Genomic DNA, 55,256 nt, shown 5'->3' with positions numbered 1-55,256 from the left:
CTCGTCCAGATTTTTGGTAGCGTCCAGGGCGTTGTCTAGGTTGTCCAGGTTCTTGGCAATATCAAGGGCGTCGTCCACATTATCCAGGTTCTTGGCCGCCTCCATTACCTCGTCCAGATGCCCCAAGCCCTTGGCCGCGTCGGCCACTTCGTCAAGATGGCCAATGGCTTTGCCCCCTTTGGCCGCATCGGCCAGGTCATCCACCCGGCTCACATTCTTGAGCAGTTCCGAACTGAGATCAAAGGCTTCATCCAGGAAGCTGGCCCCGATCAGCCCCCCAATCAGGCCGGCCATTATCAACAGCTTTTCCGCGTCCGACAGTTTTTCGCCCGTGATCAGATCTCGTTCAAAAGCCAAACAGGCAATATCATACGCCGTGCCGATAACCGGCAGCATGCCAATTCCGGCGCTGAGTGCCCAGCCCCAGTTTTTGCGGAAGTCCTGCCGGTTCTGAATACTGGACACTGTGTCCCATAAATTCAGCCAGGTGCGGGCGTTCGAGTCGCCCCGGGGGTATTTTTATTTCAGTAACGGTTCGCCGGATAGCGTTAAAAAGCATGCTGCGAAGTTACGATTACAGCCACCGGCAGGGCATTGTCGAAATCAGTTGCATCCAGAACTGGCCGGGCAGGGAAAAACTGAAATTCTAGAGAGTTTCTCCTCCGCAAAACATCTTTCTTGACCGGTCCCGCTAAAATTGCCTGCTCCAAGAACCGGACGTTCATGATTCACGTAACGCCTTGCGCGTTTTCCTCACCGTTGTTAAAATGTCAGAAGACTGGCCGCAAGCTTTTGACAACTTAATTTATACCCCACCCTGATTTTTTAACTTGCAATTTGTGGGCACAACCTTTGGGGCCGGGCAATATTCGGTTGCCGGACGACCTTTGGGTGTGTTCACTATTTTCACTAAAGGAGGGTTTTTATGTCTTGGCAAACAACCATTCATCTGCAACCTAACTTTTTCACCAAGGCCGAAAAGACTCTGGCCGAATACGAAGGGCTAAACGCTTCTACATTCTTGTTCAGCACGGGTGTAGCCGGTCTGCGTTTGGCCAACCAAGTGGGCCAACTGGTGATGCTGCCCTTTCAGGGCCAACAAATCTGGGACGTTGAATTTCACGGGCGCACCCTGACCATGAAATCTATGTTTACCGCGCCCTATCCCACCACCGCCTACCTGCACACCTACGGCGCGTTTCTGGTCCACTGCGGCGCTACGGCTATGGGCGTCCCTACTGCAGCCGACTCGCATCCCCTGCATGGCGAGTTGCCCAACGCCCCCTATCAAACCGCCCAACTGGTGCTGGGCCGGGATGAACGCGGCCCGTACATGGGCGTCACCGGCGCTTATCAATACACCGTGGCTTTTAACCACAATTACCTGGCCCAACCCCTGGTAAAACTTTATGCCCGCTCCAGCCGCGTGGCCGTTTCAATGACCATCAAAAACCTCAAACGTTCGGCAATGGAATTGATGTACCTGGCGCACGTCAACTTCCGCCCGGTTGACAACGGCAAACTGGTCTACAGCGCCCCCTGCAACCCCAACCACGTGCGTGTGCGCAGCAGCATTCCCTCCCACATCCACCCGCCGGAAGGCTATCGTGAATTCCTGGCGGATTTGGAAATGAATCCTGAAAAACACAACATGCTGGCTCCTGACCTGGCCTTTGACCCGGAAGTGGTCTTTTTTATTGACTATCTGGCCGACGAATCCGGCTGGGCGCACAGCATGCAACTCCATCCCAACGGCGCCGCCGACTTTATCAGCCATCGCCCCGCCCAACTGGATCACGGCGTCCGCTGGATCAGCCGCACCGCCGACCAGGACTGCCTGGGTTTGCTACTGCCCGCCACCGCCGAACCGGAAGGTTACACCGCCGAAAAAGCCAAAGGCAATCTCAAAGTGCTGCCCCCCGGCGGCGAATTCCATTTTGATTTAGAGGTTGGCGCTTTGAGCCAGACTGAGGCCAAAGAGATGCAGGCCAAAATTGATAAGATTTTGGAGTAACTGATGCAAGTGGTGATTTATGTCGCAGCTACTCGCCATTGACCTCGGCACCTCCTCGGTTAAAGTCTTGTTGGCCGCTGAAACCGGCAAAATTCTTGGCCAGGGCAACGCCGAATACCCCATCCACCGCCCTCAACCCGATTGGGCGGAGCAAAACCCGGACGATTGGTGGCGGGCGACCATCACGGCCATCCACCAGGTTTTGAGCAGCGTGGGCCGCAAATCGGTTTCGCTGGCGGCCATTGGCCTCTCCGGGCAAATGCACGGCACGGTATTGCTGGATAAAGAGGACAAATTGCTTGGCCCGGCCATCATCTGGCCCGACCAGCGCAGCCAGCGCCAGGTGCAAGAAGTCACCAACCTGGTGGGGGCCGAACACCTGATTGAGTTGACCGGCAGTCCGGTAGCTACCGGCTTCCAGGCCGCCACCCTGCGCTGGCTCCAACAAAACGATCCCGACCGCTGGCAAAAAATAGAAACAATCCTGCTGCCTAAAGATTACCTGCGCTGGCGTCTGATCGGCGAATACAACACAGACCCCAGCGACGGCTCCGGCACGCTTCTATTCAACATCCACGAGCGCGACTGGTCTGCCGAGATATTGGCCGTGTTGGGCCTGGACCGGGCCAACCTGCCCCCCGTGCAATCCGCCGGTAGAATAGCCGGGACGCTCACCCGGCGAGCCGCCGAAACCCTGGGCCTGGCGCCGGACATTCCCGTTGTCACCGGAGCCGCCGATACGGCCTGCGCCGCGTTGGGGGCCGGTATTGTTGACACCCAAACCCTGCTTCTGACCATCAGCACCGGCGGGCAAATTGTTTTGCCGGCTCTAAACGTACACGTAGACCGGCGGGGTCGCGTCCACACGTTTTGCGGCGCTTTACCGCCGGGGCCGGAGCAGGCCGGTTGGTATCAAATGGCTGCCCTGCTTTCGGCCGGGATGACCCTGCGCTGGTTGCGGGATGAAATTTTGGGTCTGTGGGGCGAAAAAGCCTACCAACAGATGACGGCCTGGGCAGAAAAGGTCCCTCCGGGGGCCAAGGGCCTCCTGTTTCTGCCGTATCTGGCCGGCGAGCGCACCCCCCACATGGATCCCCAGGCGCGGGGCCTCTTTTTAGGTCTCACCGCCAGCCACGGCCAGGCCGAGTTGGTCCGGGCGGTGATGGAAGGCGTCGCCCTGGCCTGTTACGACGCCTACCAGGTTTTGGCCGAGTTAGGGGCCAGGCCCAACCGCATCATCATGGCGGGCGGCGGGGCCGGCAGCCGGCTATGGCAGCACATTGTGGCGGATGTTTTTAACTTGCCCGTGCAGCGGCTGGAAGTCAGCGAGCAATCCGCCCTGGGCGCGTTACTGCTGGCCGGGGGAGGCGTGGGGCTTTTTGAACCCGGCCCCACCGCTCAAACCTGGGCCGCTTATGGTCCGGCAGTTGCGCCAAACAAACGACGCCACGCCTTCTACCAAGAACTGCTGCCCCTGTTCCGCAGCACCTATCAAAAACACCGCGAGGACTTTCTGCAGTTGCAAAGTTTGGCTACAAAATATGAAATCAGTGCGTAAGGATAAAAACGATAGTTGTTCAGATAATGTTTTTGGGTAGAGACAGGATAATGTCCTATCTCTACCCGGCAAAAATTCAAATTCTTTTTCTGAATATCTATGTTAAGGAGACAGATAATGGCAAACGTGCAAAATATCAAAATGAACCCCCCAGCAAACAGGTTAGGGGGCGACATGCCCAAAATTGGCATCCGCCCCACCATTGACGGGCGACTGGGCGGCGTGAGAGAATCGTTGGAAGAGCAGACCATGAATATGGCCAGGGCTGTGGCCAAATTGCTCACTACAAATCTGCGCCACGCCAACGGCCTGCCGGTTGAGTGCGTGCTTGCCGATGGCACCATTGGCCGGGTGGCCGAAACCGCGGCCTGCGCCGAGAAGTTCAAACAGGAAGGCGTGGGCGTTTCTATCACCGTGACCCCCTGCTGGTGTTACGGCGCGGAAACAATGGATATGGACCCCTACCTGCCCAAAGCCGTGTGGGGCTTCAACGGCGCCGAGCGCCCCGGCGCGGTCTACCTGGCCGCAGTTTTGGCCGGGCACAGCCAAAAGGGCGTGCCCGCCTTCAGCATTTACGGGCGCGACGTGCAGGATTCAACCGACACCTCCATCCCGGCGGACGTGGCCGGTAAATTATTGCAATTTACCCGGGCCGGTTTGGCGGTGGCCACCATGCGGGGCAAATCGTACCTATCCATCGGCGGCACGTCTATGGGCATTGCCGGGTCCATTGTGGATCAGGCTTTGTTTGAAGCCTACCTGGGCATGCGGGTGGAAGATATTGATATGAGCGAATTTGCCCGGCGCATTGAGCGCAACATTTATGACCCCGTTGAATTTGAACAGGCCCTGGCCTGGTGCAATGAAAACTTGCAAAAAGGCAAAGATTACAACCCGCCATCTATGCAGCATAGCCAGGCCGAAAAAGACGCCGCCTGGCAATATTCTATCAAAATGGCCCTGATTGGGCGCGACCTGATGACGGGGAATCCACGCCTGGCCGAATTGGGCTTTGGCGAGGAGGCGCTGGGCCACAACGCCCTGGCCGCCGGGTTTCAGGGCCAGCGCCAGTGGACCGACCACCGGCCCAACGGCGACTTTATGGAGGCCATGCTCAATACCTCGTTTGACTGGAACGGCATCCGCGCCCCTTACATTATGGCTACCGAAAACGACGCCCTCAACGGCATCTCCATGCTTTTTGGCCACTTGCTCACCAGCGCGGCCCAGATTTTTGCCGACGTGCGCACCTACTGGAGTCCGGCCGCGGTTAAGCGCGTGACCGGCTACCGGTTGACGGGCCGGGCCGAAGGCGGCATCCTGCACCTGATCAACTCCGGTCCGGCTACCCTGGATGGCGCCGGCCAGCAGTCAAAGGACGGGCAACCGGCCATGAAACCCTTCTGGGAAATCACCCCGGCCGAGGTGGCGAAATGCCTGGAAGCGACGACCTGGCACACCTCGATGGTGGAGTATTTTCGGGGCGGGGGCTGGTCTACCCGCTTCCTCACTCGCGGCGGCATGCCGGTGACCATGTGCCGTCTCAACCTGGTGAAAGGGCTTGGCCCGGCCCTGCAAATTGCCGAAGGATACACCGTTGACCTGCCGCCGGAAGTGCACGACGTCTTGGACCAACGCACCAATCCCACCTGGCCGACTACCTGGTTTGCGCCCAACGTTACCGGCAGCGGCCCCTTCCGCGACGTGTACACGGTAATGGCCAATTGGGGCGCCAACCACGGGGCCATCAGCTACGGCCACCTGGGGGCCGATCTGATCTCCCTGGCCTCGATGTTGCGCATCCCGGTATACATGCACAACGTCCCCGAAGAACGCATCTTCCGCCCCAGCGCCTGGGCCGCCTTTGGGGCCAACGAGCCAATGGGCGCCGATTTCCGGGCCTGCGCTAATTTTGGACCGTTATACGGCAAGTATTGATCACAAAAAATTTTGGCGGTAGGGACAGGACATTGTCCTGTCCCTATCCTATGGTCCCAAATTGGGACAGACCCACGGTAGACGGGGGGCACTTTATTCTCGTTTTCCGTCTGCCGTCTAACAATTACCACAGAGGGAAAAATAATGACCAAAACCAGCAACCTTTTAGCCTTTGACCTGGGCGCAGAAAGCGGGCGGACGGTGGTGGGCCGCTTTGACGGGGACAAGCTGTTTTTAGAAGAGACGCATCGTTTTGCCAACGGCCCCACCCGTATCCACCACAGTTTGCACTGGAACACCCTGAATCTATTTGGGGAAATGAAAAAAGGATTGGCCAAAACCGTCAACGAACAAACGCTTGAGATCACCTCTTTGGGCGTGGATGCCTGGGGGGTTGATTTTGGCCTGCTCGACCGGACGGGGATGCTCATCGGCAACCCCTACCATTACCGGGACAGCCGCACCGACGGCATGATTGAAAAGGCCTGCCAAGTTGTGCCCCACGAGGAGATTTTTGCCCAAACCGGGCTGCAATTTATGCAGCTAAACTCGCTCTTTCAACTCCTGGCTATGGCCCAACAAAACGCCCCGGCCCTGAAAATTGCCGACGCCTTGCTCTTTATGCCGGATTTGTTCCATTACTGGTTCACGGGCCAAAAAGCCAACGAGTTCACCATTGCCAGCACCAGCCAGTGTTACGACATGCAGCGCCGGAAGTGGTCAACCACCTTGCTGGATATGCTGGGCCTTCCTACCCACATTTTCCAGGAGATCATCCAGCCCGGCACCAAACTTGGCCCCATGCTACCCCCGCTGGCCGAAGAACTGGGCCTTAAAAATGATATTGAGGTGATTGTGCCCGGCAGCCACGATACGGCCAGCGCAGTGGCGGCGGTGCCGGTGGCTAAAAGTGACGAGGCCGGTTTTGCCTATCTCAGTTCCGGCACGTGGTCGCTGATGGGAGTGGAAATCAGCCAGCCCATCATCAATGAGCAGAGCCTGGCCTATAATTTTACCAACGAAGGGGGCGTTGAAAATACCATCCGCCTGCTGAAGAATATTATGGGCCTGTGGCTGGTGCAAGAGTCGCGCCGCACCTGGGCCACCCAGGGCGAGGAGTTTTCTTACGATGAACTGACCCGGCTGGCCGGCGAAGCCGCGCCCTTTACCGCCTTTGTTGACCCGGATGACGGCTCGTTCCTGGCCCCGGGCGATATGCCGGCCCGCATTCAGGAATTTTGCCGGCGCACCGGCCAAACCCCACCCACCACTAAAGGCGCGCTGGTGCGCTGCGCCCTGGAAAGCCTGGCCCTCAAATACCGGTGGGTGGCGGAAAAAGTGGCAGAGATGACGGGCCGGGATTTGAGCGTCATTCACATTGTGGGCGGTGGATCGCAAAATAAGCTACTCAACCAATTCACGGCCAATGCCACAGGCCGCCGCGTGGTGACCGGCCCCGTCGAGGCCACGGCCATTGGCAACATTCTGCTGCAAATGCTGGCCCTAGGCCAGATTAGCTCCCTGAGCGAAGGCCGCGAAGTGGTGCGCCGTTCCTTCCCCGTGGAAACTTACGAGCCGCAACATGGCGAGGCCTGGGCTGAAGCCTACCGGCGATTTATGATGTTACTTGAATAGTTGCCGAGGGGCAAGACCATCATTTTGTAAAAACAGCCCGGCCGATCAACAACACATTGGCCGGGCGTTCGGCCAAACGACGCATAAAATAGGGATACCAGGCCCGGCCATAAGGCACGTAAACCCGCACCTGGTACCCCAAATCGGCCAGGCGCTGCTGCTCGCGGCGACGCACGCCCAAGAGCATTTGAACCTCAAATCGTTTCCGGGGAACTTGCTGCGCGTCGGCGGTGCGGATGAGCCAATCTAGCAGCACCGGGTCGTGGGAGCCAAGGGCCAGGTAAGCGCCTTTTTGGCGGGCCTGGCCGGTGAAAAATTGGGTCATCAATACTTTGGCCGTTTGCCTGATCTCTTGTTTGCCCTGGTAAGCAATCTCCGGCGCCTCATTGTAGGCCCCTTTAACCAAACGCACCGCGCCGCCTCGTTCAATGATGCGCTCAAGGTCGGTGGGGGTGCGGAACAGGTAAGCCTGGAGGGCCAGGCGAATGCCACCGCCAAAGGTATCCAGCAGCCGGTGGTAGATACTGAGCGTATCATCAACATCCGCGCTGCCTTCCATATCAATTTCCACAGTCAGGTCCAACTGTTGGGCCGTTTGCACAATTCCGGCAATGGTTTTGTAGCAAAAGTCGCGGCCAAAGGCCAGGCCCACGTGAGAGGGCTTGAGCGAAATGGTGGCGTCTAACCGCTCTGTATGAATCCGTTGCAAAAGTTCCCGGCATACGTTGGCCGCCTGGATAGTCTCAGCTTCAGTGGTTACATCCTCACCCACTTCATTGAGAATGGCCTTGAGGCCGTGTTGGTTCAATTTTTTAACTACGGCCACAGCCTCGGCCAGGGTTTCCCCGGCCACAAAACGGCGGGCCAAACGCCGGGCCGGGCCAAAGTGAGTTACCAACCGGCGGGCTGTTTTACTGGCTGAAAGTCTTAGAAAAAAATGGCGTAACATAATCCCTCAATTATTCCAATCGCAGCAAAAATCGCAAGCATAGGGGCAGCCCAAGTTGGTTAAAAGGGGGATAGGATAAAACTGGTGGGGAAGGGTTTGCCTTTCAGAAAACAGGCCGCCGGTATTTCCGGCAAACGTTAAAAAAAATGGTCAAGATATTTCCCTGGCTTGGTTTTGTCGAATCGGCTGCCCAGTAGTGCCAGAATACCGATTTTCATCTAGGTTGATCTCCCAGGGAGACGAGAGGAAATCTAAAAATGATGCCCCGGCATTATCCCCGGCGGGGTAAATCCCCCTTGACTCTCACTACAACCACGGTCACATCATCGTTTTGTTCCGCCGAACCCCGATGCGCCTCCACTCGATCCAAAATATAGTGCTTCATTTCTTCAGCGCTCTGAGACGGGCCAGAGGCCACAATAGATTCCAGGGCTTCAAAGCCAAAAATTTTTTCAGCCTCATTGCGAGCTTCAACCACTCCATCGGTAGTAAAGACAACCATATCCCCCGGCGTCAGGATGGTTTGAACCTGGTGATAGTGGTTGAGGTTGTTTTCTACGCCCATGGGCAGGCCAAAAACGTCCAGCCACTCCACCTGGCCACTGGTGCGGCGCACGATGGGCGCAATGCAACCGGCATTGGCCACACACAATGCGCCGCTTCTTTTTAGAAATGCCGCCAAACAGGCGGCGTTCAAACCGCTACGCTGGCTATGCTTCTGCAAGCGAGAGGTAGCCACCACCAACAGTTCGGTTGGTTCTGCGGCGGTGGGGATCAAACTATCAATCATGCCGGTGGTTACGGCCATCAGCAAAGCCGCCGGTATTCCTTTACCGGTAACATCACCGATAATGATGGCCAATTCACCATTGGCCAATTGATGATAGTCATAAAAATCACCACCCACATCACGGGCGGGGATTGATTGGCCGGTAATCTCGAACCCGGTATAATTGGGGGAATGAGTGGGTAGCATACTCATCTGGAGTTCGATGGCAATACTGGTGCGGCTTTCCAATTCTTGTCGGCGGGTGGCTTCGACCACTTGGGCGGACAAGACCCGGTCAATCAAATGCGAGGTAACATACCCCAAAAAAGTCAAAAAGATGAGCAAAACGGTGACACTGATATGGTTTGCGCTCAATTCGGTGTGAAAGGGAGGCGCAAACCAACCCCGGAGTTCAGCCCAGCCAATGCTCATATATCCCAGGAGTAAGGTGCCTAACACCAAAACAAAAACCCGGCCCCGCAACAGAAGGCCGGTTTGCACAATAGCCATCACGTAAAAAGCATTTGTGGCTATATCGGCGACACCCCAGCCCAAGCTGAGCAGAAAGCTAACCGCCACATTCACCAGACTAAATAAAAAAATAGCCAGAGGGATGTTTCTTTTGCGGGAGAGCCAAAAGAGGAAAATAAAAACTGCCAACAGGAGCACGGCTAATAGGGCTGATCCACTATCCAACCCCAATGACCAATAGATGAGGTCCTGTACAAAAAAAAGGGCGGTCAGGACAATCAACCCCGATAGGATGGTATTCAGCACATACCCTCGCCAGGCCAATTCCCGATCAACTTCTGTGGGAGCAGTGGCCGTTAAATGCACCCACCACCACGTTTTGAACTGCCTCAATAAATTCATGTGAGAATGACCCAAATCAGTTGCGAATAATGTCCAAAACCTGGTCCCGCTTTTCTTCCATTAATGTCTGTGATTTGGCCTCCAGGTTCAGGCGCAATAGCGGCTCGGTGTTGGAGGGGCGAACGTTGAAATGCCAGTTGTTGTAAGTAATAGAGACGCCATCCAACCAATGGATGTCGGCGTCTTTGAAGGTATCGGCCAACTCCTGCATTTTGGCTTTGGGATCGCCGGAGATGCGGGTGTTGATTTCGCCGGAGATGAAGTATTTGGCCTCCAAAGGTTCGAGGAGTTCAGCCAGGCTGGCTTTCTTTTTGGAGAGAATATCCAGGATGATGAGTGAGGGAATGATGCCAGAATCGGCAAAGAAGAAATCCTTGAAGTAGTAATGGCCAGTCACTTCACCGGCAAAAGCAGCATCTTCTTTGGCCATGCGGGCTTTGATAAAGGCATGACCCACCCGTTCCATTAAGGGCGTGCCGCCGGCAGCGGTGATCAAATCGGGCACGGCCCAGGAAGCGCGCACGTCGTACAATATCTTGGAGCCGGGATATTTTTTTAAATAATATTGGCCCATTAAGGCGGTCAAAAAGTCGCCGGGCACAAATTCACCCCGGTTGTCAATGGTAAAAAAACGGTCGCCGTCGCCGTCAAAGGCAAAGCCGATGTCTGCGCCGTCGGCCACCACGCGCTGTTCCAGCTCCGCCCGGTTTTCGGGCTGGAGCGGGTCTAAACCATGATTGGGCAGGCTGCCGTCAGGCTCCAGATACATGCCAGTCAGGTTGATGCCGGGCAGTCGTTTGTAGATGCGGGTGAGAATGGGGCCAACCATGCCGTTGCCGGTATCGGCGATCACTTTGAGCGAAGCCAGGGTTTCACGATCAATCAAGCTCAAAACCATGTTTACAAAATCCTCACTCAAATCTTGTTCCGTCATCGCGCCGGTGCGGGTTGGTTGAGCGTAAGCGTCGTTTTCCACAATCTGCCGCAGGTCTTGAATACCGCCGTCGCCGCTGAGTAGTTGGGGCATTTTTTTGACCATTTTTAAGCCGCTGTATTGGGCTGGATTGTGCGAAGCCGTAACCATTATTCCGGCGTGGCCCAGGGTGGCGCAGGCATAGTAATATTGGTCGGTGCTGACCATGCCTATGTTGATCACATCCGCACCCTGGTCCATCAAACCCCGGCTCACCGCATCAAACATCTGCGGGCCGGAGAGACGCATATCGCGCCCCACAATTACCCGGTCAATGCCCAAAAAGGTAACAAAAGCGCGGCCAATGGCGTATCCGGTCTTTTCATTCAACTCATCTGGATAAATACCGCGAATATCGTAGGCTCTAAAAATGCCCGGATCAACTTTCATCAGTTTATCTCCTTAACAGATTTTTTTCAATAGAGCAGAGGTCACCTTGTAGAACAGCTTAACCTGCCCCTTGTAGTTGAACAAGCAAGTTATTTGAGCCTTTTCCTTAGCCTGCTCCCTGTGATTTTTGCCATGTTTCAATCACTGCGGCAATTTTAGCGGCTTCTTGCTCAATTTCTGCCTGAACAATGCCCTTGACCGTAATCCGCACCAAACCCCTTTCCGTGCCAGAATATCTAACGTTGATAAATTGCGGGCCGGAACGGGTCAAAACTTCCTCAGACTTTTTGATCTGCTCGACCAGGCCCGTGATTTCGGCCAATGATTCGGTGGGGGGAACGTTTCTGACGTGTTCTATCTTCTGCGGATACTGCTGCATCATACCGGCCAGGGCGGAGAGGGGTTGGCCCGAATTGACCAGCAGCGCGGCCACTCTGAGGGCCACATAGATGCCGTCGCCCGTGGTTTGGCCGTCTTCAAAGATAATGATGTGCCCGGCCTGCTCGCCGCCCAACACGTAATTGTTCTGGACCATACAATCGGCCACGTATTTGTCGCCTACGGGCGTCACAGCTAGGCCAATGCCCATCTGCTCAAAAGCCAGGTCCAGCCCCAGGTTGCGCATAATGGTGGTTACCACGGTATTATTGGTTAAACAATGGCGTGCCTGCATATCTTGGGCCAGCATGGCCAGAATGTGGTCGCCGTCCAGGTAATTGCCCTGCTCATCCACCAGCAGCAGCCGGTCGCCATCGCCGTCAAAGCCGATGCCAAAATTGGCCTTGCTTTTGACCACCAACTCCGGCACCGAAGCCGGTTTGTGAGAGTCGTAACTGCCGGTATAATCCGGGTTGATATTCAAGCCGTCGGGTTGGTTGTTCAAAACAATCACTTCGGCTCCCAGCCGTTTCAGCACATCCGGGCCAAGTTGATAGGTGGCGCCATGGGTGCAGTCAACCACAATTTTACAGCCGGCCAGATTTTTTTTGCCTTTCCAGGAAGTGACCAGGTGTTCGGCATACTGGGTGAAATACTGCTGGCCGGGTTTGATTTTACCCAACCGGTCGTAGGCCACTAACGGGTAAGGCTTATGTTGACCTAAAAGCGCTTCGATTTCTTGCTCTGTTGTTTCAGTCAGCTTGAAGCCCTGCTCATTAAAGAATTTGATACCATTATCGGCCGCGGAGTTATGCGACCCCGAAAGCATAATGCCCAACCTGGCCTCGGTTTCTTTGGTCAGGTAGGCCACGCCGGAGGTGGGGATCACGCCTAAACTGCTCACGTTGACCCCCTGCGCCAGCAGGCCGGTGGTCAGGGCCGCCTCAATCAGTTCGCCCGACCGGCGGGTGTCCCGGCCAATCAAAACGGTGGCCGTTTGGTTGTTTTGCCCCAACCAGTAGCCAATGGTTTGGCCCAAATGGATCAGAAACTCTACGGTAAAATCGCTCACTTTTCGGCGGATGCCATCGGTGCCAAAAATCTTTTCATGAGACATAGACGTTGTCCTCCAAAGTTGTTACACGGGTTATGTTACATTTTGCCATTCCTGACCAACGACAAAGGACGAACGACAAAAATTGGTCGTTGGTCGTTCGTCATTCGTCGGTGATGACAGAGCCATTAAGTTTAACCGGTAAGTATAACTTTTATCATAACTCAAGGATGCAGAAAAAACAAAATAGCGCATGGTGTAGATTCTTTTCTTATGGTAGAATGGGCCAAAGAATGTTAATAACAAAAGGAGTGCTGGCAATGAATAACGAAATGTCTTTACCAAACGGGCCAAAGCCTGCCCACTTTTATAAAAATACGGCCTGGCGACTGGTGGCCAGCCTGATTTGGATAGGCGTCTTGTTCGGGCTGACGGCGATACTGGCCATCATTGTGGTTAGCGCCGGGAATTTTAATTTAAAAGGGCTGATGCCTAACCTGCTCATGATTGGTTTGATGGCGCCGGCCATGGTAATGATTGTGGGCGCGGGCGGCTTAGACCTTTCGGTGGGGTCGGTGGTGGCCCTGATTGGCGTGATTGTAGCCCTGATGATGCAAGATGGGTCGCCCGTAATGGCCATCATCCTGGGCTTGGGGATAGCCCTGCTGATTGGTTTAATTAATGGGGTCCTGGTTGGCCTGGCCCGGATACCGGGCGTGCTGATCACCCTGGCCATGTTGGCTTTAGCGCGCGGCCTTGCTTTTATGCTAACTGAAGGATATCCGGTTCAGTTGGGCAGAACAGACAGCTCAATTTTTAATTTTTTACCCGTGCTGGGCTGGATTCTGTTTGCCGTTGTTGGGATTGGGGGGATTTTGCTGGTTCAACTGACCCCCTTTGGCCGGAGACCCGCACCCGGCCAGCCTGAACAAGCGGAATCCTGGCTGAAGCGGGCCATTTTTGTTGGCGGGCCGTACCTGCTCTCCAGTTTTATGGCCGGATTTGCCGGCATCCTGCTGCTGCAACGTCTCCGCATAGGCACGCCCACCGTAGGCCTGAATCTGGAAATCAACGTGATCCTGGCCGTGATTATTGGCGGCACCTGCCTGGGGGGACGATTTGGCACTGTTATCGGCGGGTTGGTTGGAGCGGCCTTTGTGGCCCTCTGGCAATATTTTTTAACGGTTAATGGCGTCAATCCATATTTGCAACAATTTGCCAGCGGCGTGTTGCTATTGGCTGGTGGAATTTTAATTTTTGGTTATTATGCCCTGGTCGGGTTGGTGTACCGTAATCGGGTCAAAATCAAAGCAAACGACAAATAAACGTCACCTGGTAATCACAAACCACTTAATGGGTTTAAAAAAGGCCAATGACCATAGAATATAACTTAAAAAACCTTCGCTCTCTCCTGACTGAAGGTTTTGGGGTAGAAGAACTTCGATTTTTTTGTTATGATCATCCCAACTTCAGACCCGTGTATGAGCAATTGGCCGAAAGCGCCGGTAAAACTCAGGTTGTTCACAAGCTGATTGAATATGCCGAACAGAAGAATTTATTTGAACCTCTCCTCGACTGGGCTAAAGAAGAAAACCCGAGCAGGTATGAAAAGTATCAACCTTATCATATCACCTCTACCGGCGGCGATTATAAAAAACCAGTATCTCCAGAAGAATTATCAGAACCGGAAAATGAAACAATCTCTTCAAAAAGCGCCGCAATTAAAAATGTCACCGATTTATCGCCCACATATTTACCTCGCTTGTCTTTTTCTGTCATTATTATATTGATACTGATTGTTGCAGGAATTTATTATCTAATCACGGGTCAAAATACAACTCTCACCAAAACTTTGATCTCTGGTGCAGATGTTCAGCCATCAACCACAATTGAGCAGATCTTTGATGAAGAAACTGGGGCCTTTCAGGTTGAAGCAACATCCTTGTTGCGAATAAGTACGCTTCGGTACAGATATTACGATGGCACAGTCCGAGATTATAAGGTGGAGCCACTTTCCCAGCCTAAATTTCACGCTTTACCGGTTGAATGGGGAGAGGAAGGCTGGAAAATTCGACTGGAACAACTTTTGGAAAAGGAACAGTTACAGCAAAAACCGCTTCCGCTCGTTCCCCAAGAGATTGACCTTAAAATAAGCTATACCCATGCCAGCGACAATCCCATTTTGGTTTATGTGTTAACAGACGAAATCTACCCCCAACAACTGCAACGCCAATTTTTCCCCAAATGGAGAGAAAGTTTTTGGTATGAAGGTATTATTATTGGGCAGAGGGGCGTGAACAACTTCATAAACCTTGATAACTTTTCCGTAACCTCAGAGTTAAGTCCAAATATTATAGAGCCAGGTCTTGGGCCGCTCGCGGCTATTGTAGCCGTTGAGTTTGAAAACAAAAAACCAAAATTGCGATCAGACCTGGTGTTTGTGATAAGAAAAGGGATACTACATCCAAACGATATTTGGTACGACCGGGACCGTCGGCCTTATCTATCTGGGCCGGCCACTTTTGCCGGAGAAAGAATGATCGCTTTTCAATCACCTGATTTTAGCCAAATAAATGACATCATCATTAGCCCTCTGGACGGGTTGCGAGAACAAATGACCCGCCTTGACTTACCTGTTTTCCAGGGTCACGAACAGGTGATTTGTGGATGGGGAGATGATGTCCAAAACCGTAATACGCTCTATTTTCTCTCCAGCGAAGAAGGCAATACAAAGGCACCCTACAAGGTCACTGTTATCAACGGAAAAATCAGCGAACCCATCCGACTAACCTCTACTCCGGCAAGCTGCACCCGATGAGCGCAAATATGGTATCTAAAGAACTCTCCATTCTCATTCCTATGTATAACGAACAAACAACAATTGGCGCAACCCTGGCAGAACTCATCAAAGAGGGATTCAACGAGCGATACAACATCATTATTTGCGATGATGATTCAGGCGACACGTCAATGGAAATAGTCCAAAAAATTGCCCAAAACCATAACAATATTTCTGTTATTCAGAACAAACCCAACGGCAAAAAAATTGGGGCCATCAAAACCGGATTAGAAAAGGTAAAAACAACTTATGTCCTTTTATTAGATGCCGATGCGATGGTCAAAGAAGTCTCTGCCTCGCTTGACGTTCTCATTGAGCGAATGAAGGCCCAGAAACTTGCGGCAATGGGATTCATAGTGCGATTGCCGGCAGGAACCTTTCTGGAATCTTTACAAGCCCTTGAATATTTATTGGTAACCGACAGACTACGACGCTTATTAGGGGTGGTAGTGTGTCTCTCCGGCAGTGGTGTTTTATGGGAGGTTACAAAGCTTAAAAAAGTGCTAAAGGATCATAGTGGCGCTTTGCCGGGGGATGATTTAGAAAGCACAATTCGGGCCGCCCAACTTGGCTACAACCTGGCATACGAGGATGAAAAAGTATTCATAACAACCAAACCCAAACAAACCCTAAAAGAGTTGATCAAACAGCGAGCCGATATTTGGGACGTTGGCCTTATTCGTACTTATCTTGAGCTACAGAGCGCCTTGATCCAAAAAGGTCGCTATGGCGCCTTTTTTATGAGTGTCTTCATCACAGATATACTTGCTCATCCAATCAAATTACTCAGCCTGGCAGGACTAATTATTGTTATTGGATTAGCCTTGGCCGAAAGTTGGGGCATTTCACTTTTAAGCGAAACGGCTACTAATACTTTCATCAACCTGCTTCGGATCACAAGCCTGATTTATCTGGCGCTTTGGCTTCTTAATATCATTGCCCTCATCTTCTCTACCCCAAATCTTCAAGGTCTGCGTTTTGGTTTATATTTTACGTTATATTTGGCCCTGCCACTTTTTCCTTTTTTAAGGGGCACAGAAGATATTGGCCGGGCCTTAGGGCTTACCTATTTATGGTGGTATATATTTTGTGCTATTCTTATTCTCTATGGCAAGGAGCGTAAAAGGGTAAAAATACTTTGGTTGATATTTGGGGTTATCATGCCCATCTATTTTGCATTTCTCGTTATATTTCCCCGAACAATAGGTTTCTTGAAATATGGCCTGGCCAGACTATATAGCCAGGCTTTTCCTTTAGATTAAGGCCATTTTCCTCTATTTCCAATCCACTGGCGAAGTCAATTGGCCCAACACGGCCCGCCGCACCCAATCCAAACCCTGGGTCACCAACCAGCGACGAATATAATCCTCTTCCCGATTGCGGAAGCGGCGGGTGCGTCCTCTTTCCCGCACTTCCTGGGCCAACGAATTGCCGGATACGGCAATGAAGGTGAGGTTGTCGTTCACGCCATCGTCCAAGGGACCAAGTAGCGTCAAGCCGACTCCTTCCGCCGGGGCAATCGCCCTGGCCAGGGCGGCAGCCTGGGTAAAGCCGTCTGCTTTTTCCAACTCGGCTTGGCCCGGCAGGTCCACTGCCTGGAAAGCCTCACGTGGGTTTGAGGGGCGCAGGTCGGTGACAATTAAATCGCCATAGCCACATTCCAACACGTCGCGCACCAATTGGCCCCCGGTCAGGGTGTCAAGCACGGCCAACTTCAGCCCTTTCCCCATCAACAGCCGCCCCACCACTTCCGGCACAGTTTCCTGACCGACGCCGTAAATGGCCACGCCCAGGCGCCGGCGCAGTTCGGCCTCAATAGGCGCAATCAGGGCGTCGGCTTCAACCCCGCTGTTGGCTTTGGCCGTAATGCGGATGTCGGTTTGGCCGGGATGGGCGGCCAGGCCCACGGTAGGATTGGCCGCGGTCATCAAATCGCCAATGGCCCGGTCCACATCGCTCTCGCCCACGGCGCAGGTGCGTAGGATGCGGGCCTTGATAATTTTGGCCCCACCCATCCGCTCAACCAGCAGCGGCAGCACGGTATTTTCCATCATGTACTCCAACTCGCGGGGCACGCCGGGCAGAGAGATGATAAAGCCGCGCCCGGCCACATCCTCACTTAAAAAGCAGGGGGCCGTGCCCACCGGGTTTCGCAAGGGGATAGCTCCTTCGGGAAGGTAAGCCTGCCGTTTGTTGTTGTCGGCCATTTGCCGGCCAAAGCTGCGAAACCGGGCGGCAATTTGTCGCTCCAATTTTTTGCTGTAGATCAGTTTTCGCCCGGTGGCGTTGGCCACGGCCTGGCGGGTCATATCATCCACCGTGGGACCTAACCCACCCGAAGTAATGACCACGTCCGAACGGTCCAGGGCCAGCTTGAGGACTGCGGTGATGCGGGCCTCGTTGTCGCCCACGGTGGTTTTGTAGTAAAGGTCCAGACCAATCTGGCGTAGCATTTTGGCCAATCTATTAGCATTGGTATCAACAATTTCGCCAAGCAGCAGTTCGCTGCCAATCATCACCAGTTCTGCATGCACGTTACACCTCGATAATGAACATATGGTGTTGATAGATTTCTTTAAAATCCGGCATTGCCCTGGCCCTTTTCCGCCGGCAGGGTAAAGAAAAAACAACTGCCCTGGCCCGGCACGCCCTCACTCTCCACGCCCACCTGCCCATTGAGTTTTTCCACAATCCGTTTAACAATGGACAACCCAAAACCATACCCACCCACCCGCAGTTGGCCAAGGCGGGCTAACGAATGGAACAACTTTTTTTGCTCTTCAGCCGAGAGACCGGCCCCATTATCTTGCACCCAAAAACGGACCATATTGCCCGGTTGGGCCGATGCGCCCAATTCAACCCGCGGCGGCCGGCCGCCATATTTAAGGGCATTGCTGATGTAATTGGCCCAGACCTCCTCAATCCATGGGCCATACCCCAAAACTACCGGCCAGGTGCGGGGCGAGATGATTTCCCCTCGACATTCTTCGATCATGCGGGCCAAACGTCGCCGGGTGGCAGTGATAAGGCGGGCCATATCCAGCGGTTCAACTTCCACCTCTGCCTTACGCACTTCAGCCAACAGCAGCAAATCGTCAATAATGTCGTTCATTTTAAAGGCAGTTTCTTCAACGGTCTGGGTCAGTTCCAATTGCTCCTCATTGAACACATTAGGTTTAGTTTCGCGGAGCAAGTTATTGCAGACAATAATAGTGGATAGGGGAGTTTTTAAATCGTGGGCCACGGTATGGGCAAAAGCGTCCAATTCTTCGTTACGGGCTTGCAGGTCAGCATTATATTGCCGTAGCCGTTCTTCACTTTGTTTCAAGTGCCTAAACAGGATACTATAGGGTTTCACCAAACCGGTCTCGATGATGGCCTTGTAGATGAGATAAAAAGCCATAATCTTTAAGATGTGGCCTATCAGGTTGGGTAAATCATAAACGCCCACATAAAAAGTAAAGGCCAGTTCGGCGCCAATGGTGCAAACAATAGCTGCCACTAACAAACGCCAAATACCGGGGTTAAACTCCCGGCGATACCCCAACAACAGAATAATTGCCCCCAAGAGGATCAACGAAATGAGGTACTCGCTGAATATTTTGAAGGGCGTTAACCCCACCCCTTCAAGGTAACAATCGGGAAAAATGGGCCAGTAGAAAATGCTGCCCACCAATAAACCAAACACAATAGTATAACTGATCAACGCAGAATGAGGTTTAAGGTTACGGTGCAAAAATAGAGGGGCAATAAATAAGGAAATACTCTGCAAATACCGGGCCGCAATCCACAACTGCGTGGGTAAATTGGCGCTGTATCCCGGAAATATGTTCATCCCTTTATAGGCCAGCGTATGGAGCAAATCCAGGCCGGCCACAAACAAAAACGCAATGCCCAGCAGCAACAGGTAATTGTTGTCTAAAAATTGGCGGGAGTTCCAGGCCAGCATAAAAATGCCGCAGGCCACAATAATGCTAAATATTTCGGCCAGGCTGTGGAAGAGCAGATAACTATACAAACTGGTCAAATAAAGCCCCAGTAAAACCAACACCCCGGTCAGGGCAGCAATGATTCTGCTATAAATGGCAGACACACCGGCCATAGTTTCCCTTCCCTCTTCAATCTGGTCTACATCCAGTATAACACATTGCCCCCAAAGTAGCTACAATTTATAGAGAGCCTGGCTTAATTCTCTCGGAAATTCGTCCTATTACGCAACACTCTCTTGATGAGCTTTGGTCAATAAAGAAGGCAGAATGGTTTGACGCAAAGCGATTTTTTGGTAGAATTTCGCTCTACCCCTGTAATTCTCTCCAGCCGGGGCAACAATCAAGATGACTACAAAAAGAATAGAGGAGGACATAATGTCAAAAAAGATGCTCATTATTTCTGCAATGCTGTTGCTAACGGGGACCACTGTCGTCTGTAGCCTGGGCGGCTCCGGGACAGCCGAGGCCGATCTGGCCGCTTCTCTACCTACCAACACCGTAGAGGCAACCGAAGCAGTGGCCGAGGTCATTGAAGAGGAGCTGGCGGTTTCTGAACCAACCGCTACCCCAGCCCCCAGCCCTACCCCGGAGCCAACCGAAGAAACACTTGGTCCGTTAACCGCGCCGGAAGCCTACGAGTTGGCCCTGGCCGAAGCCCAGGCCTGGCAGGCTGACGCAATTTTAGCTTCCATGGGCACCAGCCACTTGGGGCCGCTGAACGCCGCCGGCACATCTGAAAGTTGGGCCATCAGTTTTTGGTCGCCGTCGGCGGGGGAGATGCTCCCTTTGCTTTTTATCAACGGCGCGCTCAACACCCCTCCGACCGTGCCGATGCCGGTTGCGCCGGATACCGTGCCCGCCTTTGACTCGGTTACTCTGGAGATGAAGGCGTTGTATGATACCGCCGCCGCAGCCGCCGGCAGCCAATACACCGGGCCAGATTACTATCTTATGGCCAGTCTCACGCCCTACCCACTGGACAAAAGCATCCCTACCTGGTATATGAATTTCCACGATGCGCAAAACAACACGGTTGCTTTTAACGTGATTATTGACGCTCGCAGCGGCGAGGTTATCCAGGCCGTTAACTTGGCCGAGGCGGGACAGTAGCCACGCCCAGGTAGGCCAACATCCGGCGCACCCCCAGGGGAATCAAATCACCGGCCACGCCAGAGCCTTTGACATCCATCCCCACCAGAAAACAGTTTTTTATTGGCGTGGCCGGGTCAAGCCGATGGTCGCCAACCTGATCAAAGGTTTGGCCGGACTCCGCGCCGGGCCAGGCTCCGGTGAAAAACATGGGCACGCTCCAGGCCAGCACGTCGTCAAAATTGGGAAAAAGATCGCGCATGTCGGCCAGGGCCAGCTCTAACTCGGCGGAGCGGTCGGCGCTGTGGAGGGGAAAGAAGGCATCAAATAAATACCGACCGGTTTTGGCCAGGTGAGGATCAAGAACAGTAGGCGAAAAAATCCCCACTACCCGGCGGCAGTGAGGCGTTATGGTAATGGGCGCATCATTAAAAAGCGGCCGGCGGGTGGCGCAAAAGAGCGCGGCGCATTCAACCCCTTTGAGGGCCGCCAAACCGGCCACGTAATCCGGCGGCAGATTTTCAGGGCCAACCAACTGCCCAAACCGGCCCGGCCCGCCGTTGTGAATGACAACCCGGCTGCTAATCTGGCGACCATCGGCCAATTGCACTCCCTCTACTTTTCTTCCAGCCTGGGAAGCGGAGAGTAAAATCCGGGCCACGGGCGAGCGCACAAACAGCTCTCCCCCGGCCTGGCGCAAGGTTTGGCTCAAGGCCTGGACAATGGCCCGCACGCCGCCGCGAGGCATAGCAAACTGGCGACCCGCCTTACGCCCGGCCAGCGTAATTTCAAGGTATTCGCTGGCGGGCATCAGCTTGGCGGGCAGGCCAGAAGCGGTGACGGTAACGGCGTCAACCACGGCCAATAGATGGGGATCGGTACTGAACCGGGCCAGGTAAGCGGCGGCAGAAATGCGCTCAAGGCCGGGAGAATCCGGCAAATTAGCAGATTGGGATCGAATGCCCTGGCTCACGGCTTTGAGCCAGGCCCGCCGGGTTTGGGGCGCGAGCAGCTCAAACAAACCGGCGTAATGGCGACCGTCTGGAAAACGGATGGCGTACTGCTCGGTGAGACCTGCCGCTTCCAGCGAGATATACTCCAGCTCAATGCCCAAATCGGCCAAAAACCGGCCAATGTGGCTTTGCGGGCCAAGGCTGGTCCAGGCGCCGGTAGTGACCGGCGCGCCTTTGTAATCCAGGGCGGTATAACGCCCGCCGGAAAAGCCCAGCTTTTCAAACACGGCCACCGAGCGCCCGGCTCGGGCCAGGGCCGCGCCCGCCATCAACCCGCCCAGGCCGCTGCCAATCACTACCACCTCGTACGCTGATTTGAGGGGAACCGGGGAAGGCTTTAGTGGGGTTTTGGCATCGGGGACAAAACAGTCGGCAGGACAGGCGGAGACACACAAATTGCAGTCGGTGCAGCGAGAAGGGATCAACTCGGCCCAACCGTTGGTTTTTAGGGCGTCATACGGGCATACCAGCACGCAGTAGCCGCAGCCGGCGCACTGTTCTTTGATAAGCTGCATTTCACCCCCAGCGGGCCAAAGCCAAACCGCTCCCCAAACGAAGAATGGTTACCACAAACAACATTTCCCGCAAACCAATGAAATCGGCCAGAAAAGGGGCCGCCATTGTGCCCAACAAAGTAGCCACGTTCAAGGCCAGGTTATAAACGGCCAGATGAGCGGGACGGTTATCTTCAGGGATAATTTCTAACAAACGATTATACAAAGCCCCACTCAGAATAGCCCAAACAGCGCCGCCGGTCAAACCGGCCACAATGAGCAGGGTTAGCCCCTGGCTAAGCGCGGTGAACAGAGGATACGCGCTCAATAAAATGGCCCCAATGACCGTAAGATAATAGTTGCCCAAACGCTTGGTGAGCGGCGCTAATAACGGCGAAGCGATGAGCATGGTCAAAAAGAAAACGGCGTTCACCCAGCTAATCTGGCCGTCGGTGAGATGCGCTTCTCTAACCCAAAACAGCGGAAAGAGCGGGGTGGGCAATAACTGCGCCAGGTGGAACAGGAAAAAGGCAAACATGGTCCACCAAAATTCGCTGGAAATATATCTAAAGGAACCCATACTGGGCCGCCAGTGCAACAACAGCCGCGAGCCTATGGATAAACGCTGCGGAACGCCGCCGCTAAAGGCCACAATGCGGCCGGGTTGGGCGCGGTCCCTTAAGGAGCGTCCCTGGAATTGAGGCGGGGTATCTGGAATTTGAATACACATCACGTGATAGGCGCTGAGCGCCGCGCCCAATGCGCCCAGGCCAAACACCACAAAATAGCCCCAGGTGAAGGTAAGGCGGTCTAAAATGGCCCCGCTCAATAAAAAAGACAACATAATGGCCCCGGCCAGGAGCGCGTTACGCCCGCCCACCACTCGCCCCCGGAATTCAGGCGCTACTGTAGCGGCCAACATGGCATTGAACCCGATCACCAGGGCCGTGCCGGGAATGGCCATTAATAACGTTAATAACAAAACCGCCCAGATTTGCCAGGCCGCAGGTAAAATAAAAGGCAAGGGCATCAACAAAATAAAGCCCACCCTTTGGCCAATCACGGTTTGTTTGAGAACCCGGTTCAAGGGGCGTCCCTCTATCCAACGACTGGCCGGGAAGGTAAACAAAACGCTCACCAAGGCCGGCAAAGCATTGAGCAAACCAATTTGCCAGCCCGTTGCGCCCAGGCGGGTGGCAAAAACAGGCAAAAACGACATGGTGCTGCCAAAAGCAACGCCAAACCAGGCAATATCCCAATAGAGATGCCAAAAATTGGCCGATTGCACCGCAGGCAACTTGGCCCGCTGGCGCACTCTTAATTTTTCAGAAGCAAACGCCAATACTTTTATCATAATTTCCTCTGGCTGGTAAACAACCACAAAAATAGGGTGCGCTTCATATCTTGAAGCACACCCGCTCAAAATAAATCTATTGATGCAATTTTATAGAAAAATTATAGACTGCTTGAAAGTAAAATGCAAAACTGAAAAGTATCAAACAAGCAAACTTCTCAACTGCTGCAAATTACGAATGTCATCTTCAGGGTCGTTGTCCTTGGGCGTTTCCAATAAAAAGGGAACTTTTTGGAAACGGGGGTCGTTTAAAAAATAACCAAAAGGCTCCAGGCCAATGCAGCCCTCGCCAATGTGGGCGTGGCGGTCAACGTGGCTGCCCAGGTCCTTTTCGGCATCGTTGCAGTGGATCACCTTAAGCCGATCCAGGCCAATTATCCGGTCAAAGTCGGCCAGCATGGCCCGGTAACTGGCGGGCGTGCGGAATTCGTAACCGGCAACCAGCGCGTGGCAGGTATCAAAACAAACCGCCAATCGCTCGCCCTGGCGGCAACCGGCCAGCATGCGGGCAATCTCGGCAAAGGTGGAACCTAAGGCGGAACCCTGGCCGGCCGTGATTTCCAGGGCAATCTTGACCTGATGGTCGGGCAGGCGCGCATGCACTTCGTCCAATGCCTTTACCACCTGGGCGATACCTGTTTTAACGCCGGCGTTCATGTGCGCGCCGGGATGCAAAACCAGGTAGGGAATTTTGAGTAACTCGCAGCGTTCCAACTCAATCACCAGCGCCTCAATAGATTTGCGCCACAGCGCATCATCGGTGGTGCCGATGTTGAGTAAATAACTGGCGTGGCAAATCACCGGCGCAATGCCGGTTTCCGCCTGGCGCTGATGATACCGTTCAACCGCCTGGGGGTCCAATGGTTTGGCCAACCATTGCCGGTTTGATTTAGTAAATATCTGGAAAGCCGTACATGCAAGCGCTTCAGCTCGGTCAAAAGCTTTATCAACGCCGCCGGCCGTGGATAGATGCGGGCCGAGTAACATAAGCAATTTCTCCTATCACCAAATAAAATGTGCATAAAAGTATACCACAGGCCCTGTAAGAGGGAAAGCAAATTGTCAACTTTAAAAGTTTATGTTATTCTTTATGAAGATCAAAGCAAGGCCGTATCTTTTTAGCCGTCTTTAAGACTTAACTTTAAAGAGGCTCTTTTCCATCGTTTGTTACGCTGAATACTCCACGCTTAAGAATTTAGACCATGCACCAAAATTTATGGCCCGATGAAATCAAAATACTGGCGATTGACGACCATCAAGACATCCTGAACTTGATTCGACTCTCGCTGGAACCGGCTGGTTTTAGATTGATTAGAACCAGCGACGCCAAAGAAGGTTTAACCCTGGCCATGCGCGAGCAGCCAGACCTGCTGCTTTTGGATTTGATGATGCCAGACCTGGATGGTTATGAGTTATTGCGCCGCCTGCGCCGCCATCCCAAATTGGAAAAATTGCCGGTGATTGTTGTTTCGGCTAAAGTAAACACTTCAGACCAGATGCGCATGATGCAGGTGTCTAACCCGGAATATAACTCCATAGACGCTTACCTGGGCAAACCTTTCTCCCCGGCTGTTTTGTTAAAAACGGTCAAGGAAGTGTTGCTGAAACATAGAGACTATATCCTGGAAAAGAACACACCACCGGAAAAACCGTGGGAAAAGCATTTGGCGTACTGATAGGCAAGGTAGCAGGGGAACAAGGTAGCAAATTCTTTTTGTTCCCCAACCGGATTTTGGCCCACACTTGAAGTCCACAAAGGAGATTTCTCCTGTAAGCGTAGCGGCGTCGAAATGACATAATAATCTCACAGTTTTTCCCTTATGGGTCTTTGGGAATTTCCGTGACAGACCGTATATCTGGTAGGGCATCGCCACGTCAAGGTATTAAAGAACCTTCCCCTTATTTTTGAGAGTCCGATTCAAGTCGGGCTTTTTGTTTTTTTAAGGCGGCGATTATTTTTAAATCGGTCCGGGCAAAGGGAAAGGCGTCTATTTCCGCTAAAGTAACCCAACGCCAATCGGCCACTTCCAGGGCCTGGGGTTGTTGGCCCCGGCGCAGGCGACAATAGAAGGCATGCAGCGTTATTTTAAAATGGGTATAACTGTGTTTAACGGTGACCACCGGCCGGCCAACCGCTATCTCTATCCCCAGTTCTTCTCTGATTTCGCGCTGCAAACACTCGGCCAGGGTTTCATTGGCTTCTTGCTTGCCGCCGGGAAACTCCCATAAACCGCCCAACATCCCCTCCAACGGACGTTGGGCAATCAATATTTTCTTGCCCTGTTCAATTACAGCAGCCGTAACCTGGTAATGAGGCAGCGCCTTTGACGCCGGTTTGGCGGGCAGTTGCCTTTCCAGCCCGCGCTGATGCGCCTGACACAATACCTTCACCGGGCAACGGGCGCACTGCGGCGCTTGCGGCAAACACACCATCGCCCCTAACTCGATAAGCGCCTGCGTCCAATCGCCGGGCCGGGCCGGGTCAACCAGGGCGGCGGCAATCTCTTTGAGTTGCCGGGCCGCCGAGCCGCGCCGCACGTCACCCTCAAGGGCAAACAGGCGAGCCAAAACCCGCTTTACATTGCCGTCAATGGCCGGCACAGCCCGGCCAAAAGCGATGGAGGCCACTGCGCCGGCGGTGTAGTCGCCAAAACCGGGCAAGGCGCGCAGGGCGGCATAATTTTCCGGCAAGCAGCCGGCGTGCTTTTCCATAATCTCGCGGGCGGCGCGATGCAGATTTCGGGCGCGGGCGTAATAACCCAAACCTTCCCAGGCTTTGAGCACATCTTCCAGGCGCGCTTCAGCCAAATCGGCCAGCGTGGGAAATTTGGCCAGAAAACGGCGATAATAGGGGATCACCGTGGCCACCTGGGTTTGTTGCAGCATCACCTCGGATACCCAGATACGATAAGGGGAGGATTCGCCGCGCCAGGGTAGATTGCGCCGGTTGCGGCAATACCAAACCAGCAGGCGAGAGCGGATTTTCTCAACCTGGAGCGAGAGGTCGCCAACTTCAGGCATCAAAAGCAGCGTACCTGATCCTGAATTTTTTGACCCGCTCCGGCACCACCTCCACCCCCAGGCCCGGGCCGGTGGGCACGGTGATGGTTGAGTCTTCAGGGTTCAATTGAAATCTCGGTTCGGCAATGTCTTCGGCGTAGTAACGTTCGGTGGCGGAAATATCGCCGGGCAGGGTAAAGTTGGGCAAGGTGGCCAGGTGGAGATTGGCGGCCCGGCCCACGCCGGTTTCCAGCATGCCCCCACACCACAGCGGCAGACCCGCTTCGGCGCAGAGCCGGTGGATAAGCAGGGCCTGGCTCAACCCGCCCACGCGCGCTACTTTCATGTTGATAATCCGGCAAGCGTTTATGGCTATGGCCCAGCGGGCGTGGTAAGAGGAATGAATGCTTTCATCCAAACAAATGGGGGTTTGGATCTGGGCCTGCAGCCGGGCGTGGTCAAAAATGTCATCATGATACAGGGGCTGTTCGATCATCAACAGGTTAAAGGAATCCAACTCCTGAAAGAGTTTTAGCTCGGCCAGGGTAAAGGCGGAGTTGGCGTCGGCCATCAGTTTAAGGGTGGGATAACGTTCTCTAATGGCGGCAATAGGTTTGATCTCCCACCCCGGTTCGATTTTAATCTTGACCCGGCGGTAACCTTGCTCCACAAACCGGCTCACCCGGTCCAGCAAATCCGGCAGAGTGGGTTGAATCCCAATGCTCACGCCCACCTCAACCCGCTCGCGCCGACCACCCAACATTTGGCCCAGGGGTATGCCCCGGACCTGGGCCAATAGATCCCAAACGGCGTTTTCCAGGCCGGCTTTGGCCATGGGATGGCCCCGCACTTTTTCAAAACGAGCCGCCACGTCTGCGGCAGAAGTTACCCGTTGGCCCAGGGTGGCCGGAATCAAAAAGTCGCTCAGAATGTGCCAGGCGGTTTGCACGGTTTCATAAGAATAACCGGGATCATTGGCGGCCACACATTCGCCCCACCCTACCAGGCCATCGCCGTGAACCGCTACCAAAATACAGGGGCGGTCGAGTTCGGTGCCAAAACTGGTGCGGAAAGGGTGGACCAGTTGTTGAGAGATGTGGTGCAGTTCAATGCGTTCAATTTTCACCATCAGGTTACCCTCCAGGCTTTTTGCAGCAGGTAATAATTGCGTTCTGCGCGACGCAGTAAATCTATGGCGGTATAGCGGGCGGCAAAGGCCGTTTCAAAGATGGCCCGGGTATGCAACCGCCACTTGAGGGCCAACTCGGCGGAAGCTGTTTTGAGTTGGTTGATGTTAGCGGGAATCTCAACCAGGCAGGCCGGCTCTTGAGGAGGGGTAAAGGTATCGGCAGGAATTAGCAGCCCATTTTCAAACAGTGTAGCCGGATTGAGAATTGGATATTCTGACCCCAAAAATGGCGTTTCAGTTCCCCGCCCCTCGATGCGTTCTACCACATGCCGGGCCGTCAGCCACCAATCCACGCGGAAGCGGTCGCTGGGCAGACCTTGATTGAGTTCATCCCGCATCTGGCCGTAAAGATTAGGTAGGTAGGTGCGGCAAACCGCCCCCAGCTTACGCAGGTTAAAATAGGCATTGCGCCCTTGCAAAGGGTCAAAGGTCCAGGTGATCAAGTTTATGTTACGGGCCAGGGCCGCCTGGCGCTGGGCCAATTTTAGTTGATAACCCAGGCCGCTATCCTGATAAGCCGGAAGAATGCCCAATACGTGTGAAGCAAATTTCAGGCGACCGTCTGCGGTGAGGCCCAGAAACCCAAAGGCCAGGCCCACCGGCGTGCCGTCCTCCAGCCGGGCCAGTAAAACAAGGCTGCCCTCTTTGGCCAGGGTCAACAGTACGTTGTTGGGGGTGACTTCAATATCGGCCGCGCCCCAAATTTCAGCCTGGAGCTGCTCGCAAATTTGACATTCTTCAATGGTGGTGACAGGGTGGATAGAAATAGTCATAAAGCAAGGTGAACATTAATTTTTTGATTTGTTCATTTGGCGAAGGGGAATTATACTAGCCTTTGTCGTAAATGAAAAGATTATCAGGGTCTGTCCGATATTTTAGGGTAAAGGGAGAAGAAAAAGTATGCAGCCACAAATATCGCATCAACATTACGATCCCGGAGTGCCCATTTCCCTTGATTATCCCCCCTATCCTGTTGACCATTTTTTGCAAAAATCCGCCGAGCATTTTCCCCCCCGCCAAACAGCGTTGATTTTTGGGGGGATGGCCCCCGTTTTGGGCGAAAGACATCACACCATCACCTTTAGCCAATTGAATAAGCTGGTTAATTGTTTTGCGGCCGGGCTGCAAAAATTGGGCTTACAACAAGGCGACCGGGTGGTGATTTATATGCCCAACTGCCCGCAGTTTATCATTGCCTACTACGGCGTTTTGCGGGCCGGGGGAGTGGTTGTGCCCAGTAATCCGTTGTACGTGGCCCGTGAAATTAAGCACCAGTTGACCGACTCCGGCGCCAGATACGCCGTAGTATTGAGCATGCTTTACCCCAACCTAAAATCAATCCGCGCCGACACCGCGCTTGAGCAGGTGATTGTCACCAACATCAAGGAGTACTTGCCCGGCCTGTTAAAAAGGTTGTTTACAATAACCAGAGAAAAACGGGAGGGGCATCGCGTTGATCTTTCGTCCGATCCCCAAACAACCTGGTTTCAAGACGTGCTGGCCTCAGCCCCGGCGCAACCGCACCCCATTAAAACCACGCCTGAAGATGTAGCCGTGTTGATGTATACCGGCGGAACCACAGGCGTGCCCAAAGGCGCTCAACTCACCCACGCCAACCTGGTGGCAAATGCCAGCCAATCGGCCGCCTGGTTGTTAGGCAGCGAACCGAGTAAAGGCGAAGAGGTGATGCTCACGGCCCTGCCCCTGAGCCACGCCTACGCCATGACGGTTTGCATGAATGTGTCTGTGTTCAACGGTTTTGCCCAGGTTCTTATTCCCAACCCGCGCAATTTAAACCATTTGCTTAACGCCATCAATATCCACAAACCAACCATTGTGCCGGGCGTACCGGCCCTTTATACAGTTATCAATAACCATCCTGAAGTGAAGGCCGGCAAGTATAACCTGCGTTCAATCAAAGCCTGTATCAGCGGCGCGGCGGGCCTGCCTGTAGAAGTGCAGCAGGAATTTCAACACATTACCGGCGGCAAACTGGTGGAAGGTTATGGCTTGAGTGAGGCATCGCCGGTGGCCCTGGCCAATCCGCTAAATGGGGGGGGACGCATAGGCAGCATCGGCATCCCCATTCCCGATACCGTGGTAAAAATTGTCAATGCCGAAAATGAAACAGAAATATTGGGGCCTAACCAACCCGGCCTGCTGTTCGTTTGCGGCCCGCAAGTGATGAAGGGTTATTGGGGCATGCCCACCGAAACAGCCAATACGCTGCGCCAACACAACGACGGCCAGGTGTGGCTGCGCACCGGCGATATTGCCGAAATGAGCGAGGATGGCTATTTTCGGTTGGTTGACCGGCAAAAAGACATGATCCTGGCCGCGGGCGGGTTCAACGTTTATCCGCGCGATATAGAAGAGCGTTTTTACGAACACCCCAAAGTGCTGGAAGTAGCCGCCATCGGCGTGCCGGTTGGCGGCACCAACCAACGGGCCAAGGTATTTGTGGTATTAAAACCGGGTGAAACCGCTACCGCCGAGGAATTGATTGAATGGTGCCGCCAGGATTTGGCCAAATACAAAGTGCCCAAATATGTTGAGTTCCGGGATGAATTACCCAAAACCCTGGTGGGAAAAATTCTGCGGCGGAGCTTAATGGAAGAGGAAGCGGCCAAAACAGCCCCCTGATTTGGCCGGGCGTTGTGGTTAAAAAAAATAGATAACAGATACTGACGAGGGATTAAAAATGACAGAAAAAAACCAAACCCAATCACCGGCCAACGAAGCGTGGCAAAACGTAGGCCGGCAATTTCGCTCATTGGGCGAAAGCCTGGCGGCAGCTTTTAAAACTACCTGGGAAAGCGAGGAGACGCGCCAGCATTTAGAAGAAATGCAGACCGGCCTGGAAAAAATGGCCAACGAAATCGGCCAGGCGGTAAAAGAAGCGGCCGAGTCGGAAGAAGGCCAAAAAATTAAAGTGGAAGCGGAAAAAGCCGCGCAATCGGCGCAAGCAGTGGGCCGGGAGACAATGGACGAGATGCGCCCCCATCTGCTTAACGCTTTTCGCAAAATCAGGACGGAATTAGACCAGATCATTACCGGGATGGAGCAAAAAAAAGCATCTCCTGAAACCCCAGAGGTCGAGAGTAACGAGTAACCGTGGCAAAGGCTTTATTGAGTTGATGAGTTGAGGATGGGTTTTAAAGTTTCTTTTGCTATACGAAAGGCGGGGACAGGTTCTGCTTCATCCATTGCCGCTACTACCACCACCGCATAACGAGCCGGTTCATACCCTATTTGCGCCGTAGGGGTTGGCGCAGGTTCTATTTGGGCGGGATCAAGGATAAGTTCTCCCGGTGTTGCAGCCGGAACTTCGGCAGCCTGGGTGGGGGCCAGGCCAACAAACCAACTGAGCGAGGCCTGGCCGGTATCCTCCGGGGTAGCCTGGCCGCTAAAACCGATAATGTGTTCATCAACCTGGGTTAAGAGGGCGCGGACGCGCCGGGCGGTAGCAGGACTAATGGCCCGGATTTTAGCGCGCTCCGGCAGGGAGAGAATGGGATTTGGCAAACGGCCCTCCAGTTCCAGGGCGGCAATGACGCGAGCCAGGTGCAAAGGAGTCACCGCCAAATCTCTCGCCACGCCCTGGTCATCAAAATCAGGCAGCAGGGCCGGCTGGGAAGGCAAGCCGGACAAAGGTTGAGTTAAACCAAGCTGGTGAGCGGTAGCCAGATACCCTTCTTCACCCAGGGGAGCCAACATCTCGGCCAGCGGCTCGGTTTGCGGATTCATTGGCGTGGCGGCCCCGGCCTCGGACAAACCGATGAGGCCAATTAAACGGGCCAGATCCCCCACCGGGAAAAGACCCTGAGTAGCCCGGTTGAGTAAGGGAGCGCGTTCGTCATCACGCAGCACGTTCCATTGCTCATCAAGCCGGTTGGGATCGTAGGTGGGATGGCTGGACATGACCAAGATGGCCCCGGTTTGAAGGTCCAACACCACCACGGCTCCTTCTCGCTCGCCCAGCATCTCGTCGGCCACGAGTTGGGCGGGCAGATTGACGGTCAGCGTCACGTCATCTCCCTGCAAAGGGCGATGCAATAACTCGTTTAACCATAAATCCTGTTCAGGCTGCCCCGCTACACCCCGTAACACCGGATCAAAAATAGCTTCTGTGCCGCCTGCGCCATAACGGATACTGTAAAAGCCGGTGACAGAGGACAGATGAGGATAGGGATAACGCCGCTTGGTCAGGCCATCCTCGCCCACCATTGTTTCGGCCAGAGGGATACCGCCGGCCGCAAGCAATCGTCCCCGGTGGACTTTTTGGGCGGCAATGATCGGGCGGGGGTTGTCGTCGCGGGCAATCAGGAAGGGGGCCACCAAAATCTGCCAAAAAATCAGGCCGCCGGCAATGATCAGAAACCCCACCATCAGGCCCCGGCCCAGGCGATAATGGGGCATAGGGGGGGAAAGAGGACGGGCAGGGGACAGATATGAAGGGGATGAGGAATGGTCTGCCACAACCAACAAAATACCAATCATCACAAAGCTGGTCACCAGGCTGCTGCCGCCGTAACTGACAAAGGGCAGCGTGACGCCGGTTAAGGGCAACAGTTTGAGCGTGCCGGCCGTAATGATGAGGATTTGCAGGCCAAACATCACGCCAATGCCGCCGGCCAACAACTGCTCAAAGCCGCTCTTGGCCCGCAAGGCGATACGGAAGGCCCGGCTGACCAACACGGCAAAACAAACCAACACCCCCACAGCGCCCCAGAGGCCGTATTCTTCGCCAATGGCGGCAAAAACAAAATCGGTATGCACCACGGGGATGGCGGTGGGCAAACCCTGCCCCAGTCCCTGGCCCAGGAATCCGCCGCTGGCAAAAGCCAGCAGAGATTGGACAATTTGGAAAGAACGCCCCCCCGGGTCCAACCAGGGATTCAAAAAAGCGTCCACCCGCAGCCGAACCACGTCAAACAAATAGTAGCCCATAACGCCGGCTGCCAGCAACAGCCCCACGCCGGTCCAAATGTAGCGTTTCTCCTCGCCGGTGGCCAGGTAGAGCATGCCCAAAAACGTGCCAAAAAAGAGCAGCGCCGCGCCCAGATCGCGCTGCCAAATCAATAAGACGATGCTAAAACCCCACATCAGCAGCATTGGCCCAAAATAAGAAAGGTGCGGCACCGCCACCCGGCCAATATAGGCTTTAACCTCAATCAACTGGCGGCGGCGGTCGGCCAGGTAGGCGGCCAAAAAAACGATGAGCAGCAGCTTGAGCGGTTCCGAAGGCTGAAAATAAATGTTGCCGATTTGCAGCCAAAGCCGCGCCCCATAACCGCTAGGATTAACGCCAAACCCAAGTGTAGCCGCCAGCAACAACAGCCCGCCCATAAGCCAGGTATATTTGTAACGGCGCAGCCAGTTGAGATTTTTGGGAACAAGGGTAACCACCAGCAACAAGGTAGTGGCAATAATTAGCCAAAATTGCTGGCGGATCACAAAGGCGGGTGGAGCCAGGCGGGTGGTCAGCACCAGGCCAAAACCGCTCAAGAAAAAAACCAGGGGCAACAAAATGGGGTCGGCCTGACCACCGGCCATGGCCCAGCGTTTGCCCAAAAAATATGCGGTTGCACTGCCGCAAACGATCAGAACCAGCAGCGGCAAAAATATGGCCGGGGTTACCTGATTGTTTACCAAGCCAAGTTGGAACAAGGCCAGGCCGGTGAAAAGATAAGCCAGCCCTAAAAGACTGCCAAGCACCGACCACCGGCCATTGTTAGAAAAGCGAAGCACGATCCCGGCGGCTGCTTTAGCTGTAATATTTGCCAATAAACAATTCCAACTTCTGCCAGGTATCGTCCGGCACAGCGGCCCGTTTGCGCTGGCTGATGATGGCGGTTTCCAGGGCGTGATGGCTGGGATAATCCGGCTCGTGGGCCAGTTTGGCCACCACGTTGCGGATGGCCTGTTTGGCCACTTCAACATTGGCCAGCAGATTGGCAATAATGGCGTCAACGGTAACGGCCTCTTCGGTTTCGTGCCACACGTCGTAATCGGTTACGTGGGCCATTGAGGCGTAGGCAATTTCGGCCTCGCGGGCCAGAAACGCTTCGGGCACGGTGGTCATGCCAATAATGTCGCAGCCCCACTGCCGGTAGATATTGCTTTCGCCCTTGGTGCTAAAACGCGGCCCTTCGATGATGATAAATACGCCGCCGTTATGCACCGTGGCCCCGGTTTCGTTGACCGCCTCATACAACAGCTCGCATAACCCCGGTTCAAACGGTTCAGCTACGCTGGGGTGGACCACCACGTCTCGCTTGTAGAAGGTCAAATCGCGGGAGCGGGTATGGTCAAATATCTGGTCGGGAATGACAATGTGGCGCGGGGCAAACTCTGCGCGCAGGCTGCCGCAGGCATTGGAACTGATCAGGTATTTGACGCCCAAACTCTTGAAGGCCCAAATATTGGCCTGGTTATTGACCGCCGAGGGGCTGATGACGTGCCCCCGGCCGTGACGCGGCAAAAATGCCACCCGCCGGTTGTTCAGCGTGCCAATAATGAAATTGTCCGACGGGTCGCCAAAAGGGGTGGTTATAGCCACTTCTTCAATATCCGTCATATCTTCCATCTGGTAGAGGCCGCTACCGCCAATAACGCCAATTTTTACGTTGCTCATGCTGGTTTTCTCTCCTGTTTTTTAATTTGGGTGTGTTTCACTTGAGCCAGAAAGGGGGGAGAAGTTGGGGGGACACCCCCCAACCCCCCCGGCCTGCGGCGCTTTTTTCGACTCATTTGAAATACACCTTTTTAATTTTGTTACCGATTATTCAACTTTATCCCATTTTGCCGGCGGTCACAATGCAGCCAAACTCTCCGCAAAGGCTTCGTCGAGGCCGGCAATAAAATGAGCCGCCAGCCGGGCGATACGCTCAACGTCTTTGGGCTGGACCACCTCAACGGGGGAATGCATATAGCGGCTGGGCACGGCCACCAGCATGGTGGGCACGCCCTCGCGGCTGATCTCCACAGCGTAGGCGTCGGTGCCCAGGCCCGTGGTCATTACTTCGGTTTGATATTTCAATTCCAACTCCCGGCAAACTTCCAGCAGGCGTTGCCGCACCACCGGATGGTTGCTTGGCCCCAGGCCCAGCACCGGCCCTTCGTTCAACTTTATCTCATTTTCTTCCACATCGGCAAAGGTAACGTCAATCACCAGGGCCACGTCGGGCCGGATGGCGTAAGCCTGGGTGGTCGCGCCCACGTAACGCCCCCACTCTTCGTCGGCCGTAGCCACGGCGTACACGTCCCATTGGTGCTGCAATTTATTCAGTTCTCGCAGGCAAAGCAACATGGCCGCCACCGAGGAACGGTTGTCCATGGCTTTGCCGCTGATAAGGCTGTTCAACAGTTCAACCGGGGGATTGACAAAAGAAACCAGATCGCCCACCTGCGCCAACTTTTTTACTTGATCCGGCGGCAGGCCCACGTCAATGTGCATATCGGCGTGGTCAACGGTATCAGCAGGCCGGTTAGCGGGCAGCAAATGCGGCGGAACCGCGCCGATGACGCCCGGCAAATCGCGCCGGCCATGCACCAGCACGGCCTGGCCCATCAACACCCGGTCGTCCAGACTGCCCACCTGGGTAAAGCGCAAAAAGCCCCGGTCCACTTGCGTAACCATGGCCCCAATTTCGTCCAGGTGAGCGGCCAACATGATTTTGCGCCGTGGTTGTCCGTTGGGCGGATTTTGCCGACCCGTTTTAAGGCCCACAACGCTCCCTATCCGGTCCTGCTCAACCCGATCAACCAGGGGGGCCATTTCGGCGGCAATCACCGGGTGGATGGCATTTGGCCCGGCATAGCCGGTGACGCCAACGGCTCGGGACAGGCGTTTGATGAGGGCAACGGTTGGATGGTTAGATTCTTTGGTCATGGAGAGTTACTTTCCGGCGCATAAATACAGTAGCCAACGCAGCCCAAATATACCACAAACAGAGAGTTTTACCAAGTAAAAAATACTCAATCGGAATACTTTAAGCTATAATTACGGCACAATGAACTTGCCTCCAAATTTGCCCCCGCGATGGGGCTGGTGGCTGTTGGCAATAGCCAGCATGGCCTGGCTGCTGTGGATGACCCTGCACCCCGATAACAGCCTGAATCAAGTCAACCTCATCCCCCTGGCCGAACATGGCCGCGCGCTCGCGTGCCTGCTCGCCGGCAGTTGCGCCCGGCGACACGCCTTTTGGTTTTTGCTGATTGACGTGATTGGCAATATCATGGTGTTTGTGCCGTTGGGCGTTGGGCTGGCCGGGATACTTTACCGCTCCAACCCGTGGCCAACCATTCGCCGGGTGGCCCTGCTTGGTTTTCTCTTTAGCCTGGCCATTGAATTGAGCCAGTTGGCCATCCCCAGCCGGGCCACCGATGTAGACGACCTGATTTTTAATACGCTGGGCGCCACCCTGGGGACGTTGGGCCTGGTAGCGCTCAAGGGCCAACAAGCAGTGAAAAACGAGCAGTAGCGACCAATGACCAACGACGAACGACCAATGACCAACTTCTTTACTAAAAACAGAATGAGGCCGATACTTTTGTTGAGTGACAAGCTGAATGTCATTTCGAGGCCGTAGGCCGAGAAATCTCCTTCTAAAGGTACGGTTTCGAGGAGATTTCTCCCGTAAGCGTAGCGGCGTCGAAATGACCTATCCACCCTTGTTACTGAAGGTAACGGTTTCAAACTAATCTCAGTATTGGTCCTTCGTCGTTCGACACCAGCTAAGCGTTATGCACAATTATTAGGGAGACCGATAAACTATGGCCAATGTTCGTTACTCTGTGGTAGTACCCTGTTATAACGAGGAACAAAGTTTGCCCGAACTCTACCGGCGGCTGAAAGAGGTAATGGACCAAACCGGCGAAACCTGGGAACTGGTACTGGTTAACGACGGCAGCGCCGACCGCACCGGCGAATTAATGCGCCAACTGCACGCCGCCGATAACCGGGTGCATTACCTGGATTTTGCCCGCAACTTTGGCCACCAAATTGCCGTGACCGCGGGCATGGATTACGCCCAGGGAGAGGCCGTGATTTTGATTGACGCCGACCTGCAAGACCCGCCGGAACTGATCTTGGAAATGGTCAAAAAGTGGCAGGAAGGCTACCAGGTAGTTTACGCCGTGCGCAGCGCCCGCAAGGGCGAAAGCTGGTTCAAGCTGGTTACGGCCAAGTTGTTCTATCGCCTCATCTACCGCATCACAGACGTGGACATTCCCCTGGATACCGGCGATTTCCGGCTGATGGACCGCAAAGTGGTTGAGGCCATGAAACAGATGAAAGAACGGCATCGTTTTGTGCGGGGCATGACCAGTTGGGTGGGCTTTAAACAAATCGGGGTGCACTACGTGCGCCAAGAGCGTTTTGCCGGGGAAACCAAATACCCCTTGCGCAAAATGCTCACCTTTGCCCTAAACGCCATTACCGGCTTTAGCTACCTGCCCCTGCAACTGGCCACCTACCTGGGGTTTACCATTGCCGGGTTGAGCGCGGCGGGCGTGATTGTGGTCGCCATTGCCCGGCTGTCGGGCAACCAGGCCTTTTTTGGCCAGGCCACCACCCTGATCATGGTGCTGTTTTTGGGCGGCGTGCAGTTGATCTCTTTGGGCATCATCGGCGAGTATTTGGGCCGCATTTACGACGAGGTCAAGGGCCGGCCCATGTACGTGGTGAATGAAGCCGTAGGATTTGACCACTTAGAACAATAATCCAATAGAAAAAGGAACCCCACCTTGACCACCAAACCATTGGCCTTAACCGACCACTCCCTGATTGTCACCTTAAAAAACTTACGCGGCAACGTGCGCGGCTGCGTTTACACCGAACCGTTGTGGGGGATTCCCTACAACCTGTACGCGCCGTACGCCTCGGTGTATATGCTGGCCTTTGGCCTGGCCGACAGCCAGATTGGCCTGATTGCCAGCATTGGCCTATTCTGCCAGATATTTTGGGCCATGATGGGCGGCCCGATCACGGATAAACTGGGCCGCAAACGCACCACCCTTGTGTTTGACCTGATTGGCTGGAGCGTGCCTTGCCTCATCTGGGCCGTGGCCCAAAACTTTACCTATTTTTTGGTGGCCGCCATCATCAACAGCGTTTGGCGGATCACGTCAAACTCGTGGCAGTGCCTGATGGTAGAGGATACCGATCCCCGGCTGCTGGTTGACGTTTATTCCTGGGTTTACATAGCCGGGCTGATGGCCGCCTTTGTCTCCCCCTTTACCGGGCTGCTCATTGAGCAATTTAGCCTGATCCCCACCATGCGCGGCCTGTACCTGCTGGCTTTTGTGATGATGACGGCCAAGTTTGTCATCATGAACGCTCTGGTCACCGAAACCCAACAAGGCCAGGCGCGCATGCAAGCCACCCGGGGCCGGCCCGTGTTTGCCGTGCTGCGCGAGTATCCGGCCGTGATCAAACAAATCTGGCGCGCCCCGGCCACCCTGTTTACGGCCGGGCTGATGATCATTTTGGGCATTGGCATGCTGATCAATAACACCTTCTGGGCCATTTTGGTGACGGAAAAATTGCAGATCGCGCCCCAATACCTGGCTCTATACCCCTTTGCCAAATCCGTAACCATGTTGATGTTTTTCTTTCTGATCATGCCCCGGCTGCGCGGGCTGGACGTGCACCGGCCGATGATCGTTGGTTTTACGGGCCTGGCCCTCAGCCAGCTTCTCTTGATCAACATCCCCGTGCAACATTATTGGCTGCTGCTGGTGGCCACCGTTTTAGAGGGGTGCAGTATCCCCCTGGCCAGCACGCTGTTAGACAAGCTGCTTATTGTGACGGTAGACCCCTCGGAACGGGCCAGGATTATGGCCCTGTTGTACGTAACCGTGATTGTGTTCACCACTCCCTTTGGTTGGATTGCCGGGCAAATGTCGGAGGCCAATCGCAACTTGCCCTTTGCGCTCAATATTGTCCTGCTCAGCCTGGCCGGGCTGCTCGCTTACCTGGCCGGGCGACTGGCCAAACGCCAGGTTGAACAGCCTACTCCCCTGGAATTTGACATCCCGGCCGGGCAGGATTATAAATGACCGGGCCATTTTTAACCTGACGAAGGACGAATGACGAACGACCAACTTGGGTCATTGGTCGTTGGTCCTTCATCAAAATTAACCGATAATTTTAGCCAACAGGAGGATACAATGCTGTATTTAGCGGCAAACAATCGTTACGACTCAATGCGCTACAATCGCTGCGGCCAGAGTGGGCTGCTGCTGCCGGCTGTTTCATTGGGTCTGTGGTACAACTTTGGCGGGGTGGACCCGTTGGAAAACTGCCGGGCCATGCTGCGCCGGGCTTTTGATTTGGGCATTACCCATTTTGACCTGGCCAACAACTACGGCCCCCCGCCCGGCTCCGCCGAAAAAACCTTTGGCCAGATTTTTAAAGACGATTTTGTCCCTTACCGGGACGAACTCATCATCTCCAACAAAGCCGGTTATTACATGTGGCCCGGCCCCTACGGCGAATGGGGATCGCGCAAGTATCTAATCGCCAGTTGCGATCAAAGCCTGAAACGCACCGGCCTGGATTATTTTGACATCTTCTACAGCCATCGCCCCGATCCCAATACCCCCCTGGCAGAAACCATGGGCGCGCTTGATTATATTGTGCGCAGTGGCCGGGCGCTGTACGCGGGCATCTCCACTTACAATCCCGCTCAAACCCGGGAGGCGGCCAAAATACTGCGGCAATTGGGCACGCCCTGCCTCATTCACCAACCTCGCTACAATATGTTTGACCGCTGGATTGAGGACGGCCTGCTTGAAGTGCTGGCCGAAGAAGGCATTGGCTGCATCTGTTTTTCGCCGTTAGACCAGGGCATTTTAACCGACAAATACCTGGGCGGTATCCCCGACGATTCACGCGCCGAAAAATTAGACGGCAACTTCAACTGGGGAGATAGAGTGACCGAAAGTAGAATAGCCAAAGTGCAAAAGCTCAATGAAATTGCCCAGGCTCGCGGCCAAACCATGGCTCAACTGGCCGTTGCCTGGGTGCTGCGCCGGCCGCAAATGACCTCGGCCCTGGTGGGGGCCAGCCGGGCCAGTCAAATTGAAGACAGCGTGGCCGCGCTGAAAAATCTTGAGTTTGCCCCTGAAGAGCTACAGGCCATCGAAAAGATTCTGGCAGAATAAAGCCAATATTTCATCAGGGCGACCGGTCGGTCGCCCTGATCTCCATTCTGTAGGCCGTATCACCCCCAAACTATATTATCTGTTTAGCCAGCCAGGCCTCCAGCACCCGGCGGTGTTTGGATTCCAATTTGGTGAGGGGCCGTTTTAACCGCATCAGGGCTTTGGCCGCGGCAAAGCTCAAACCCTCTTCCCGCATCAGGTAGGCCGCCACCAGCGTGGCCGAGCGGCCCCGCCCTTTGGCGCAATGGACCAGCACCACGCGGCCATCGTTAACCTGGGTTTTGATCCAATCAACGGCCCGGGTAATGGTCATTTCATCGGGCACGGTAACATCCGGCACCCGGTATTGCACGTAGGTGATGCCGTGCCGGTCATAAAAAGTGGTTTCATCCTCCCGCTCGGCGCGAATGTTGACCACGGCGGTAATTTTTTGAGCCAAAATAACGGCATAATCACGAGGATAAGTGGGCGCGCCGCCCAACCATAGTTGGGGCGTAACTTCTGAAAACCAGAGATGGCCCAAAATTCTTTCGTAGGTAAAGCGAATGGCCGGGTAAAATTTATCAAAGCCCCGGTGAAACAGGCCCAGTTGGTGAGGGGACGGCATGAGAAAGGCTCCTAAAATAGATTTCAGGCATCATAACCCTGAACAGTATTTTTGTCCATTGGGCGTGTTTTTCCTTCTGACCAAAATTTTTGACGATAGAGACAGGATGTCTACCCAATGGCCTAAAAATGGAAACACAACCGTTACTATAGCGGTATTGACGGGGAGAAGAATAAGGGGGTATAATCAGGAAAAGAGGTAAAAATGCCAACCGAGAGTCTAGATCCCTCCAAATACGTGATCCTGATTGTAGACGACGAGGCCATAGCCCGAGACATTTTTGAAGGATACCTGGCGGCTGAAGGGTATCACCTTGTTTCGGTGAACAGCGGCTGGCAGGCCCTAAAGTATCTTGAGCAGAATCAAGTGGACCTTGTTTTGCTAGATGTGATGATGCCCCACATGGATGGCTTTGAAGTGTGCACGCGCCTCAAAAGCAATGCGCGTTGGCGGCAGATCCCTGTAATTCTGACCACAGCTTTTTGGAATCAGGAACAAATGGACCGCGGTGTGGCCGCCGGCGCCGAGAGCTTTTTGCCCAAGCCCGTTAACGGCAATGTTTTGCGAACGCAAATTCGCTTACTATTACAGCCCCAATAACTCCTCAGCCAAAATTGCCTATTGCGGTATGTCATTCCTAAGCGTCCAGCACCTCGCGCACTTTAAGCGATAGGGCCACCGGGGAAAAAGGTTTTTGCAAAAAAGTTGCGCCTGCATCTAAAATGCCGTATTGGGCAATCGCCTCATCCACATACCCCGACATATAGAGCACTTTGATCTCCGGGTGGATAGCACGCAAGTGTTGGGCCACGTCGTGCCCGTTCAAACCGCCGGGCATAACCACATCCGTCAGGAGCAGATGAATAGTCTGGTTGGCCTGTTCACAAACTTTGAGCGCTTCCCGGCCATTACGAGCTTCCAAGATCTGGTAGCCATCTTGCCGCAGGGCCTGACGCGCCAACTCCCGCACCATGTCGTCGTCTTCAACCAGCAAAATGGTTTCTGTCCCTTTTTGAGATTGGGCCAGGGCTTGATCCGAATCAGTAACCTCGGCAGCCTGGCGCAGGCGGGGCAGATAAATTTGAAACGTGGTCCCCTGTCCCACTCGACTGGTCACGGAAATGTAGCCCTGGTTTTGTTGGACAATGCCATAGACAGTGGCTAAACCCAGACCCGTGCCTTTATCTTTTTCTTTGGTGGTAAAAAAAGGCTCAAAAATATGAGAGCGCGTTTCTTCATCCATCCCAATGCCCGTGTCGCTAATGGTCAGCATAATGTACATGCCCGGTTTCAGGCCAATATGCCGGCCGGCGTACTCTTTATCCACTTTCAACTGGCTTGTTTCTATGGTTAATTTTCCCCCCTGGGGCATCGCGTCGGCGGCGTTGACCACCAGATTCATGATAATCTGCTCCACTTGCCCGGCGTCTGCTTTGACGCGACCTGATGACGGGTCGAGATGGGTGATCAACTCAATATCTTCACTCACCAGCCGCCGGAGCATTTTGTTTAAATCGGTGATGACCACATTGAGGTCCAGCACCACCGGCTGAATCACCTGCTGGCGACTGAAGGCCAGCAGTTGGCGGATCAAGGTTGAGGCCCGTTCACCGGCCTTGTGAATTTGTTCAACATCTCTGTATTGGGGGTCATTTTTATCCAGATGGCGATTCAGGAGCAACTCACTATAGCCGGTAATCACGGTGAGCAAATTGTTAAAGTCGTGGGCCAGGCCCCCGGCCAACCGGCCAATGGCCTCCATTTTTTGCGACTGGCGGAGTTGATCTTCTAACTGCCGGCCCTGTTCATCCAACCGCACCCGCAGCAGCGCCCCGGTCACTTGCTCGGCCACCCGCCGGGCCAGGCTGATTTCTTCATGGGAAAAGGAGCGTGGTTTTAGGGTGTTGATATTCAGGCTGCCAACCATTTCTTGGTCCACAATAAGAGGCAGAACCAGCAAGGAGGCCGTATGATATTGCTGAAATAGATCACGGAATGAAGCCAGCCGGGGATCATTTTTAACGTCCTCCACCACCAGGGGAGTTTTGCCGGTTAAAAAATCTTGAACAAGAGACGGGTTTTTAATAGGAATACTTTTGTTCAATAAGGCGATGGGTTGATCTTTGGCTTGATAACCGGCCACAATAGTCACCACAGAATGGTCCTGGTTTAACAAGATGGCCGTAGCTTGAGGAACATCAAAGGCCAAAGCCAATTCCCGGCAAACCGTGTCCAGAATAGTGGCCGTATCAGAACTGGTGGCGGTAGCGGCAATAACCCGGTTGAGCAGGTCCAGTTCGCGGTTGCGGCGGTAAATTTCTTCTTCGGCCTGTTTTCGCTCGCTAATATCCTGGACCATGCCTTCGCAAAACAAAACTTCTCCTTGCGCATTTTGGATAACCCGGCCATTGAGATTAATGGTAATGTGTTTGCCATTTTTCTTTTGCCAGACTAATTCGAAACTTTTTATCATCTTTCTGGCCTGGATCTGGTCAAGGACAGATTGAAATTGATCCGCATGCACATAAACCTCTTTTTCCAGGTTCAGGGCAAGCACTTCTGCTTTAGAGCCATAGCCCAACATTTGCACCAACGCCGGGTTGGCGTCAATAAACCCCTCTCCGGGTTTGTAACGGAAAATTCCCTCCAGGGCATTTTCAAAAATTGAGCGGTAACGTTCTTCGCTGGCTTGCAAAGCCACAAACGCTTGTTGGTTTTTTTGTTCTAACTCAATCTTCTCAAAACAACGGTTCAGGGTGGCGGTTAATTCCTCGGGAAATATGGGTTTGCGCAAATAATCATAAGCCCCATATTGTAAGGCTCTTACGGCGTTTTCAACGTTGGCGTAGGCCGTCATGATAATGCACAGCAGGGGGGGATATTTTTGTTTGAGTATGGTTAACAGATCAAGCCCGCTGGCCTGGCCCAGCCTAATATCGAGCAAGGCCACATCAGGAACAAAGGCTTTAGCTTCTAACAACGCATCATTGCTATTATTGGCAATTTTAGTCAGATAGTCTTCTGCTTCCAAAAGATCGTGCAATGAGTCGGCAAAATCAATATCGTCGTCTACAATCAGCACGCGGCGCTGCCCAGGCAGGCCAAGTTTCTGTTCAACAAGACCAAGGGGGGAAGATTTAGTTTTTTTCATCTGTAATACTTCTGATAGCTTGTAATAAATCTTTGGGATCAAAGGGTTTGATAAAACAACCGGAAACCGACATTGTTTTTAGTTTATCAATATTGGCGGCTTCTTCAACGGCATAACCGGTAATAATGATGGTGGGTAAAACGCGATTATGTTTCTTTAGGGTCAGGTAGACTTCCAAACCGCTCAGAACGGGCAGCTTTAGGTCAAGAATCAAAAGGTCAATATTATTGGCCAATATTCTATCTACCGCTTCCTGGCCGGTGTGAGCCACCACCACCAGATAGCCGGATGCTGCTAAAAATTCTTCCAGGCTGTCAATAAAATCTTGATCGTCGTCGGCCAGAAGAATGATGCCGTTTGGCTTTACTTTTTCCAGTAAAGCCAACAATTTGGAGATCTCAAGTGGTTTATGCAACACGCCCATCGCGCCGTTTTTAATAGCCTGGCTTAAGAGTTGTTCCACACTGTAGCCGGTCATCATCACCACTTTGGCTTGGGGATTGATCCGGCGAATTTCAAAAAAGCTCTCCAGGCCATTCATGCCGGGGAGCCTGACATCCATAAAGGTAAGGTCGTAGTTTTGCCGACGAAATTTTTCGATGGCGGTTTCGCCGTCAAAAGCCAGGTCAACTTGATACCCTTCTTCTGCCAGAATATCGGCCAGGCTTTCGGCAAAATCCTGGTTGTCGTCAACAATAAAAATTCTTAATGGTTTCATTTAATCTTGATCTCTTGTCTGTTCAAGTAAAGTATTTGGGTGTGTTTCTTGTCCAAAAAGCAAGGATGCAACTGCTAAGGCGCCAAGGGAAGCCATAAAATTATTTGGGTGCCCTGGCCAACGTGACTGATAATCTCAATTTCACCGTGATGCTGCTTCATGATTTCTTTTACCACCGGCAAGCCTAACCCCACCCCAAACCCCTTGGTGCTGTAAAGGGGTTCAAAAATATGAGGGATTATCTCCGGCGCAATGCCGGGGCCACTATCTGAGATTGATATTTTTAAACGTTGACCGACCACGGCTGCTTGGATACCCAAAATCAGCGGCGTTTTGTTGTTTTTTTGTTTGGTATATTCTAGCATTGCTTGGCAGGCATTGTCAAAGAGATTGATAATCACGCGCCGGAAACGTTGAGGATCTAACCATATTTTTGTGCCGGCGTTCAACTCGCGGACAAGCGTAATACCCGCCGGGAATTCTTGTTCGTCCAGAAATTGGTTCAGCCAATCATCAAAACAAACCTGTTGTAAATCCAGTTCACCTATCCGGGTATAATCAAGAAGTTCAATAATAATATTGTCACAACGGGTGATGTTGCGCTCGATACGATCCAGGGCTTGTTCAACGCCAAGTCCTTTGTCACGTGTTTTTCGATCAAGGGCAAAGGCTGAAGCACGAATGGTAGCCAGAGGGTTGCGAATTTCGTGGCTGACGGTGGCGGTCAATTTACCCAGGGTAGCCAACCGTTCCTGGCGGAGTAGTTCGGCTTGCGCGGCTTTTAAGTCTGCGTTTAATTTAGCCAGTTCTTGCGCCCTTTCTGCTTCTGCTTGTCGAAGTTCATGTTCTATCTGATAGAGTTGGGCATTGGTTAGCGCCACAGCTATTTGGTTGGCCAGGGAACGCAGCAAATTGGCGTCTTCCTCGCTCAATCCGCTTAACTTGTCCGATTGCACATCCAGCACCCCCACCACCCGTTTCTCCTTGACAATAGGTACGGCCATTTCAGAAAGGGTTTGGGGCAAGAGGGGATTGGACAACCAGGTGGGGTCCTCTTGTACATTTTCTGAAATAACAATCTGTCCCTCGCGTACGGCCCGGGCTACCAAACTGGTAGATGCAGCCAACGGGATGTGATGTCCCTGGCGTTTCATTGCTTCGCCTGCCCGGCCGTAACCCTCGGCCAAAACCAGCGCATCCTGGCCTTCGTTGAGCAAGTAGATGTGGACGTGGTAATAATTAAATGTCTCTTTGGTTAAGGTGACAATCTGGCGCAACAGGTCGTTTAACTGCAAAATCCCGGTCAATTGCTGGCTGATAACATTGACGGTGTTCAAGGCGACGGCCTTTTCAGCCTTTAGCTGATTGGTTCTTGCCCTTAACTGTAACCGATAGATGAATAGAACGAGGCCAAACCCGGCCAGGACGCTGATGGTATAAAACCACCACGTTTGCCACCAGGGCGGGGTAATGGTGATTTTAATGGCCTTGCCTTCCTCATTCCAAACCCCATCATTATTGGAGGCTTTGACCCGGAAAGTATACGCGCCGGGGTTCAGGCTGGTGTATGTCGCAAAGCGCCGGGTGCTATCCACATAATTCCAATCCTGATCAAAACCTTCCAGTTTGTAGGCATACTGGTTTTTCTTGGGCGCGCGATAATTCAAGGCGGCAAATTCAAAGGAGAAGACGGATTGCTGATATGATAGCGTGATTTCGTCAGTCTCATTGACAACCTGTTGCAGGGGCGAGTCTTCTTCCCCAATCGGCACCGGGTGGTTGAATATCTGGAAACCGGTCAACACTACCGGCGGAACGTAGGGGTTATCGCGCAGTTGATCGGGGTAGAAAGCGTTCAGCCCATTCATCCCGCCAAAGTAGAGTTTGCCGTCAGCGTCTCGGTAGGCCGCACGCGGAATAAAATCATTACTTTGCAAGCCATCACTCTTGTCATAATTCTTGAATGTTTCACTGCGCGGGTCAAAGCGGGCAAGGCCGCTGCCCTGCATGCCCACCCACAGATTCCCTTGCGCATCGCCAACAACACTGGCGAGCGCTTTGCTCGCCAGGCCCTGCTGTTCGGTGTAGTGGGTAAAGATTTCTGTTTGAGGGTCGAACTTCTCCAGTCCTTTGGGGGTGGCCAGCCACAGCACCCCGGCTGAATCTAGATAAATATGTGATACATTATCATCAATCAAGCTATTGAGGTCGTCGGGGTCGTGAAGATAATGGGTAAATGTTTCCGTCTCAGGATCAAACTTGTTCAAGCCTCCCGAAATGGTCCCGATCCACAACTGGCCCGCCGGGTCTTCGGCAAAGGCCAGAACGTTGTTGTCAGAGATGCTGTGGGGGTTTTCAGGGTCGGCTTGATAATGGCGAAAACTATCTGTGGCCGGATCGTATCGGTCCAGTCCTTTGCCAATGGTGCCCACCCACAGACGCCCGCTCCGGTCGGCATACAGCCCGGCAACCCAATTCTCGCTCAGGCTGGCGGGATTGGCGGGATCATGGATATACTGTGTGAATTTTCCGCTCGTTTGGTCATACCGATTGAGGCCTTTCATGGTGCCAATCCAGAGGTCGCCTGTAGCATCCTCAGTCATTGCGAAGACCGAATCGTTGCTCAAACTATGGAGGTCTGCCGGGTCGTGGCGATAATGCTCAAAGTAGCCCGTGACCGGATCGAACTTATTCAGCCCGCCGCCTACAGAAGCAACCCACAATGTGCCCGAATGATCCCGAAGAATTGACCAGATGGCGCCCGGGCTTAGGCTAGTGGGATCATCAGGGTTATGTTGATACAACTCAAACTTGGCCGCAGCCCGGTCCAGCCGGTTGACCCCGTCACTCAAGGTGGCAATCCAGAGAGCGCCGGACCGGTCGGCGTAAATGGTCGAGACCCAATCCCCATGAAAGCCATACGGGGCGTTGGAATTGTAGGGGACCTGCCTAAACGTTTTTGTTTGCGGGTCAAAGATGTTCAACCCACCCCCTGCGGTGCCGATCCACATCTCTCCGGAAGCGTCTAAATATAGCTCGGAGATATCATCACTGCTCAAACTCTGCGGATCGGCCGGGTTGTGGTGATAATGGGTAAATTGTCCGGTCGCCGGATCAAAGTAGTCCAGTCCAGCCTTTGTGCCAATCCAAAGGCTGCCGGTAGCTTCGACAGCTATAGCCTCGACGTTATCATAAATCAGGCTGTTGGGATTCTGCGGGTCATTTTGATAGGGGGTGAATTGCCCGCTGGCCGGGTCAAACTTGTTCACCCCACCTCCAAACGTGCCCAGCCAGAGCTGTCCAGAGGCATCTTCGACCATCGTTTTCACTATATCAGAACTCAAACTGTGAGGGTCATTAGGATCGTGTTGATAGTGAAAGAATTGTTCGCTGGCTGGATCAAACCTATTTAAGCCGCCCTCGGTTCCAAGCCAGAGGCGCCCGCTTTTATCTTCCAAAATAACATTAACTCGATTGTGGCTCAAGCTGGAGGGATCATCAGGGTTGTGCAAATAGCGGGTAAACTGTTCGGTGGTTCGGTCAAAAACATTCAAGCCGCCGTTCCAGGTCCCCACCCATAACACGCCCTGGCGGTCTACATAGAGCCGGCCAAAACTTTCTGTACTGATGCTGTGCGGATCGTTCGGGTCGTTACGAAAGGTTGTGAAGGTATAGCCATTATAGCGAGAAAGCCCATTGCTGGTGGCAAACCACATAAAGCCTTGTTGATCTTGCACAATGCTCCGCACAGTGAGCGATGGCAATCCCTCCTCCGGGGTGAGATACTCGAAGCGGAAGTTTTTTACGCTGGTAGGTTCTGGCGGCGTATCGCCGCCTTGAGCGTAAAGCGGCATGGGAGCAGCCAGGGGCAACCAAAGCATAAGCCCGGTTAATAAGGGGAGTAACAAGATTTTACTTTTGCGTTTCATGCTCAATATCTCCTAAAATTCACTAAGGTAATGGCAGCCATATCACCACCTGTGTTCCTCTCCCCATTTCACTATTGAGCTCAATCTTGCCCCCGTGTTGTTTAACAATGCCCTGAACCACCGGCAGCCCCAAACCCACGCCAAAACCCTTGGTGCTGTACAGCGGCTCAAAAATGTGCGGCATCATTTCTGGCGGGATGCCGGGACCGGTATCTATTATGGATAATTTGATCTGTTCGGCCACCACCTCCGTTTGGACACGCACTATTTTTTCCAATTGATTTGGTTTCGACTCTTCCTGAAGGGCCTGACAGGCATTATCAACCAGGTTAACAATAACCCGCCGAAAGCGTTCCGGGTCAAGCCACACCTCCACACCGGCGGCCAGGTTAACCGAAAGCGTAATGTCCGCGGGAATGATTTGTTCGGCAAGCATCTGATTGAGCCAATCATCAAAAAAGACAAGCCGCGAATCCAGTTCGCCCAGCCGGGTATAATCAAGCAGTTCAGTAATAATATTGTCACAACGGCTGACATTACGCTCGATGCGGTCCAGGGCGCGTTCAACGCCAAGTCCTCTGTCGCGGGTTTGTCGATCAAGGCTAAAGGCCGAAGCGCGAATGGTGGCCAGGGGATTGCGAATTTCATGGCTGACAGTGGCCGTCAATTTCCCCAGCGTAGCCAAACGTTCCTGGCGGAGTAATTCGGCTTGAGTCGCTTGTAAGTCCGCATTTAACCTGGCCAATTCCTCCGCCCTTTCTGCTTCTGCCTGCCGCAGGGCCTGTTCTGTTTGATAGAGTTGGGCATTGGTCAGCGCCACCGCAATCTGGTTGGCCAGGGAGCGCAGCAAATCTTTATCCGCTTCATCCAGACCGGCCACCTGGTTGGATTGCACATCTAGCACCCCGATGACTTTCTCTTCCGCGATAATAGGCACAGCCATCTCAGAATGGGTGTCGGGCAGCAAAGGGTTGGGCAGCCAATCCGGGGCCTGGCGCACATCGTTAACCAGCACAATTTCACGCCGTCGGGCGGCCCCAGCCACCAGACTGGTTGGCGCATCCAGGGGAATTTGATGCCCCTGCTGTTTCATTTTGGCGCCGGCTGCTCCGTAACCTTCGGCCATGATCAATGTTTTGCCTTCTGCGGGCAGTAAATAGATGTGCACGTGGTAATAGCCAAACGTTTCTTTGGTCATAGCGACCACCTGGCGCAGCAGCGTGGGCAGGTCCAGGATGCTGGTTAACTGTTGGCTGATTTCGGCCACGGTTTCAATTTGCCGGGTTCGCCTGGCGACCCGCTGTTCGAGTTCGGCGTTAAGTGTGCGAATCTCTTCCTCGGCCCGCACCCGCTCGGTGATGTCGCGGATCGCGGTTGCCCTGACCACTTTCCCATGGAAAGGAATGGTTTTGGCCCGGATTTCTATGGGAAACGTAGAGCCATCTTTTTTAAGGGCTACCGCTTCATAAGGTTTTTCGTGTCCTTCTTGAATATGTTTTAGCACAAATTCATGATATTCTGGCGCTATGGTTTTTACAAGGGAATCCGTCATCCCTATAAGCTCAGAGTGTTCATAGCCATGCATCTGCGAAAACTGCCTGTTCACGTCCAAAATTTCGCCCCTATCATGAATAATAATCCCTTCAAAGGAAACCTCATCGGCGAATATACGAAATCTATCCTCGCTCTCCCGTAAAGCCTCCTCTGCCTGCTTGCGTTCGGTGATATCTTCCATAATTGATGCCCACCGGTATACTTCACCTGCCTCGTTTCGAACCGGAAAACTTCGGCTCGATACCCAACGCACGCTGCCATCCAGGTGGATGATGCGGTGTTCTGTGTCAAAGGGTACACTCCCGGATCGTTGCTCAATCGCCTTGAGCACACCCTCCCTATCGTCAGGGTGAATGGCATCTCTCATAATGTCCGGATTCTCATAAAAGTCCTCGCAGGTTCGCCCGGTTAATTCCTCAAAGGCGGGATTCACGTAGAGCACCTGACGGGTTTGGGCATCGCGCAACCAGACGATTTCCCGCAGTGATGAGGCGATTTGCCGAAGTCTTTCTTCGCTCTCCCGTAAGGCTTGTTCCGCCTGCTTGCGCTCAACGATTTGCTGTTCCAGGTCATTGATGAGGCGTCGCAATTTCCCGGTCATATTATTAAAAGCACCGGCTAAAATGCCCAACTCGTCCGGCCGGGTGATCTCCACTTGCTGCGACAAATCACCGGCGCTGATAGCCTCGACTGTAGCGGCCATAGCCTGAATAGGCCGGATGATTTGGCGCACAATCAGAAAGCCCAGGATGCCGGATATCAAAAACACTGCCATAATCAGAATAATGGTGATAAAAACAGTATTGATGGCCAGGGCCAAAGCGTCAAGCACCGTTTGTTCGGCAACAATGTTGAATTCCTGCTCACCAAAACGAGTCGGAACCACCGCCAGAACGGCGCTTGAGCCGGTAAAACCAGGTTGAATGCCATCCTGGGCAGGCGCGGCAAAGGTGGTGCCGCGCAACACCACCGAAGGGTTACGGTGAGCCACAACTTTGTCCTGGGCATCCACAATGTAGACGCTTTGGCCCGGATCAACGCGTATCTCCGCAATTAAATCCCAGATTTTTTTGATCCGAACCTTGGCAACAAGAACCCCCTCTACCAGGCCGGTGCGCACGTTAAGCAAGGGCACGGCAATGGTCATCAATGGCTCGCCGGTAACTTCATCAAAGCGGACAGGACTGTAGTAAACCTCGTTCGTGGTTTGGGGAATGATAAACTCGTTGGCTTGAGAGTAATGGCCCGGAGTGGTAGAAGAAAGGCCCAGGCGAGAAAGATGAATTTGCTCTTGTCCCTGCCTATCAAGCAAGACCAGTTCTTCATAAACATCTTGCGACATAAGCAAAGTTAAGAGGTTGTGTTGCCCGTTCTGATTTAACCCCGGCCACATTTGCGCTTTGCTCACCAGGCGTAATTCGTTTTCCAACTCATCAAAGAAGGCTGTTACCTCGGTGGCCACCCGCCACGACACCTCGCGCTGCAAGTTAAGCGCCAGCTGCTTTTGGGTGATGAAACTTTGCCAGGCCAAAATAACCCCCACCAGCAACAAAGGACCAATGGCCAAACCGGTGAAGGCTACGGTCAAACGTGTCCGAATACTGCGGCGCATTCCATCTCCTTTTCCAGGCAACCCTGCCCCCTGATTTTAAACCAGCCTAACTTTGGGCCTTTTATGTTCATGGTGCGCTTTGTGATAAAAAACCCTTTTGATTCCAGCTTGTCCGGGATAGAGTTTTTATAATTTTAGCGAATGATGGTGTCTGCCTGAAGCAAGATTTCGTCCGGTATATTCAGGCCGATAGCTTTGGCTACTCTTAAATTAATCATCAAGTGAAACTCGGCCGTTTCTACCGGCAAATCGGCCGGTTTGATGCCCCGCAAGATTTGGTCGGCCAGGCGGGCTGCTTGCTTTCCAGAAACACTTTGCTTGGCGCCAAAAACCGTCAAGGTGTTATTATCCTGCGCAGCATCAATGCTGGCGCCCGAAGTAGGCAATTGAAGCTCAATCGCCGCCTGCATAAGATCAAACGTGTGAGTACCAACCAGAGTGTCGGGAAGGAGAAAAATGGCATCGGCTTCCGGGGGGATATTTTCAATGGCAGCCGAAACTTCCTCAGGGTTGCGGACCTCGGGCGTGATGAGATCAACGCCAAGTTGGGCGGCGGCTATACGTACTGTTTTCAGCGCCGATACAGGCGCCGGATCATCGGGATTATAAGGCACATAGATTTGTTCAATGCCGGGCGCTATGCGTATTAACCATTCCAAACGTCGCCCCTCTTGAGCGCCAAAGGTGATGCCGGTGATATTCCCGCCGGGCTGCCTGAGACTATCCACCAGGCCGGCCCCCACGGGATCAACCAGGGACGTAAAGACCACGGGTATATTAGTATTGGCTGTGGCTTGCTGTACCGCCTGGGTAGCAGCGGTGGTGGTGGACAGAATCAAATTGACATCTGCTGCCACCATTTCTGGCAACACCGCATTAAGCTCATCCATTGTGATGTTTTCCTCACCAATATAGGTGACATTTTCACCTTCAATGTAGCCTAACTCAAGCATACCTTCCTTGAAACCTTCCACTGTGTCGTCTAAAGCCGGCAGGATATTAACCACACCAATGGTGAAGGTTTGACCTGGTGTTGCGCCGCCACAGGCCGGCAGCAGCAGGCTAACGACCAATAAACTAAAAAGTATGGGTAAATGTTTAAAATATTGGCTATGCTTCATTTTTTTCATCCTCTGCCGGGCACAAACGCGAGGATGCAAGCAAAGGCAGCCACACAATCATTTGAGTGCCCCGGCCAACTTCACTATTCACCTCAATTTCGCCTTCGTGCTGTTTGACAATATCGTTGACAATGGGCAGCCCCAAGCCCACGCCAAAACCTTTGGTGCTGTAGAGCGGCTCAAAGATACGCGGCCTCACCTCCGGCGGGATACCGGCGCCGTTATCTATAATTGATAGTTTAATTTTTTTGTCTTCTACCGCCGATTGAATCCGCACAATTGCCTCTGGTCGCTCCGGGCTTGATTCTGCGGGCATGGCCTGGCAGGCATTGTCAACCAGGTTGACAATCACCCGCCGGAAACGTTCCAGGTCAAGTAACACGTCCACGTTGGCGGCCAGGTCAACCGCAAGGGTGATGTCTGCGGGAATGATTTGTTCGGCGAGCACTTGCTTTAGCCAAGCATCAAAACAAACGGTTTGTAGGTTTAGCTCCGGGCTACGGGTGTAATCAAGCAGTTCGGCGATAATATTATCGCAGCGGGTAACGTTGCGTTGAATACGATCCAGGGCAAGTTCAACGCCAAAACCTTTATCGCGCATTTTACGATCAAGGGCAAAGGCTGAAGCGCGGATAGTGCTCAAGGGGTTGCGAATTTCATGGCTAACAACAGTGGTTAACTTGCCCAATGCGGCCAGCCGGGCCTGGCGAACCAATTCCGCCTGCGCTTTTTCCAATTCGCGCGTTCGCTCTTTAACCAGTTCCTCCAACCGCTCCCGATACTGTTTTAGTTCTTCCTGGGTTTGCTTGTAATCGGTAATATCTTCGCAGGTGCCCAGCACGCCAATTACCGCGCCGTCGGCATTGCGCAACTGAACCTTACTGGTGCGCAGCCATCCTGTGGAGCCGTCGGGCCGGGTTTGCGGCTCTTCAAAATTTAGCTTGGCTTGACCCGACTCAATCACCTGGCGATCGTCGGCCCGATACCGTTCGGCTTCTTCCGGCGGGAAAAAATCAAAGTCGTTTTTGCCAATAATTTCGTCCGGCGAACTCAGACCTTGAGCTTCGGCCCCAAGCTGGTTACAGCCCAGAAAGTTAAGCGCTTTGTCTTTCCAGAAAACGCGAGCCGGGAAGTGGTCTAAAATGAGTTGTAACATCTGCTGAGATTCTTTCAGCGCCTCCTCGATTTGTTTGCGTTCGGCAACCTCGCAGGCCAATTCATCATTGGTCTGTTGTAACTGCCGGTTAAGCTGCCTGGCTTCTTTAAACGCTATGGTCAGCTCTTGGGTTTGCTCTTGCACTTTTTGCTCCAGGCGCCGGGTCAATTGGCGCAGCCGCAGGTGGGCGCTAATTCTGGCTAAAACTTCCTGGTTTTGGATGGGTTTGGTGATGTAATCTACCGCCCCTGCCTCAAACCCCCTAATCTTGTCGGCGGTGTTAGATAGGGCGGTCAAAAAAATAATGGGGATATCCTTGAGTGTTGGCTCTGCTTTTAAGCGGCGGCAGGTTTCAAAGCCATCCAGGCCCGGCATCATCACATCAAGCAGGATAAGATCAGGTTGGCTACGCCGGGCCACATCCAGCCCCCTTTCCCCGGAACGGGCGGCCAGGGGTTTAAAGCCCGCCCCTTGCAGATAGCTTACCAGCGCCTTTAAAGTGGGCGCGTCGTCGTCAATGATCAGGATGGTATGGTCTGCGTGATTCAACGCCATATTTACGTGTCCTTTGGCATGTATTGTTTGATGAAGGTGATGATCTGTTCATCTTCCATATCGGCGGCCAGTTGTTGTAACCGCTGCGCAAATGGTCCCCAGCTTGTTTCGCGTTCGGCAAGCCGGACGGCAAGCTTTTCTAGGCCCACCAGATCGCCTGTTAAGGCCAGTTTTAATAGGCTCGCCAGTTCCTCTTGCGGGGGCGCAACCAGTTCGCCGCGGAGCATGGCCGCTTCTTCGGTGAGGGGAGCTTCCCTCGACCGGAAAATCAGGTTTAGCTCAAACCAAAAGGTGCTGCCCTGGCCTATTTTGCTTTCAACCTGTATCTGGCCGCCCATGGCGCCAATTATCCTCTGGCTGATGGCCAACCCCAGGCCGGTTCCCTCAGCGCGATGCTGCATGTCGCTGACCTGTTCAAAAGGCTGGAAGATATTTTCCAGTTGTTTCGGCGCTATGCCAATGCCGGTATCGGTAATGTCAAAACGAATCCTGGCCTGGGCCTCCTGGTCTTTGGCGGCTGTGGCCCGCTCAAGGGCCTGCACGCGGAAAGTAACCTGGCCGGAATCGGTAAATTTTACGGCATTACCGAGCAAATTGAGCAGAACCTGGCGCAGTTGTTTTTCATCGGCTTTAACCACGTTGGGCAGGGGGGGCTGGGCCTGGTAAACAAACAAAATATCTTTTTCCTCCGCCCGCATCCGCACAATGCCGGCCACGCCTTCCAGAAAGTTTGTGAATTGAAAGTTGGTGGGCTGAAGTTCTATTTTACCCGCTTCAATTTTGGCCAAGTCTAAAATATCGTTGATCAGGGTCAACAGATGTTGGCCGCTTTGTTGAATGATATTCAAACCTTCTTTTTGCCGCCGGTTCAGGTTTGGGTCTTGCTTGATAATTTGGGCGTAACCCAAAATACCGTTGAGCGGGGTGCGTAGTTCATGGCTCATATTCGCCAGAAATTGACTCTTGGCCTGGCTGGCTACCTCAGCCGCCCGTTGGGCTTCCAAGGCCCGTTCTTTGGCAATCTCTAAATCCCGTGTTCTTTCATTGACCAACATCTGAAGCTGCTGCCTTTGGGCGTTGATGGTTCTGATCCGGACGGTGAAGAATCCCAGCACAAGGGCCAATACGCCCAGCCCCACCAGGCTTCTAAACCACCACGTTTGCCAAAACGGCGGCACCACCGT

General features: G+C 53.4%; 40 protein-coding genes. 16 read left to right on the top strand and 24 right to left on the bottom strand.

What is annotated here, in order from left to right:
• The coding region (locus JW953_10575) for a pre-toxin TG domain-containing protein (GenBank protein ID MBN1993138.1) at positions 1–465 on the bottom strand (465 nt) is incomplete at its 3' end.
• A gap of 460 nt (positions 466–925) precedes the next feature.
• On the opposite strand from JW953_10575, the gene JW953_10570 reads away from it, so the two are divergent.
• From JW953_10570 to JW953_10555, 4 genes are all read left to right on the top strand, one after another.
• Complete coding sequence (locus tag JW953_10570) at positions 926–2,014, top strand: DUF4432 family protein (GenBank protein ID MBN1993137.1); 1,089 nt, start codon at positions 926–928, stop codon at positions 2,012–2,014.
• Between the two features lie 19 nt (positions 2,015–2,033).
• Entirely contained in the window at positions 2,034–3,572 is a 1,539-nt protein-coding gene (gene xylB, locus JW953_10565) for a xylulokinase (GenBank protein ID MBN1993136.1), read from the top strand.
• A gap of 117 nt (positions 3,573–3,689) precedes the next feature.
• Positions 3,690–5,510 (top strand): L-fucose isomerase, encoded by a 1,821-nt coding sequence (locus JW953_10560; GenBank protein ID MBN1993135.1) that lies wholly within the window; start codon positions 3,690–3,692, stop codon positions 5,508–5,510.
• A 144-nt stretch (positions 5,511–5,654) separates the two neighbouring features.
• On the top strand, positions 5,655–7,145 hold the full coding sequence (locus JW953_10555) for a rhamnulokinase (GenBank protein ID MBN1993134.1): 1,491 nt from the start codon (positions 5,655–5,657) through the stop codon (positions 7,143–7,145).
• A gap of 19 nt (positions 7,146–7,164) precedes the next feature.
• Here JW953_10555 and JW953_10550 read toward each other — a convergent pair whose 3' ends face one another.
• The 4 genes from JW953_10550 to glmM all read right to left on the bottom strand — a co-directional run bounded on the left by JW953_10550 (position 7,165) and on the right by glmM (position 12,594).
• Positions 7,165–8,094, bottom strand: a complete 930-nt coding sequence (locus JW953_10550; GenBank protein MBN1993133.1) for a proline dehydrogenase family protein — start codon at positions 8,092–8,094, stop codon at positions 7,165–7,167.
• A 271-nt stretch (positions 8,095–8,365) separates the two neighbouring features.
• Entirely contained in the window at positions 8,366–9,736 is a 1,371-nt protein-coding gene (locus tag JW953_10545; GenBank protein MBN1993132.1) for a PP2C family protein-serine/threonine phosphatase, read from the bottom strand.
• Positions 9,737–9,752: 16 nt separating this feature from the next.
• The gene (locus JW953_10540) at positions 9,753–11,099 is read right to left on the bottom strand and encodes a phosphomannomutase/phosphoglucomutase (GenBank protein ID MBN1993131.1); all 1,347 of its coding nucleotides are present in this window, start codon (positions 11,097–11,099) and stop codon (positions 9,753–9,755) included.
• Positions 11,100–11,205: 106 nt separating this feature from the next.
• Entirely contained in the window at positions 11,206–12,594 is a 1,389-nt protein-coding gene (gene glmM / locus JW953_10535; GenBank protein ID MBN1993130.1) for a phosphoglucosamine mutase, read from the bottom strand.
• A gap of 257 nt (positions 12,595–12,851) precedes the next feature.
• Here glmM and JW953_10530 point away from each other — a divergent pair, with 257 nt between their 5' ends.
• Genes JW953_10530 through JW953_10520 form a run of 3 tightly spaced genes read left to right on the top strand, consistent with a single transcriptional unit; the run spans position 12,852 to position 16,632 of the window.
• The gene (locus tag JW953_10530) at positions 12,852–13,856 is read left to right on the top strand and encodes an ABC transporter permease (GenBank protein MBN1993129.1); all 1,005 of its coding nucleotides are present in this window, start codon (positions 12,852–12,854) and stop codon (positions 13,854–13,856) included.
• 47 nt (positions 13,857–13,903) lie between these two features.
• Positions 13,904–15,349 (top strand): hypothetical protein, encoded by a 1,446-nt coding sequence (locus JW953_10525; protein ID MBN1993128.1) that lies wholly within the window; start codon positions 13,904–13,906, stop codon positions 15,347–15,349.
• 8 nt (positions 15,350–15,357) lie between these two features.
• The gene (locus JW953_10520; protein ID MBN1993127.1) at positions 15,358–16,632 is read left to right on the top strand and encodes a glycosyltransferase family 2 protein; all 1,275 of its coding nucleotides are present in this window, start codon (positions 15,358–15,360) and stop codon (positions 16,630–16,632) included.
• 12 nt (positions 16,633–16,644) lie between these two features.
• Here JW953_10520 and JW953_10515 read toward each other — a convergent pair whose 3' ends face one another.
• Together JW953_10515 and JW953_10510 are read right to left on the bottom strand one after the other, a co-directional pair.
• Positions 16,645–17,904 (bottom strand): CinA family nicotinamide mononucleotide deamidase-related protein, encoded by a 1,260-nt coding sequence (locus JW953_10515; protein MBN1993126.1) that lies wholly within the window; start codon positions 17,902–17,904, stop codon positions 16,645–16,647.
• 41 nt (positions 17,905–17,945) lie between these two features.
• Positions 17,946–19,472, bottom strand: a complete 1,527-nt coding sequence (locus JW953_10510) for a hypothetical protein (protein ID MBN1993125.1) — start codon at positions 19,470–19,472, stop codon at positions 17,946–17,948.
• A 262-nt stretch (positions 19,473–19,734) separates the two neighbouring features.
• Between JW953_10510 and JW953_10505 the strand changes: the two genes are divergently transcribed.
• Positions 19,735–20,469, top strand: a complete 735-nt coding sequence (locus JW953_10505; GenBank protein ID MBN1993124.1) for a hypothetical protein — start codon at positions 19,735–19,737, stop codon at positions 20,467–20,469.
• Here JW953_10505 and JW953_10500 read toward each other — a convergent pair.
• The 3 genes from JW953_10500 to JW953_10490 all read right to left on the bottom strand — a co-directional run bounded on the left by JW953_10500 (position 20,444) and on the right by JW953_10490 (position 24,296).
• Positions 20,444–21,976, bottom strand: a complete 1,533-nt coding sequence (locus JW953_10500; protein MBN1993123.1) for an FAD-dependent oxidoreductase — start codon at positions 21,974–21,976, stop codon at positions 20,444–20,446. The genes JW953_10505 and JW953_10500 overlap by 26 nt on opposite strands.
• 1 nt (position 21,977) lies before the next feature.
• Complete coding sequence (locus JW953_10495; GenBank protein ID MBN1993122.1) at positions 21,978–23,309, bottom strand: MFS transporter; 1,332 nt, start codon at positions 23,307–23,309, stop codon at positions 21,978–21,980.
• 141 nt (positions 23,310–23,450) lie between these two features.
• Positions 23,451–24,296: a deoxyribonuclease IV gene (locus JW953_10490; GenBank protein MBN1993121.1), complete on the bottom strand. Its 846-nt coding sequence runs from the start codon at positions 24,294–24,296 to the stop codon at positions 23,451–23,453.
• Positions 24,297–24,511: 215 nt separating this feature from the next.
• On the opposite strand from JW953_10490, the gene JW953_10485 reads away from it, so the two are divergent.
• Entirely contained in the window at positions 24,512–24,985 is a 474-nt protein-coding gene (locus JW953_10485; protein ID MBN1993120.1) for a response regulator, read from the top strand.
• A 223-nt stretch (positions 24,986–25,208) separates the two neighbouring features.
• Here JW953_10485 and mutY read toward each other — a convergent pair whose 3' ends face one another.
• From mutY to JW953_10470, 3 genes are read right to left on the bottom strand one after another with little or no spacing between them, the layout of a single operon-like run.
• On the bottom strand, positions 25,209–26,330 hold the full coding sequence (gene mutY, locus JW953_10480) for an A/G-specific adenine glycosylase (GenBank protein ID MBN1993119.1): 1,122 nt from the start codon (positions 26,328–26,330) through the stop codon (positions 25,209–25,211).
• Positions 26,323–27,435, bottom strand: coding sequence for an o-succinylbenzoate synthase (gene menC / locus JW953_10475; GenBank protein MBN1993118.1), 1,113 nt, complete (start codon positions 27,433–27,435; stop codon positions 26,323–26,325). The genes mutY and menC overlap by 8 nt, the downstream gene beginning before the upstream one ends.
• A 2-nt stretch (positions 27,436–27,437) precedes the next feature.
• Positions 27,438–28,271 carry a hypothetical protein gene (locus JW953_10470; GenBank protein ID MBN1993117.1) on the bottom strand — a complete coding sequence of 278 codons (834 nt, stop codon included), beginning with the start codon at positions 28,269–28,271 and terminating at the stop codon, positions 27,438–27,440.
• A gap of 127 nt (positions 28,272–28,398) precedes the next feature.
• On the opposite strand from JW953_10470, the gene JW953_10465 reads away from it, so the two are divergent.
• A complete protein-coding gene (locus tag JW953_10465; GenBank protein MBN1993116.1) occupies positions 28,399–30,141 on the top strand; it encodes a long-chain fatty acid--CoA ligase in 1,743 nt (580 codons plus the stop codon).
• 58 nt (positions 30,142–30,199) lie between these two features.
• Complete coding sequence (locus JW953_10460; GenBank protein ID MBN1993115.1) at positions 30,200–30,610, top strand: hypothetical protein; 411 nt, start codon at positions 30,200–30,202, stop codon at positions 30,608–30,610.
• 14 nt (positions 30,611–30,624) lie between these two features.
• Here JW953_10460 and JW953_10455 read toward each other — a convergent pair whose 3' ends face one another.
• From JW953_10455 to JW953_10445, 3 genes are all read right to left on the bottom strand, one after another.
• Positions 30,625–33,285 (bottom strand): FtsW/RodA/SpoVE family cell cycle protein, encoded by a 2,661-nt coding sequence (locus JW953_10455; GenBank protein MBN1993114.1) that lies wholly within the window; start codon positions 33,283–33,285, stop codon positions 30,625–30,627.
• Positions 33,266–34,135: an S-methyl-5'-thioadenosine phosphorylase gene (gene mtnP / locus JW953_10450; GenBank protein ID MBN1993113.1), complete on the bottom strand. Its 870-nt coding sequence runs from the start codon at positions 34,133–34,135 to the stop codon at positions 33,266–33,268. Before mtnP ends, JW953_10455 begins: the two co-directional genes overlap by 20 nt.
• Positions 34,136–34,312: 177 nt before the next feature.
• Positions 34,313–35,392, bottom strand: coding sequence for a M20/M25/M40 family metallo-hydrolase (locus JW953_10445; protein ID MBN1993112.1), 1,080 nt, complete (start codon positions 35,390–35,392; stop codon positions 34,313–34,315).
• Between the two features lie 121 nt (positions 35,393–35,513).
• Between JW953_10445 and JW953_10440 the strand changes: the two genes are divergently transcribed.
• From JW953_10440 to mgrA, 4 genes are all read left to right on the top strand, one after another.
• Positions 35,514–35,984, top strand: coding sequence for a VanZ family protein (locus JW953_10440; GenBank protein MBN1993111.1), 471 nt, complete (start codon positions 35,514–35,516; stop codon positions 35,982–35,984).
• A 292-nt stretch (positions 35,985–36,276) separates the two neighbouring features.
• The gene (locus JW953_10435) at positions 36,277–37,224 is read left to right on the top strand and encodes a glycosyltransferase family 2 protein (protein ID MBN1993110.1); all 948 of its coding nucleotides are present in this window, start codon (positions 36,277–36,279) and stop codon (positions 37,222–37,224) included.
• A 24-nt stretch (positions 37,225–37,248) separates the two neighbouring features.
• On the top strand, positions 37,249–38,562 hold the full coding sequence (locus JW953_10430; GenBank protein MBN1993109.1) for an MFS transporter: 1,314 nt from the start codon (positions 37,249–37,251) through the stop codon (positions 38,560–38,562).
• A gap of 111 nt (positions 38,563–38,673) precedes the next feature.
• Positions 38,674–39,669, top strand: a complete 996-nt coding sequence (gene mgrA, locus JW953_10425) for an L-glyceraldehyde 3-phosphate reductase (GenBank protein MBN1993108.1) — start codon at positions 38,674–38,676, stop codon at positions 39,667–39,669.
• 70 nt (positions 39,670–39,739) lie between these two features.
• On the opposite strand, the gene JW953_10420 is transcribed toward mgrA, so the two are convergent.
• On the bottom strand, positions 39,740–40,276 hold the full coding sequence (locus tag JW953_10420) for a dual specificity protein phosphatase family protein (GenBank protein MBN1993107.1): 537 nt from the start codon (positions 40,274–40,276) through the stop codon (positions 39,740–39,742).
• Between the two features lie 204 nt (positions 40,277–40,480).
• Between JW953_10420 and JW953_10415 the strand changes: the two genes are divergently transcribed.
• Positions 40,481–40,876 (top strand): response regulator, encoded by a 396-nt coding sequence (locus tag JW953_10415; GenBank protein ID MBN1993106.1) that lies wholly within the window; start codon positions 40,481–40,483, stop codon positions 40,874–40,876.
• 37 nt (positions 40,877–40,913) lie between these two features.
• Here JW953_10415 and JW953_10410 read toward each other — a convergent pair whose 3' ends face one another.
• From JW953_10410 to JW953_10380, 7 genes are all read right to left on the bottom strand, one after another.
• A complete protein-coding gene (locus JW953_10410; GenBank protein MBN1993105.1) occupies positions 40,914–43,427 on the bottom strand; it encodes a response regulator in 2,514 nt (837 codons plus the stop codon).
• Complete coding sequence (locus tag JW953_10405) at positions 43,414–44,145, bottom strand: response regulator (GenBank protein MBN1993104.1); 732 nt, start codon at positions 44,143–44,145, stop codon at positions 43,414–43,416. Before JW953_10405 ends, JW953_10410 begins: the two co-directional genes overlap by 14 nt.
• Positions 44,146–44,219: 74 nt before the next feature.
• Positions 44,220–48,074, bottom strand: coding sequence for a GAF domain-containing protein (locus JW953_10400; protein ID MBN1993103.1), 3,855 nt, complete (start codon positions 48,072–48,074; stop codon positions 44,220–44,222).
• Positions 48,075–48,096: 22 nt separating this feature from the next.
• Positions 48,097–51,240 (bottom strand): PAS domain S-box protein, encoded by a 3,144-nt coding sequence (locus tag JW953_10395; GenBank protein ID MBN1993102.1) that lies wholly within the window; start codon positions 51,238–51,240, stop codon positions 48,097–48,099.
• Positions 51,241–51,374: 134 nt separating this feature from the next.
• Complete coding sequence (locus JW953_10390; GenBank protein MBN1993101.1) at positions 51,375–52,361, bottom strand: ABC transporter substrate-binding protein; 987 nt, start codon at positions 52,359–52,361, stop codon at positions 51,375–51,377.
• Entirely contained in the window at positions 52,351–54,072 is a 1,722-nt protein-coding gene (locus JW953_10385; protein MBN1993100.1) for a response regulator, read from the bottom strand. Before JW953_10385 ends, JW953_10390 begins: the two co-directional genes overlap by 11 nt.
• 2 nt (positions 54,073–54,074) lie before the next feature.
• On the bottom strand, positions 54,075–55,256 hold a 1,182-nt coding region (locus JW953_10380), incomplete at its 5' end, for an ATPase (protein MBN1993099.1).

The sequence above is a fragment of the Anaerolineae bacterium genome (assembly GCA_016931895.1).
GTDB lineage: Bacteria > Chloroflexota > Anaerolineae > 4572-78 > J111 > JAFGNV01.
Note: the sequence above shows the minus strand (reverse complement) of the source record. Positions and strands in the feature narration are given on the sequence as shown.

Bases quoted from the DNA above. Each gene is read 5' to 3' on its own strand.
- JW953_10390 (MBN1993101.1), bottom strand. From the start codon at position 52,361: ATGAAGCATAGCCAATATTTTAAACATTTACCCATACTTTTTAGTTTA.
- JW953_10525 (MBN1993128.1), top strand. From the start codon at position 13,904: ATGACCATAGAATATAACTTAAAAAACCTTCGCTCTCTCCTGACTGAA.
- JW953_10570 (MBN1993137.1), top strand. From the start codon at position 926: ATGTCTTGGCAAACAACCATTCATCTGCAACCTAACTTTTTCACCAAG.
- JW953_10400 (MBN1993103.1), bottom strand. From the start codon at position 48,074: ATGAAACGCAAAAGTAAAATCTTGTTACTCCCCTTATTAACCGGGCTT.
- JW953_10420 (MBN1993107.1), bottom strand. From the start codon at position 40,276: ATGCCGTCCCCTCACCAACTGGGCCTGTTTCACCGGGGCTTTGATAAA.
- JW953_10560 (MBN1993135.1), top strand. From the start codon at position 3,690: ATGGCAAACGTGCAAAATATCAAAATGAACCCCCCAGCAAACAGGTTA.
- JW953_10435 (MBN1993110.1), top strand. From the start codon at position 36,277: ATGGCCAATGTTCGTTACTCTGTGGTAGTACCCTGTTATAACGAGGAA.
- mgrA (MBN1993108.1), top strand. From the start codon at position 38,674: ATGCTGTATTTAGCGGCAAACAATCGTTACGACTCAATGCGCTACAAT.
- JW953_10530 (MBN1993129.1), top strand. From the start codon at position 12,852: ATGAATAACGAAATGTCTTTACCAAACGGGCCAAAGCCTGCCCACTTT.
- JW953_10470 (MBN1993117.1), bottom strand. From the start codon at position 28,271: ATGACTATTTCTATCCACCCTGTCACCACCATTGAAGAATGTCAAATT.
- JW953_10555 (MBN1993134.1), top strand. From the start codon at position 5,655: ATGACCAAAACCAGCAACCTTTTAGCCTTTGACCTGGGCGCAGAAAGC.
- JW953_10385 (MBN1993100.1), bottom strand. From the start codon at position 54,072: ATGGCGTTGAATCACGCAGACCATACCATCCTGATCATTGACGACGAC.
- JW953_10485 (MBN1993120.1), top strand. From the start codon at position 24,512: ATGCACCAAAATTTATGGCCCGATGAAATCAAAATACTGGCGATTGAC.
- JW953_10505 (MBN1993124.1), top strand. From the start codon at position 19,735: ATGTCAAAAAAGATGCTCATTATTTCTGCAATGCTGTTGCTAACGGGG.
- mutY (MBN1993119.1), bottom strand. From the start codon at position 26,330: ATGCCTGAAGTTGGCGACCTCTCGCTCCAGGTTGAGAAAATCCGCTCT.
- JW953_10405 (MBN1993104.1), bottom strand. From the start codon at position 44,145: ATGAAACCATTAAGAATTTTTATTGTTGACGACAACCAGGATTTTGCC.
- JW953_10490 (MBN1993121.1), bottom strand. From the start codon at position 24,296: ATGTTACTCGGCCCGCATCTATCCACGGCCGGCGGCGTTGATAAAGCT.
- JW953_10410 (MBN1993105.1), bottom strand. From the start codon at position 43,427: ATGAAAAAAACTAAATCTTCCCCCCTTGGTCTTGTTGAACAGAAACTT.
- JW953_10395 (MBN1993102.1), bottom strand. From the start codon at position 51,240: ATGCGCCGCAGTATTCGGACACGTTTGACCGTAGCCTTCACCGGTTTG.
- xylB (MBN1993136.1), top strand. From the start codon at position 2,034: ATGTCGCAGCTACTCGCCATTGACCTCGGCACCTCCTCGGTTAAAGTC.
- JW953_10545 (MBN1993132.1), bottom strand. From the start codon at position 9,736: ATGAATTTATTGAGGCAGTTCAAAACGTGGTGGTGGGTGCATTTAACG.
- glmM (MBN1993130.1), bottom strand. From the start codon at position 12,594: ATGTCTCATGAAAAGATTTTTGGCACCGATGGCATCCGCCGAAAAGTG.
- JW953_10520 (MBN1993127.1), top strand. From the start codon at position 15,358: ATGGTATCTAAAGAACTCTCCATTCTCATTCCTATGTATAACGAACAA.
- JW953_10540 (MBN1993131.1), bottom strand. From the start codon at position 11,099: ATGAAAGTTGATCCGGGCATTTTTAGAGCCTACGATATTCGCGGTATT.
- JW953_10415 (MBN1993106.1), top strand. From the start codon at position 40,481: ATGCCAACCGAGAGTCTAGATCCCTCCAAATACGTGATCCTGATTGTA.
- JW953_10495 (MBN1993122.1), bottom strand. From the start codon at position 23,309: ATGATAAAAGTATTGGCGTTTGCTTCTGAAAAATTAAGAGTGCGCCAG.
- JW953_10550 (MBN1993133.1), bottom strand. From the start codon at position 8,094: ATGTTACGCCATTTTTTTCTAAGACTTTCAGCCAGTAAAACAGCCCGC.
- JW953_10465 (MBN1993116.1), top strand. From the start codon at position 28,399: ATGCAGCCACAAATATCGCATCAACATTACGATCCCGGAGTGCCCATT.
- JW953_10460 (MBN1993115.1), top strand. From the start codon at position 30,200: ATGACAGAAAAAAACCAAACCCAATCACCGGCCAACGAAGCGTGGCAA.
- JW953_10445 (MBN1993112.1), bottom strand. From the start codon at position 35,392: ATGACCAAAGAATCTAACCATCCAACCGTTGCCCTCATCAAACGCCTG.
- JW953_10440 (MBN1993111.1), top strand. From the start codon at position 35,514: ATGAACTTGCCTCCAAATTTGCCCCCGCGATGGGGCTGGTGGCTGTTG.
- mtnP (MBN1993113.1), bottom strand. From the start codon at position 34,135: ATGAGCAACGTAAAAATTGGCGTTATTGGCGGTAGCGGCCTCTACCAG.
- JW953_10500 (MBN1993123.1), bottom strand. From the start codon at position 21,976: ATGCAGCTTATCAAAGAACAGTGCGCCGGCTGCGGCTACTGCGTGCTG.
- JW953_10510 (MBN1993125.1), bottom strand. From the start codon at position 19,472: ATGGCCGGTGTGTCTGCCATTTATAGCAGAATCATTGCTGCCCTGACC.